This window comes from Litoribrevibacter albus (assembly GCF_030159995.1).
GTDB lineage: Bacteria > Pseudomonadota > Gammaproteobacteria > Pseudomonadales > Litoribrevibacteraceae > Litoribrevibacter > Litoribrevibacter albus.
Map to the genome: position 1 here is coordinate 288,358 of NZ_BSNM01000016.1, position 57,671 is coordinate 346,028.

The 57,671-nt window shown below is 46.7% G+C and carries 48 protein-coding genes (2 of these 48 only partly in view); 25 read left to right on the forward strand and 23 right to left on the reverse strand.

Annotated features, from left to right (window positions below; translation table 11 throughout):
- Both QQL66_RS16060 and QQL66_RS16065 read left to right on the forward strand, forming a co-directional pair.
- Positions 1-793 carry the 3' portion of an EAL and HDOD domain-containing protein gene (locus QQL66_RS16060; protein ID WP_284382785.1) on the forward strand. The gene continues 422 nt to the left of window position 1, outside the view, so the window shows 793 of its 1,215 coding nt (coding positions 423-1,215); its start codon lies beyond the left edge, outside the window; the stop codon is at positions 791-793.
- Positions 794-883: 90 nt separating this feature from the next.
- On the forward strand, positions 884-1,564 hold the full coding sequence (locus tag QQL66_RS16065) for a DNA-3-methyladenine glycosylase I (protein ID WP_284382787.1): 681 nt from the start codon (positions 884-886) through the stop codon (positions 1,562-1,564).
- 6 nt (positions 1,565-1,570) lie between these two features.
- Here QQL66_RS16065 and QQL66_RS16070 read toward each other — a convergent pair whose 3' ends face one another.
- Together QQL66_RS16070 and QQL66_RS16075 are read right to left on the reverse strand one after the other, a co-directional pair.
- Positions 1,571-1,813 (reverse strand): DUF3565 domain-containing protein, encoded by a 243-nt coding sequence (locus QQL66_RS16070; RefSeq protein WP_284382789.1) that lies wholly within the window; start codon positions 1,811-1,813, stop codon positions 1,571-1,573.
- Positions 1,814-1,847: 34 nt separating this feature from the next.
- Complete coding sequence (locus QQL66_RS16075) at positions 1,848-2,660, reverse strand: type IV pili methyl-accepting chemotaxis transducer N-terminal domain-containing protein (RefSeq protein ID WP_284382791.1); 813 nt, start codon at positions 2,658-2,660, stop codon at positions 1,848-1,850.
- Positions 2,661-3,112: 452 nt separating this feature from the next.
- On the opposite strand from QQL66_RS16075, the gene QQL66_RS16080 reads away from it, so the two are divergent.
- The 3 genes from QQL66_RS16080 to QQL66_RS16090 all read left to right on the forward strand — a co-directional run bounded on the left by QQL66_RS16080 (position 3,113) and on the right by QQL66_RS16090 (position 9,514).
- Positions 3,113-4,312, forward strand: a complete 1,200-nt coding sequence (locus QQL66_RS16080) for a substrate-binding domain-containing protein (RefSeq protein ID WP_284382793.1) — start codon at positions 3,113-3,115, stop codon at positions 4,310-4,312.
- An 18-nt stretch (positions 4,313-4,330) separates the two neighbouring features.
- A complete protein-coding gene (locus QQL66_RS16085) occupies positions 4,331-6,772 on the forward strand; it encodes a PAS domain-containing sensor histidine kinase (protein ID WP_284382794.1) in 2,442 nt (813 codons plus the stop codon).
- A gap of 252 nt (positions 6,773-7,024) precedes the next feature.
- On the forward strand, positions 7,025-9,514 hold the full coding sequence (locus QQL66_RS16090; protein WP_284382795.1) for an EAL domain-containing protein: 2,490 nt from the start codon (positions 7,025-7,027) through the stop codon (positions 9,512-9,514).
- A 77-nt stretch (positions 9,515-9,591) separates the two neighbouring features.
- Here the strand turns inward: QQL66_RS16090 and QQL66_RS16095 are convergent, their stop codons facing one another.
- On the reverse strand, positions 9,592-12,075 hold the full coding sequence (locus tag QQL66_RS16095) for a cation:proton antiporter domain-containing protein (protein WP_284382796.1): 2,484 nt from the start codon (positions 12,073-12,075) through the stop codon (positions 9,592-9,594).
- 286 nt (positions 12,076-12,361) lie between these two features.
- Between QQL66_RS16095 and QQL66_RS16100 the strand changes: the two genes are divergently transcribed.
- The 3 genes from QQL66_RS16100 to QQL66_RS16110 all read left to right on the forward strand — a co-directional run bounded on the left by QQL66_RS16100 (position 12,362) and on the right by QQL66_RS16110 (position 16,556).
- Positions 12,362-12,880 carry a hypothetical protein gene (locus QQL66_RS16100; protein WP_284382797.1) on the forward strand — a complete coding sequence of 173 codons (519 nt, stop codon included), beginning with the start codon at positions 12,362-12,364 and terminating at the stop codon, positions 12,878-12,880.
- A gap of 34 nt (positions 12,881-12,914) precedes the next feature.
- Complete coding sequence (locus tag QQL66_RS16105) at positions 12,915-13,280, forward strand: ankyrin repeat domain-containing protein (RefSeq protein WP_284382798.1); 366 nt, start codon at positions 12,915-12,917, stop codon at positions 13,278-13,280.
- A gap of 360 nt (positions 13,281-13,640) precedes the next feature.
- Positions 13,641-16,556 (forward strand): DUF3857 domain-containing protein, encoded by a 2,916-nt coding sequence (locus QQL66_RS16110; RefSeq protein ID WP_284382800.1) that lies wholly within the window; start codon positions 13,641-13,643, stop codon positions 16,554-16,556.
- 56 nt (positions 16,557-16,612) lie between these two features.
- Here the strand turns inward: QQL66_RS16110 and QQL66_RS16115 are convergent, their stop codons facing one another.
- Positions 16,613-17,773, reverse strand: coding sequence for an acyl-CoA dehydrogenase family protein (locus tag QQL66_RS16115; protein ID WP_284382801.1), 1,161 nt, complete (start codon positions 17,771-17,773; stop codon positions 16,613-16,615).
- Between the two features lie 413 nt (positions 17,774-18,186).
- Between QQL66_RS16115 and QQL66_RS16120 the strand changes: the two genes are divergently transcribed.
- The 3 genes from QQL66_RS16120 to QQL66_RS16130 all read left to right on the forward strand — a co-directional run bounded on the left by QQL66_RS16120 (position 18,187) and on the right by QQL66_RS16130 (position 20,960).
- Entirely contained in the window at positions 18,187-19,503 is a 1,317-nt protein-coding gene (locus QQL66_RS16120) for a methyl-accepting chemotaxis protein (RefSeq protein ID WP_284382802.1), read from the forward strand.
- A gap of 182 nt (positions 19,504-19,685) precedes the next feature.
- Positions 19,686-20,324 carry a c-type cytochrome gene (locus QQL66_RS16125; protein ID WP_284382803.1) on the forward strand — a complete coding sequence of 213 codons (639 nt, stop codon included), beginning with the start codon at positions 19,686-19,688 and terminating at the stop codon, positions 20,322-20,324.
- A 54-nt stretch (positions 20,325-20,378) separates the two neighbouring features.
- Complete coding sequence (locus tag QQL66_RS16130) at positions 20,379-20,960, forward strand: DUF1287 domain-containing protein (RefSeq protein ID WP_284382805.1); 582 nt, start codon at positions 20,379-20,381, stop codon at positions 20,958-20,960.
- 50 nt (positions 20,961-21,010) lie between these two features.
- Here QQL66_RS16130 and QQL66_RS16135 read toward each other — a convergent pair whose 3' ends face one another.
- The gene (locus QQL66_RS16135) at positions 21,011-21,598 is read right to left on the reverse strand and encodes a TetR family transcriptional regulator (RefSeq protein ID WP_284382806.1); all 588 of its coding nucleotides are present in this window, start codon (positions 21,596-21,598) and stop codon (positions 21,011-21,013) included.
- Between the two features lie 311 nt (positions 21,599-21,909).
- Between QQL66_RS16135 and QQL66_RS16140 the strand changes: the two genes are divergently transcribed.
- The 6 genes from QQL66_RS16140 to QQL66_RS16165 all read left to right on the forward strand — a co-directional run bounded on the left by QQL66_RS16140 (position 21,910) and on the right by QQL66_RS16165 (position 28,220).
- Complete coding sequence (locus tag QQL66_RS16140) at positions 21,910-23,106, forward strand: flavin reductase family protein (protein WP_284382807.1); 1,197 nt, start codon at positions 21,910-21,912, stop codon at positions 23,104-23,106.
- Positions 23,107-23,185: 79 nt separating this feature from the next.
- Positions 23,186-24,334, forward strand: a complete 1,149-nt coding sequence (locus QQL66_RS16145; RefSeq protein ID WP_284382808.1) for a fatty acid desaturase family protein — start codon at positions 23,186-23,188, stop codon at positions 24,332-24,334.
- A gap of 89 nt (positions 24,335-24,423) precedes the next feature.
- Entirely contained in the window at positions 24,424-24,744 is a 321-nt protein-coding gene (locus QQL66_RS16150; RefSeq protein WP_284382809.1) for a hypothetical protein, read from the forward strand.
- A 3-nt stretch (positions 24,745-24,747) separates the two neighbouring features.
- Positions 24,748-25,806 carry a hypothetical protein gene (locus QQL66_RS16155; RefSeq protein WP_284382811.1) on the forward strand — a complete coding sequence of 353 codons (1,059 nt, stop codon included), beginning with the start codon at positions 24,748-24,750 and terminating at the stop codon, positions 25,804-25,806.
- Positions 25,807-25,956: 150 nt separating this feature from the next.
- The gene (locus QQL66_RS16160) at positions 25,957-26,751 is read left to right on the forward strand and encodes a substrate-binding periplasmic protein (protein ID WP_284382812.1); all 795 of its coding nucleotides are present in this window, start codon (positions 25,957-25,959) and stop codon (positions 26,749-26,751) included.
- Between the two features lie 134 nt (positions 26,752-26,885).
- The gene (locus tag QQL66_RS16165; RefSeq protein WP_284382814.1) at positions 26,886-28,220 is read left to right on the forward strand and encodes a sensor histidine kinase; all 1,335 of its coding nucleotides are present in this window, start codon (positions 26,886-26,888) and stop codon (positions 28,218-28,220) included.
- A gap of 72 nt (positions 28,221-28,292) precedes the next feature.
- Here QQL66_RS16165 and QQL66_RS16170 read toward each other — a convergent pair whose 3' ends face one another.
- The 6 genes from QQL66_RS16170 to QQL66_RS16195 are packed head-to-tail and all read right to left on the reverse strand — an operon-like array spanning position 28,293 to position 33,482.
- Complete coding sequence (locus tag QQL66_RS16170) at positions 28,293-29,561, reverse strand: hypothetical protein (protein ID WP_284382816.1); 1,269 nt, start codon at positions 29,559-29,561, stop codon at positions 28,293-28,295.
- A gap of 1 nt (position 29,562) precedes the next feature.
- Positions 29,563-30,210, reverse strand: a complete 648-nt coding sequence (locus QQL66_RS16175) for an energy transducer TonB (protein ID WP_284382818.1) — start codon at positions 30,208-30,210, stop codon at positions 29,563-29,565.
- A 10-nt stretch (positions 30,211-30,220) separates the two neighbouring features.
- The gene (locus QQL66_RS16180; protein ID WP_284382819.1) at positions 30,221-30,643 is read right to left on the reverse strand and encodes an ExbD/TolR family protein; all 423 of its coding nucleotides are present in this window, start codon (positions 30,641-30,643) and stop codon (positions 30,221-30,223) included.
- 9 nt (positions 30,644-30,652) lie between these two features.
- Positions 30,653-31,174, reverse strand: coding sequence for a MotA/TolQ/ExbB proton channel family protein (locus QQL66_RS16185; RefSeq protein WP_284382820.1), 522 nt, complete (start codon positions 31,172-31,174; stop codon positions 30,653-30,655).
- Positions 31,174-32,619, reverse strand: a complete 1,446-nt coding sequence (locus QQL66_RS16190; RefSeq protein ID WP_284382822.1) for a MotA/TolQ/ExbB proton channel family protein — start codon at positions 32,617-32,619, stop codon at positions 31,174-31,176. Before QQL66_RS16190 ends, QQL66_RS16185 begins: the two co-directional genes overlap by 1 nt.
- Positions 32,619-33,482, reverse strand: coding sequence for a DUF3450 domain-containing protein (locus tag QQL66_RS16195; protein ID WP_284382823.1), 864 nt, complete (start codon positions 33,480-33,482; stop codon positions 32,619-32,621). The genes QQL66_RS16190 and QQL66_RS16195 overlap by 1 nt, the downstream gene beginning before the upstream one ends.
- Before the next feature lie 216 nt (positions 33,483-33,698).
- Here QQL66_RS16195 and QQL66_RS16200 point away from each other — a divergent pair, with 216 nt between their 5' ends.
- Positions 33,699-35,999: a TonB-dependent receptor gene (locus tag QQL66_RS16200; protein ID WP_284382825.1), complete on the forward strand. Its 2,301-nt coding sequence runs from the start codon at positions 33,699-33,701 to the stop codon at positions 35,997-35,999.
- Positions 36,000-36,093: 94 nt separating this feature from the next.
- Here the strand turns inward: QQL66_RS16200 and QQL66_RS16205 are convergent, their stop codons facing one another.
- On the reverse strand, positions 36,094-36,813 hold the full coding sequence (locus tag QQL66_RS16205; protein ID WP_284382826.1) for a glutathione S-transferase family protein: 720 nt from the start codon (positions 36,811-36,813) through the stop codon (positions 36,094-36,096).
- Positions 36,814-37,123: 310 nt separating this feature from the next.
- Between QQL66_RS16205 and QQL66_RS16210 the strand changes: the two genes are divergently transcribed.
- The 4 genes from QQL66_RS16210 to QQL66_RS16225 all read left to right on the forward strand — a co-directional run bounded on the left by QQL66_RS16210 (position 37,124) and on the right by QQL66_RS16225 (position 38,735).
- A complete protein-coding gene (locus QQL66_RS16210) occupies positions 37,124-37,282 on the forward strand; it encodes a DUF3149 domain-containing protein (RefSeq protein WP_284382828.1) in 159 nt (52 codons plus the stop codon).
- A 234-nt stretch (positions 37,283-37,516) separates the two neighbouring features.
- Positions 37,517-37,921 (forward strand): DUF2750 domain-containing protein, encoded by a 405-nt coding sequence (locus tag QQL66_RS16215; RefSeq protein WP_284382830.1) that lies wholly within the window; start codon positions 37,517-37,519, stop codon positions 37,919-37,921.
- A gap of 193 nt (positions 37,922-38,114) precedes the next feature.
- The gene (locus QQL66_RS16220) at positions 38,115-38,324 is read left to right on the forward strand and encodes a DUF4177 domain-containing protein (RefSeq protein ID WP_284382832.1); all 210 of its coding nucleotides are present in this window, start codon (positions 38,115-38,117) and stop codon (positions 38,322-38,324) included.
- Positions 38,325-38,345: 21 nt separating this feature from the next.
- Positions 38,346-38,735, forward strand: a complete 390-nt coding sequence (locus tag QQL66_RS16225; protein WP_284382834.1) for a TM2 domain-containing protein — start codon at positions 38,346-38,348, stop codon at positions 38,733-38,735.
- A gap of 121 nt (positions 38,736-38,856) precedes the next feature.
- Here the strand turns inward: QQL66_RS16225 and QQL66_RS16230 are convergent, their stop codons facing one another.
- The 8 genes from QQL66_RS16230 to QQL66_RS16265 form a co-directional block, all read right to left on the reverse strand.
- Positions 38,857-39,885, reverse strand: a complete 1,029-nt coding sequence (locus QQL66_RS16230; RefSeq protein ID WP_284382835.1) for a M48 family metallopeptidase — start codon at positions 39,883-39,885, stop codon at positions 38,857-38,859.
- Between the two features lie 99 nt (positions 39,886-39,984).
- The gene (locus QQL66_RS16235) at positions 39,985-41,067 is read right to left on the reverse strand and encodes a lipase secretion chaperone (protein ID WP_284382836.1); all 1,083 of its coding nucleotides are present in this window, start codon (positions 41,065-41,067) and stop codon (positions 39,985-39,987) included.
- 85 nt (positions 41,068-41,152) lie between these two features.
- Positions 41,153-42,139 (reverse strand): esterase/lipase family protein, encoded by a 987-nt coding sequence (locus QQL66_RS16240; RefSeq protein WP_284382838.1) that lies wholly within the window; start codon positions 42,137-42,139, stop codon positions 41,153-41,155.
- A gap of 228 nt (positions 42,140-42,367) precedes the next feature.
- On the reverse strand, positions 42,368-46,039 hold the full coding sequence (locus QQL66_RS16245) for an FG-GAP repeat domain-containing protein (protein ID WP_284382839.1): 3,672 nt from the start codon (positions 46,037-46,039) through the stop codon (positions 42,368-42,370).
- 315 nt (positions 46,040-46,354) lie between these two features.
- Positions 46,355-48,373 carry an iron ABC transporter permease gene (locus tag QQL66_RS16250; RefSeq protein WP_284382840.1) on the reverse strand — a complete coding sequence of 673 codons (2,019 nt, stop codon included), beginning with the start codon at positions 48,371-48,373 and terminating at the stop codon, positions 46,355-46,357.
- Complete coding sequence (locus QQL66_RS16255) at positions 48,373-49,383, reverse strand: ABC transporter substrate-binding protein (protein ID WP_284382841.1); 1,011 nt, start codon at positions 49,381-49,383, stop codon at positions 48,373-48,375. The genes QQL66_RS16250 and QQL66_RS16255 overlap by 1 nt, the downstream gene beginning before the upstream one ends.
- Complete coding sequence (locus QQL66_RS16260; protein ID WP_284382842.1) at positions 49,380-50,258, reverse strand: ABC transporter ATP-binding protein; 879 nt, start codon at positions 50,256-50,258, stop codon at positions 49,380-49,382. The genes QQL66_RS16255 and QQL66_RS16260 overlap by 4 nt, the downstream gene beginning before the upstream one ends.
- 81 nt (positions 50,259-50,339) lie before the next feature.
- The gene (locus QQL66_RS16265) at positions 50,340-50,708 is read right to left on the reverse strand and encodes a hypothetical protein (RefSeq protein WP_284382843.1); all 369 of its coding nucleotides are present in this window, start codon (positions 50,706-50,708) and stop codon (positions 50,340-50,342) included.
- Positions 50,709-50,883: 175 nt separating this feature from the next.
- On the opposite strand from QQL66_RS16265, the gene QQL66_RS16270 reads away from it, so the two are divergent.
- Complete coding sequence (locus QQL66_RS16270) at positions 50,884-51,165, forward strand: hypothetical protein (protein ID WP_284382844.1); 282 nt, start codon at positions 50,884-50,886, stop codon at positions 51,163-51,165.
- A gap of 7 nt (positions 51,166-51,172) precedes the next feature.
- Here QQL66_RS16270 and QQL66_RS16275 read toward each other — a convergent pair whose 3' ends face one another.
- From QQL66_RS16275 to QQL66_RS16285, 3 genes are all read right to left on the reverse strand, one after another.
- Positions 51,173-51,586, reverse strand: a complete 414-nt coding sequence (locus QQL66_RS16275; RefSeq protein ID WP_284382846.1) for a CBS domain-containing protein — start codon at positions 51,584-51,586, stop codon at positions 51,173-51,175.
- A 155-nt stretch (positions 51,587-51,741) separates the two neighbouring features.
- Entirely contained in the window at positions 51,742-53,487 is a 1,746-nt protein-coding gene (locus QQL66_RS16280; protein WP_284382847.1) for a sensor domain-containing diguanylate cyclase, read from the reverse strand.
- Between the two features lie 65 nt (positions 53,488-53,552).
- Positions 53,553-54,848, reverse strand: a complete 1,296-nt coding sequence (locus QQL66_RS16285; RefSeq protein ID WP_284382849.1) for an MFS transporter — start codon at positions 54,846-54,848, stop codon at positions 53,553-53,555.
- A gap of 242 nt (positions 54,849-55,090) precedes the next feature.
- On the opposite strand from QQL66_RS16285, the gene QQL66_RS16290 reads away from it, so the two are divergent.
- Both QQL66_RS16290 and QQL66_RS16295 read left to right on the forward strand, forming a co-directional pair.
- On the forward strand, positions 55,091-57,046 hold the full coding sequence (locus tag QQL66_RS16290) for an IucA/IucC family protein (protein WP_284382851.1): 1,956 nt from the start codon (positions 55,091-55,093) through the stop codon (positions 57,044-57,046).
- Positions 57,047-57,055: 9 nt separating this feature from the next.
- Positions 57,056-57,671 carry the 5' portion of a GNAT family N-acetyltransferase gene (locus QQL66_RS16295; RefSeq protein WP_284382852.1) on the forward strand. Its footprint extends 449 nt past the window's final position, so the window shows 616 of its 1,065 coding nt (coding positions 1-616); it begins with the start codon at positions 57,056-57,058; the stop codon falls past the right edge of the window.

Here is a 57,671-nt window from a genome sequence, read left to right on the forward strand (position 1 = left end):
CATGACCCGCACTCAACTCCGGGAAGCCATCAGCAAACTGGCCAAATATGAAGTTGTGTTGCTGGCAGAGAAGATTGAAACACTCGATGAATACCAATTCTGTAAAGACCTGGGTTGCTCCTTGTTTCAAGGCTATTTTCTTTATAAGCCAAACATTGTTCAGGGCGCCACCTTGTCGAGCAACAAAGCGACCGTGCTGAAGCTGATCGCAGAGTTAAATCAGCAAGACGCCGATGTCGACAGCATCAAGACAATAATCACTCAGGATTCCGAACTCTCTTTCAAGCTGCTAAGTCTGATCAACTCGGCAGAATTAAGACGTTCCGTTGAAGTCACCAGCATTGCAACCGCCGTGGCTTTACTGGGAATAACCCGACTCAAAAGCTGGGCCACCATGCTAGCGATGACCAAGCTCGAAGATAAACCCAAATCATTACTGGCTATTTCATTACAACGGGCCTATTTCTGCGAACATGTTGCGAGCATCTTCAATGAGAAACTGGCAGAGAAATTTTACATGATCGGTATGCTCTCATGCCTGGACTTATTCTTTGATATCTCCATTCACGATCTCATGAAAAAGTTACCCTTGGATGAAGAAAGCAAAGAAGCCCTCACCGAATACCGGGGCTTACTGGGGTTGATTCTAAAAACCGCAACCCTCTACGAAAAGTTCAAGCTCCTTGATGTGCCTTGGGCGCAACTCCGTGAACTTGGGCTAACCCAAAATGATGTAAACACCATTTTTATTGATAGTCATGTCAAAGCCAATGCCATGATAGACAGCCTTTAATCCGTTTTTGATTAAAGCGTTTTAAGCAATTTTCTTTTACACTCCCGATATCAACATTTCACCTTGATGTCGGGTTTTAAGGAAAATCTCATGACCAGCTTTAACGCCATCTATCAGGACGCAATTACTCAGAAAGGCTCCCAAAAAGCCATCAACGATCTATTAGATTCACGCCTTCAGGCACCTGCCACCAGCGAAGAACTGGCCGAGATTCCCGATCACCGATATCTCTCCTTAATGAGTTTACGAATCTTCCGGGCCGGCTTAAAGCACAGTTTGGTGGATGCAAAATGGCCGGCCTTCGAAAAAGCCTTTCATGGTTTTAACGTACTGGGTAATGCTCATCTCAGTGATGATGCCATTGCAGAACACATGACCAATACAGATCTGATTCGTCATCTGGGGAAAATGAAGTCGATTCGTGATAATGCAGCGTTTATCCTTCGTACCTCTGAAGAACATGGGAGCTTCGGCAAGTTCTTAGGTGACTGGCCGGTCACCGACATTGTCGGTCTGTGGGATCACTTGAAAAAACACGGCACGCAGCTGGGCGGTGCATCGGGTTCGTATTTCTTACGCATGGTCAACAAAGACACCTTCATCTTCACGAAAGATGTGGTGACCGCACTGAAAGCCAGAAATATCATTGATAAAAACCCCACATCCAAGCGAGATTTAAAACTCGTTCAAGAAAAATTCACTGAATGGCATCAAGAATCCGGTTGGCCGTTATCCCGCATCAGCTTATTACTGGCACTAACGGTGGGCTAACTAAACTTATTCCGAGTCAGATGAGGGTTGATGCTTACACGCAATCATCTCATTAGGTGGTTCATGCTGATCGCAACGGACACAATTCAGACAATGGCCCAACATGGCGTCTCGACCTTGCGCCGACGTAACCCAAGGCCGATTAATAAAGGGCGGTTGATGTCGCACGTGCTGCCCGTGAAAACAAGCCAGTTCAGCAACCCAGTCACCGAGCTCATCCTGATGAAAGCCTATGATGGGTTGCTTCACGTATTACCTCATTAAATGAAAATATCGATAGAGATCAATTCTGAGCCACTTGCTTATGAGACAACATCAGAGACTCATACTGCTTGGTAATCTGATCCATTTTCTTCAAGATGGATTCAGTGGTTACCGAAATAACTGTCGGAACATAGCGACCATCGTCACCTAATTTAAACCCGGATTGCGAAAAGCGCCATTGATTACCCACTTTTCTCAAAGAGCGATTAAGATCTTCGGTGTTCAAATCTGAATCCATCAGGGTTTGCAATGAATCATCGAACAGCTGAACAGCCTGCTCGAACTCCTGTTTAAGATCCACTGATTCCACCTTCCAGTACAACGCCATATACGCTTTGGCAATTTTCTGGGACAACATCCGCTGTCTGCCGGATATATTCACCAACTGAGCACTGTTAACGTTTGCCTTGAGCTCAATAGCCTTAACCACCTGATCACAGGCTACCAACAACGCTAAATTCTGCTCCATTAAGTCAGGGACATTCGACTTATTCGGTGGGCTGATGATACGTTCACGGTGCATTACCCACAATGATTCGACCTTATCCAGCTTGTTATTGATTTCTTCCGTGGTCGCATACTCACGCAATTCAAGGAATTGTTGTTCAAACAAAGCCACACTGTCGTCGAGTTGTTTTTGGGCCATTTCAACCTTCACATCCGCGCCAATCATCAAATAGCTCTTCATCATTCGCTGAGAAAGCATCCGCTGTCGACCAGACTTGTTAATGGCTTCCGCGTCCGTCATTCCCCAACTGAACGAGGGAATGGAAAATGGAATGAGTAGCAGGATCAGTAGCTTGATGAAATATCTCAATTGGAATCTTTTCACTGGAACATCCTTCTTTTAGGCAGTATTAATAGTTCAAGCAGTCTTGCCAAAAGCACATAGCAGGCCAACTCAGAAATAAGTGCAATGTATAAGAAAACAGTTGAGTAACATTTGCCCTAAGGCAATAAAATCGGCTTTTCCGAGTAAAACAATCGGAAATATCGTTATGATCGTGTTCCCCAAAGGAGCACGGTAGATATGAAAAACACCAAAAGGCATCAAGCCACACTTCGTAAATCCAATGCAGCTGCACCAACAAGGGGGAAATTTATAGATTTGCACTAAAACAGGCCGAACAGTAAAGACTGTTCAAAAGCCGTTTAAATACAAAAAGATACGCAGTTAAGCATTTGATCTTGGTTACCGCATGGTCTACAGTTTGGCTTTATAAGAATAAAGTATCACCACCAAGATCGTCCGATGAGACTGATCATTAGGTATTCGTTCACCCTATGCGCCAACACTTTCTTTATCGTTATACGACGTACATTTTTGATCGTTATACCGCGTTTATCCTATGCAGCCTGGTTACGTTCGTTACCTCATTAATGAGTGCCAACGCATCGGCAGATGTACGATTTCCTGAGTATTGGACCATTGATGAATACTTGGAGGTCTTTCCTGAACAAAAAACAAAATCCGAAGCCTTTAACCTTCGAGTGCAAAGCCAACCCAAACGACTCATTAACAATGACAAGCCGGTGAATATTCTGGTCATCTGTCCGGGCTTACAGATTTCAGATTATTGGCGTCGCAGCATTGCCGCCTTCGAACACAGGTTAAAGCGATTGGGTGTGCAGTATCAACTCGATAAGCATTTCACCAAACCCGGCATCGATCTTAACGAACAATCCAAACTGCTCAAACAAAGTCTTGGCGACAACACCGATTACCTGCTGTTCACTCTGGACGCCCTGAAACATCAGAAGTTGATTGAACAGGTCATGACTCAGAGTCAGATCAAAATCATCTTGCAGAACATCACGACTCCGTTGAAAGCCTTTGGAACCCAGCAACCGTTTCTCTATGTCGGGTTTGACCACATCATCGGCACACAACTGCTCATTCAGGAATACCAGAAGCGTTTCCCAACGGGCGGTAACTACGCCATCTTGTATGGTACTCAAGGCTACGTTAGCCAGATGCGTGGAGGTGTCTTTGAGAGCTTCATGAATGCATCCTCGGGCTACCAACTACAAGACAGCTATTACGTGAATTTTGATCGTGCTCTAGCAAAAGCAGCCACCCAACAACTGATCAAGGATCATCAGCAAGATCAATCTCCATTAGATTTCATCTACGCAACCTCAACCGACATTGCTCTGGGCACACTGGATGCACTGACAGAACTTGGATTAGAACAGAACATTACCGTCAATGGCTGGGGTGGCGGCTCATCAGAACTGAATCAGCTGAAAGCCAAATCGCTCGATTTCACCGTGATGCGTATGAACGACGACAATGGCGTGGCGATGGCAGAAGCCATTGGTATGGATCTGCTCGGCGAAACAACACAGGTGCCCACCATTTATTCCGGCAGTTTCCGATTAGTCACACAAGACACCAAACCGAAACAGCTGCAACGCTTCGAAGAACGGGCATTCAGGTACTCTGATCATGCTATGGTTGAACAACATGGATTGGCCAAATAAATGCGCTGGATAAGCAAGATGACCTCTCGTGCGGGCTTGCCCTTTCATCGCCTGATTTCAGCCTGTTTATGCCTGTCACTGAGTGTCACCGCCTTTGTGTGTCTGTGGTTTTATTACACCAACACCACCAATATGCTGCACGACAGTGCTCAGGACCACACCCGGCAACTGCGCAAACTCACGTCCCTGGTGTTAGAAAACCGTCAGGCGGAATTGGAACATGTGCTTTCAATCCTTCAGCAAGACCAGCAACTTAACCAATTAACCCTTCAGCAAAGTTCCCTGGTAGTTGAATCAACCAATTATGAACACCTTACCCGTCAGATTCATCAACGGTTAAACGAGTTATTGAGCACGTATGCTACGGATCTCGACCTGTTGTTGTTTGTGCCTATTCGAGGAGGAAAGGAAATCATCGCAGGTCATTCCAGCTATCATCTGGACAACATGATTACCGAGTTGAGAAACCACTTACCCAACTTAGGTGCACAGCTATTTACTCCCAACAGCGAATTTTCCGGTGTGGCATATCATAATATTGCCAGCGGCATGGCATACAGTAAGGAATTGATTGGCGGCCCGTTAAACAAACGATTGGGCTATCTTTTTGGCATCAATTTATTCAACAACAATGTCCAATTACTTCGCCGAATCGTAAACAATACCGGGGTTGATGGCGCGACGCTGGTAATTCAACCATCATCAGATCCAAAGGTCGCTGTCACCGGCACATCCAGAGATCATGCCAATGGATCTTTGGAACCCATCGCCTGGATGAATCAGGTAGGAACGACACCGATCTATCAGGCAAACGACGAGTATCCGGATGAACATTTTTCTGTCATTGACCTATTAGGGGATCATGACATCGCTCATCAGGATGCCACACAACTTCAATTGATTTTATGGCAGAAAGAATCCTACCTGACCAGCCATTATCAACTCTTTACCCAAACACTGATTCTGGTTGTGGGGTTGGTCCTGCTACTGGGGACAGGTATCGCCGTACTGGCTACCAAGATCAGCAGCCGATCGCTGAATTATCTGACCAAGTTTGCCGAAAAGCAGACCTCAGATACGGATACACCACATTTCGAAGCCACCCCCATCTATGAGATCAATCAAGTAGGCCGACGCCTGGAACAGGCGATGCAGGATGTAGTATCGAATGAAGAAATGTATCGGAATATTCTCAATTACTCGGGCTCCGTGGTGTACATCAAAACCCTTGATGGTCGCTATCAGTTTGTGAACTCCGAATTCGAATGCGTTACGGGTATCCCTCACTCAGAGGTTTATGGAAAAACCAACGAAGACATCTTCCCGCCTCGCGTTGCCGAAGAATTCACAAACCATGACAACAAAGTACTTCAGGAAATGCGGGTGCTTAACTTCAGGGAAGATCTGGTCAAAGACGGCGAAACCTTTTCTTTTATCAGCGTGAAATTCCCGATTAAAAATCAACAAGGCGACATCATCTACATTTGTGGTTTCCTAACGGACATCACCGGCATCATCCAAACCCAGGAAGAGCTGTCACGGGAAAAAGCCCGCGCGGAAGAAGCAACCACGCAACTGAACAGCCTCAACAAGAGTCTGGCCGATGCCATTACCAAGAAAACGATGGAACTGGAATCCACTCAGGAAAGCCTGATCCAATCGGAAAAACTGGCTTCCCTGGGCTCATTGGTAGCAGGCATCTCTCATGAACTTAACACGCCGATTGGGACGGCATTGACGGTATCCACCACACTGGAAGAACGTATTGCACACCTCCACGAAGACTTCCTCAGTGGCTCGCTCAGTAAACGAGCGATGGAAAATTATCTTCAGGATCTCAACGAATCCTCATCTATCCTGATCCGTTCGTTAAGTTCAGCCATTGAACTGATCTCCAGTTTTAAACAGCTGTCCGTGGATCAAACCAGTGCACAACGCCGTACCTTTAGCTTGAAGAAGACACTGGAAGAAGTGGCCATCACCCACCGACATCTGCTCTCAGATAGCCCGATTCAGTTAATCGCAATGATTTACGAAGATGCCCAGCTGGATTCATACCCCGGCGCACTGGTGCAAGTCATGAATAATCTTATTCACAACGCCATCAATCATGGCTTCGCCGATGATTTCAAAGGAAACATTATCATCACCACCAAACTGGAAGCAGGGCATGCGATCATCAACATCAGCGATAATGGCTACGGCATCCCGGCAGAGTCTCAAAAGAAGGTGTTTGATCCCTTCTTTACCACCAAACTGGGGCAAGGCGGCAGTGGCTTAGGCCTGCACATTGTGCACTCCATCGTAACCGGTATTCTTGGTGGCAGTATCGTCTTGAACAGCCGTCATGGCGGCGTAAACACCGGCACCGATTTCCAAATCACCTTACCTTTGATAGCGCCTCACCATACTGAAGCCTCTCATTCCAAAGCATCGATCACAGAGACCTCTAATACCTAGGGAACCTCTGAATAAGCCCCGTAACGGCCGAACCATTCACATCAAACAAAACACCCACATAAAAAATAATGACCATCATCAACTCGACAGGGCATATCCTTGCTGAGTATCGACAACATCAGCCAGCGTGCCAAAAACCACCTATCTAGACAGCAATTTGTCTTTTATTAATCTAAATCAATATCCCTACCATCCCAATGGGTACACTGCCGTGCTCTATTTCTTAGGCTCAATAGTATTCAGGAATTGTTCATGCACTTTGATGCACCCGTTGGTGAAGTCGCACACCGTAATCTTCTGTACTGTTCCAGCACACATACGCTTCAAGAAGCCGCACGAATGATGCGCCAACAAAAGTGCAGCTCCATCATCGTCAAAGATGAGGACACCATTCTCGGTATCTGGACAGAAGCCGATGCCATTAAGCTGAACTTCCGTGAGAACGATATTGGTCAGCAACCCATCCACCAATTCATGACGAGTCCGGTAGAATCGGTTCCTTCGGATACACGAGTTGGCAAGGTGGTGGAGTTGTTTCGTCAACGAGGTTTTCGTCATTGTCTGGTGAATTATGGGCCAACCCAGGCGCCCGGCATCATCAGCCAAACCGACATCACCTTGAACATCAACATCGATCATTTCCTGACGCTGTGCAAGGTCAAAGCCGCACAAGAACTCTGCCTGACCCTCAAACAAGACACCTCGTTTGCCAAAGCCGTTGAAACCATGCGTTTACGGAAAACCGATGCTGCGGTAGTTATTGATGACGACCTACGCCCTATCGGCATCATCACCCAGGCGGACCTGGTGAAAGTCCTGGCCGACGAGATGAGCAGCCCGTCACTGACGGAAATTGCGCTGAAAGAATTGGTCTGCATTGATAACGAAGACACCCTGTTATCTGCGCGTGATGCGTTAATGACACATAAAATACGGCATCTGGTGGTAGCCAATCAACAAGGCCGGGTGGAAGGTGTGATTTCGATGCGTCACATCCTGCAGTTCCTGCAAATGGAGTATTCATCGCAACTGGAAGATGCATTATCGAAGCGCGACGAAGCACTGAAACGTTCGATGCAGGACTTGAACCTGGCGGAACGTGTCTTCGAACATGCAATGGAAGGCATCGTCATTACCGATCCGACCGGTGAAATTATTCGCGTTAATCCGGCGTTCACTTTGCTCACAGGCTACCAGGAGCAGGAAGTGGTCGGTAAAACCATGAGCGTACTTGCGTCTGGTAAGCATGATGCCGTGTTCTACCATGAGATGTGGCGACAAATAAACGAAGAAGGTCAATGGAGTGGCGAGATCTGGAACAAGCGCAAAAGTGGCGACTTGTTTCTGGAGTGGCTCACCATTTCAGCCGTGCACGATGAATTCAATAACGTCAGTCACTTTACCGGCTTATTCCGTGACGTCACGGAGATTCGTAAGCAGGAAGAGAAGATCCGCCACCTCGCTTATTTCGACGAATTGACCGGTTTACCGAACCGTCGTTTATTAAAAGACCGGGTGTCGATGGCCATTTCCGGTGCTCATCGTAATGAACACCAACTGGCGGTGATGTTTATCGATCTCGACCAATTCAAAAACATCAACGACAATTTTGGGCACGATGTTGGCGATCAGGTATTAACCGAGCTGGCTCAGCGTTTGGAATACATCACTCGCGATGAGGATACCCTGGCCCGCCTCGGCGGTGATGAATTCGTCATCCTGATGCCATCCATCAACAGCTATGAAGATGTCATTCGATTGGGTACGCGCATCAATCAAGTATTAAAAGACCCATTCTTACTGTCAGATGACCACAACAAGCAAATCACCGTCAGCATAGGTGCCAGTGTCTACCCGGATGATGGCGCCACAGTGGAAGATTTACTGAAACACGCCGACACCGCCATGTACTCAGTTAAAGCGAACGGGCGTAACGGTTTACAATTATTCAGTCAGGAAATGGCTCAGCGTTCCATGCAACACTTTACAATGGAAGCGAACCTGAGAAACGCCATCGAGCGTAACGAATTGAGCTTACATTACCAGCCGAAAGTGGACGTGATTTCAGGCAGCATGATGGGGATGGAAGCTCTGCTTCGATGGCATCAACCCCAACTGGGCGCTGTATCCCCTGCCAAGTTCATTCCTTTAGCGGAAGAAACAGGTCTCATTGAACAAATCGATCAATGGGTGATTGATTCGGCCTGTGCACAGATTCGTCACTGGTTGGAAAAAGGCGCCTATCCGGTTCCGGTCGCCATCAATATCTCCCCCATCAGCCTGAGACATCGAAAACTCACACGACTTATCAAGAAAGCTCTTGAACGACATCAGGTACCCGCGTCCCTGCTTCAAATCGAGATCACCGAAAGTGCCTTCATCGACGATATGGACTGCGTGATCATGCAACTGCAGACTCTTAAGGAAATAGGTATTTCGATTGCGCTGGATGACTTCGGTACAGGGTACTCAAGCCTGAGTTATCTCGCCAAGTTACCTCTGGATGAACTCAAGATCGACGCCAGTTTTATTCACAACGTGCCGGACTGTGAAACCAGTGACACGCTAATTCGAGCCATCACCGGTATCGCAAAAAACCTCAATCTAAAAGTCGTGGTCGAGGGCGTCGAAACCAATGAACAGCTGAGCTATGTGGAAGAGTTGGTGTGTGATCAGGTGCAAGGCTATCTCACAGGTCGCCCGGCTGCAGCGTCCGTGATTGAAACAAACTTCGCCAAATAAAAGTAAGCAATCACTTACCTGTAGGATCAATAAGTAAAACTATACCCACGAACTACAGGCACAAACTACAGGCGCGCCTAATTGTCAGATATTCTCGATTCAGACACCAAGGGCGCCATCGCACGTGCCAACTGCGAATCCCGCAGCATCAGGGATTTAAGCTTTTCTAACGCAAACCAGTTAATCTCTACCGGCGATTCCGCCACATACGTGGCCGGACTTTTGGAGGACAAAAGCGCCAACGCCGAAATCGTTTCCCCTGGTCCATAGCTGGTACAAGCGTGCATTCCATCCCATTGTTGAGTAGCTTCCACAGTGCCTCGCACTATCACCCCGATCGCGTGCTGAGGTTTGTCCTGCTCCGCAATAACATCACCCGCGTTATAGATAACGGGCTGCATCATTTGAGAGAGCTGATCTTTTACGTCCTTGCCCAGCTTTCGACTCCAGGGCATACAATCCACTAACTGATCAGAACGAATAGTCTCTGACACCTGTGTGCGCTGAAGTGCCATCATACGGGCTTCCACATCCATGATCATGCGTTCAGCTTCCGGCTTATCCAGTACCGCCAACTTATGCTGTTGCTGAATCAACGCCCGTTCACGATTGAGTAACAAACGAGTCGCCGCCTGGGTTTCTAGTGCATGAATAATTTCAGGAAAACTCTCTCGAAGGTACTGAATGTGCTGCAAAGTCCCCTCTTTATTAGCATTCACATCGGCCCGAATTTGCTCTGCCAATGCTTGATCCGAGGCCAGCACATCAATGTGATCGGCCAAGGCATCCTGCGCCTGTAAGAAGCCTCGCGCCATGTCATAGCCTTGAGCCAGATGATCAAACGCTAAGCGAGTCCCCAAGCGCCTGAGTCCTTTAATTTCTCTAATCGTTGAAATCCATTTGGGTGTTTTCCAGGCGTTATGTAATTCGGTGCGCGGACCAATTTCCGGTTCACCATCGAGAGCATGTTCTACTGCCTCCACCAACTTGGAGGTAGCGACCTTTCCTAAGGTACCCTGCTCGAATTGACTCCAATAGTGCTTACGCTCGGTCTCTAACAATCGCCGTTTACACGCTACAGCCAGCTCCGAAGAAGAGATAGATTGTGACTCCGGTGTACGCTGAGAATTCATCTGAAGATCCACTTGTAATCGCGCCACCTCCTTAACACTTTCCCAATCTGCTCCCTTGAGGAATTCACTGGTCATCATCTCAGGCAGCATTTGATTCAGCGTTTGATTAATTTCACCCTGCGCTTTATCCACCGTCGCTTGCTTAGCCGACGGCAATTGATCCAACCCTAACCAATGCAACACCCAGCCCATCGTTGTGCCATTGATTAGAATGGTTAACACTACTATACCGGCACACAAAAACATCACCTGATCACCAATTTGCTTGGGAATCAAATCGTTAGCGGCCACCGTTAACGCCAGCGCAAGCGACACCGCTCCTCGCAATCCACCCCAAACCAGGACAATCGCTTTTTCACGGGTAATGCCGATACCAATCCGTTTCAGGATCGGCACAAACAAGGTCACCGCCACCGCCCGGATCACCATAATGCCAAAGTACAACACCACCAACGCCCACCAGAGATCCCAATCCGTCAACGGCACTCGCACCGCCACCAGCACACCCACCAGTAAGAAAATAAGGGTGTTGGCAATGTGCGCCATCATTTCCCAGAAATGATGAAGGAAACCAGCCACCTCCGGAGAGATTCGAGTCCGGCCAATACTGGCGTACATCAAAGCCAATGCAACGACAGCTACTACGCCGGACACATGAATACTTTCAGCTAACATAAACACCAGATAAGCGACCATAATTGAGAGCGAAATTTCAATCATCGGATCATTAAAAACACGCCCTAACCAGATGATGCTCCAGCCACCTACCACCAGCCCAATCACCAATCCGGCACTGACCACCCAACTGAATTGAGCCGCCACCGCAAAGACATTTACATCCTGCCCGGCACCGGATAACACCCAGCCATAGAACAAAGAAAAGAAGACAATGGCCGTGCCGTCATTCAGTAGCGACTCCCCTTCTATCAAGGTCTCCAGCCGTTTTCTTGAACTCACCTCCTTCAACAAAGCCACCACAGCCACCGGATCAGTGGCACTGATCAAGGCACCAAACATCAAACACAGCGCCCAACTCCATTCAAAGGGAAACGCCCACTGCGCCAAACCCGCCGTCAGCAAAGTTGCCACGATCAACCCCGGAACAGCCAGCACTGCAATCTGAACAAACATGCGTCGGAATAAGTGCACTTCCATCGCGAAAGCGCTTTCAAAAATCAACGTCGGAAGAAACACAAAGAGAATCAAATGAGGACTAATATCCACCACAACATCCAAAGTTTCAGCGAACATTGGTGTGTAATTTTCAAAGATATCAGTGCGATGAATCAGCCCAAGCACCAAACCAATGACCAATAAAGCCACGGTATAAGGAATCTGAGTACCTTTCAGAAGATGCCTGACACTCGCGCCAATAAAGAGCGCAAGAATGACAAATACAAGGATGAGCAAACCGGTTTCATAATGCATATGACCGCCCCACGAAACGCTTACGGTATTGAGAGTCCTTTCTTAGGGAATCGTCTTACTATAGACCAGTAAGAAGACTCTGCGATGAATCCCAACGAATTCAGCAGAGTTTCATATAAACGGTTTAGAGTACCCAAGTGATGTGCACAGCATATTTAGACTTGTTTGACTAATGAGGAGGTTGAGTATGGAATGGGTTGAGAGAGGTCTTCTTAATAAGTTAATGACGATTTCATTTATTTTGAAGATAGAAAAATTCTGTGTATTTACGGATAAGTCATAAACTATGCGAAGATTTAAAAGCTTACCCGAGGATGATCAAGCCAAGCTTAGAGATCAATTTTTAGATATTGAGAAAGCCATAGCTGTTGAAGAAACACCAGTTTATACATACCTAGCAATATCTGTATTTGATCACTGGCTAACTAGAAGTGAGTTTTATGAGCACCTTGTTGATGTAAGTGACAAGGAGCAAGATATAAGAAATCAGGCATTGTATTCGTTTAGCAAAAAAGTAATTAGTGAAACCCAAGTTCTTAATTTTAAATGGGCCCGATCCAAGGGGAAGCAGATTGTTAAATTTCGTGACTTCACATCTCGAGAAGCTAAATTTGAGTATTTCTTACCTGCAGTTAGTGAATCCGATAAAAATTTCTTTCAATCCGTTTTACCCGATTTAGGAATCATATTTCTAGAAAACTATGAAGACACAAACATAATGTATCTCAAAGATATTTCCGTTAAGCCGAAAATAGAGAAATGGGCCTCCGAATCTGGTGTTTTTTGCCTAGAAAAATGGGCTTAATGATGCCATTGGTTTAAACGAATGAAGCAAAAAGATGGACAGTAATTTACAAAAGTATTTTCACGTATTGATATATGGGACACCTAAGGATTTAGATCTTCTCGCAGACGAAGACAGCAATTTTCCACATGGTGTAGATAGCGTTGTGGAAAGACACTGGATAATAAATGCAGTTGATGTGGGGACTCTAGAAAATATTGACTGGATGATAAAACGGAAAGTGCCTCTTAATTTTACAGATGAAGAAGGAGGGACTGTATTGCATTCTGCAATGGAAAGAAACTCAGATGAAAAATATGCAATTATGAAATTACTCTTAACAGCAGGAGCTAACCCCAATATTAAAGGGTTGCACGATTACACACCTGCTCACAAGGCTGCTGTATCAGATGATATATAAGCATTGAAAATATTAATTCGATATGGGGCTGATCTAACGATCAAAACCAATGTAGATAATTATGCCACGCCTCTGGAAGAAGCAATTGCAATGAACAAATACTGCCACAACAGCAAAGCTATTGCTTTTTTGAAGACCATGAATTCTCACCTTCTCTCTCAATAACAACCATGCAAAATAATTTAGTAACACCTTGAGTAACCTCGAAGGTATCAAAATCGGAGGGTAGTCCCCTTAGATAACTTTAGGTAAAAGCCCCCTGCCAATTAGAGTGTTTTAGAAAGCGCCTAAAATAGCCTTCTAGAACACTCCCGCTATTTTCAATACAATTCCAGAAAAATAATGACACGAAGTATTAAAATGGACTTTAGAACTAAGCTTATCTGGATTCTGCTTTCAATGGTGTTCATCACCCAACTGCAAGCTGATCAAAATTATCAAATCTCACCACCAGCTTCATGGATTGAGGTCAGTGACTATGATCTGAATAGCGCACAATCCCCTCAAAATGTAAGCGACACCCGCTATATCCTCTATGACAGACAAACCAACGCCTTGGACGGTATCTCTCGCTACTATCATTTAGCGCTACAAGTTCTGAATGAAACGTCTGTGGAAGAGAATGGGCAACACTTTTTCAACTTTGCCCCAAGTTACGAAAATCTGACTTTTCACCAATTTAATATCATTCGTGACGGGAAAAAAATTAATCAGTTAAACCCTGATCAGATCAAGATTCTACACAGAGAGACGGAAGCTGAAGGGTTAATGTATACCGGTGAACTAACGGCCTCTTTTATTTTGGAAGACCTGAGACCCGGCGATATTGTCGATTATAGCTATACCGTTACAGGTCAAAATCCGGCTCTTAAAAATAACTTCTACGAATACATTGATATACAGTGGGCAACACCGTTGGAATATCTTAGCTACGCGCTACTCTGGCCCAAAGACGAAGCCTTGTATATCAACAAAGCTAATACCGACATTGAACTTGCTGAATCAAACCAACAAGAGCACAAACGAATTACACTTCGTTTAGAGCATTCTGTCCCTCTTACCATAGACAGTCAGACCCCTTATAACTACAACCCTCGTGCCAGAGTTAGCCTATCCAATAACAATCAATGGTCCGATATTGTCGATTGGGCGCTACCACTTTACGCGTTAGAAAAAGATCCCATACTTCTAGACCCCATTATTAAAGAGATCAAAGAAAACCATACGTCGCTAAAAGAGCAAGTCTCAGCGGCGCTTCATTACGTTCAAGACAACATCCGCTACCTGGGTCTTGAGCTGGGCAATCACAGTTTGGTTCCGGCAAAGATTGCCTCTACGCTGGACAAGAGATACGGCGACTGTAAAGGAAAAACACTCCTGCTCTTGAACTTACTCGATCGACTTAATATTGAAAGCTATCCGGCAGTCGTCAACAACAATTACATTACTACATTCAATGAAGACGGTGTCCGTATTGGAGCGTTCAACCACGTACTGGTCACAGCCTTTGTTGATGGTAAACAATACTGGTTAGACCCAACCATCAATAATCAAGAGACCCACCTAGACCGCTTATATCAACCCGATTACGGGCAAGCCTTGGTGATAAAGCCGGGGCAGAAACAACTAGTCATGATGAACAGTGACAACTCGGCAACACTCAAACAAGTGAAAGAAGTCATTGATTTATCGCAAGGGGTCGAACATGACGGTTTCTACTCAATCAACAGCACGCTAATCGGATACGAAGCAGAATATTTTCGACGTGAAATAGAATCCAATACTCAGGAAGAAATATCAAAACAATACCTGAACTATTACAACTACTATTATCCCAACCTATCCATGAGCGAGCCGCTTAGCATTGCATATCAGGATGATGCTTATCAGGTCAGGGAATCCTACACGTTACCAACACCTTGGCAGCTCAATGAGAACCAGTACGAAGTGAGCTTCTATGCGAACACCATCTCTTCGTTTTTAAATACGCCAAAAACAACCTTACGGACCTCCCCGTATCGGTTAACCCATCCGGTAAAACTGGAACAAAGTATCGAAGTTAAATTGCATAAAGATATATGGGATTTATCCGACGAAACACTGGAAATAAACAACCCATATTTCTCATTCTCCAGAACAATAAAATACGATGACAACAGCAATACTCTGTTGCTTGATTACCGTTATGAAACCTTCAAAAACTCAGTGCCGCTCGCTGACTTTAAAGATTACATGGAAGATCTCAACCGAGCTTCTGACCTAACAGGGTATGGTCTCTATTGGAGAGAAAACACACCTGTAGTAGCTGAACCTGATTACATCCCCTATTTCTTTGCTGGTTTCTATGTACTTACCTTGGTATTGATCATTATTGCCATCGTGCTGCTGATCCGCGAGAAACCGCCTGCAGATGATAAGGCGATCTTTTACCCTGTCGACCCGACAAAGTTTTTAGTACTGTCCCTACTGACGCTCGGCATCTTTCCGCTCTACTGGATGTATAAAAACTGGCAGTACATCAAGGAACAGGAGCAAAGCGCGATCATGCCAAAGGCCAGAGCCATATTCTCCCTGATATGGTTTTATCCTCTAGCAAAACGCATATTACTTATTGGTAAAGAGAAGCTCACTTTCCGAGAAAAAGCTGTAATCATCGCTTTATTCATTCTTTATATTTTGGGATTCCTGCTCACCTATTCCAAAAGTATATTCATTCTGTTGGGGCTTGCAGTCGAAATACTCTGTACTTTGTATCTTGTACTTAAAATTAATCTTCATAACCCAGTACGATCCAACAGCTATGTTCACAACTCAAAGTGGCGGGTGAGACATGTAATTGCTGGTTTACCTTTGTCCTTCTTCTTGGTGTTTTACATTGCCTCAACCATTTCCTTTATTCCTAACTCACAAGTGGTTGATGGCAATCAGATTTGGGATAAAGACCTGAAATTTATGTACCGAGCTAAAATCCTGGAACCCGGTGAACGCCTAGGTCTGTTTTATTCATCCGATCTTATTTCTTATGAAAAAGACGGGAACGGTCTAACCGACAGGAAAGTATTTAGTTACTGGAAGACGGAAGATGGCAATATCGTCAAGGAATATGCATATTTCGACGATATTAAAGACGTGACCGTCGACACCCAAACATCCACATTAACGGATAGCAGTGTGACCGTGACTCGCGAAGATGGCTCCAACTTTGTACTGTATCTGTCGAAAGAGGGATTTGGTGACAGACGATTTATTCGGGAACTCAAACAAAACGTCTTCTGACAGCTTAGATTAGGTGTTTGAGAGCTAAATAACATAGCCCTCAAACACCTTAAACCTCACAACCCCATCTGCTTGGCGATCATTTCTTTCATTATCTCCGTCGTCCCGCCACCAATGGCTAGCAATCGGGCATCCCGAGACAAACGTTCCACTACCGTTTCTCTCATATAACCCATACCTCCGAAGATCTGTACCGCCTGGTAGGTCACTCGCTCCGCCACACCTGTAGCAAAGTTTTTCGCCATCGAGATTTCTTTGATAGGGTACTGTCCTGCCTGCATTTTTGCGGCGGCCCGGTAAGTGTATTCACGGGCAATATCGATCTCGGTCGCCATATCCACCAGCTTGTGGCGAGTCACTTGAAATTTACCAATTGGGCGGCCAAAGGCTTCACGTTCTTTGACGTAAGCAAGCGATTCTTCGAGCGCTATTTGTGCCGTCATGTAACCCATAATGGTCAACATCAAACGTTCTTTAAGGAAGTTGTTCATAATGCAGATGAATCCGGCATTTTCCTGGCCGATCAAGTTATCCACAGGCACCAGACAATCTTCAAAAAACAGTTCGGCGGTATCACTGGCTCGCCAACCGGTTTTCTTTAAGCTCTTGCCCACGGTAAAGCCCGGTGTGCCTTTTTCTATCAGCAACAAGCTAATGCCTTGATAGCCCTCTCCCCCGGTACGAACGGCAACCGTGTAGTAGTCTGCTCGAACCCCGCTGGTGATGAAGGTTTTACTGCCGTTGACTCGGTAGAAGTCACCTTCCCGTACCGCACGGGTTTTGAGGTTCGCTACGTCTGAGCCACCACCGGGTTCGGTAATCGCCAAGGCTGCGATCTTTTCACCCGACAACACCTCGGGAACGACTCGTTGCTTTAGCGCCTCCGGTGCCCAATTCACAATGGGCGGCAAGGCAATATCCAACGACCCTAATCCGGCCACCAAACCACCCGAGGTACTTCTCATGATCTCTTCAGAAAAAGCGACCTTCATGAACAGATCACCTTCCCCACTGCCCCCTAAGGATTCGGGATAGCCAATGCCTAAAAAACCGGCCTCACCAGCCAAGGGATACAGTTCTCTGGGGAAGCTTTCTTGCTCTTCCCATTCCGCAATAAAGGGGGAGATGTGCTTGGCAATGAACTTCTGAGCACTGTCTCGCAGCATCTGATGGTCATCGTTGAAGTATTGTTGCAGAGAATCCTTATCCACCGTCATAACCCTTTACCTTCTAATCTCTCGTTTTCTGTTCAGGCTGACCTTTAGGCAGCCAAAGCCAGTACAAATTACAACCACCTTACTTGTTTTTCACCACAAAACCAAGCAAGCGCTTGATTGATAGAGATTAGCCTCTGAACACCATTTCAGCACTGATCAAACCGGACGATTTAGTGGCGCAGATGAAGAAATCAAGCCACCAGGACAAATAGGTTAAATGTCAGTCTTCCCCCTGAACGGCTGTCAGCCAATCGATAATATTCTGCTAGAGTTATTCTGATGGGGAGTCTGCATCATAGACAAATCCCGATGACATTCATGAACCGATAATCCATTGAAAAGTAGTAGAGTCAGATAGAGATCAGCACCTGTCTTCCTCTGATTCTTACAACGCACAACCAGAGGGTGTCTCTATGTTTGGTAATCGATTAAAGCAAGAATACGAAGCGCTGAAGCAAGAGTTACAGTCTCTCAAACAAATCCACGAAAACTTAAACCAGGAAATGCTGGCAGTGGATTTAGACGCCTCCGGGAAAATAACCAGCATCAACGACAAATTTACCGAGGAAACCGGACTCACTGCATCCTACCTTATGGGAAAACACCTCCGGGAGTTGGTCCCAAGAGACTTACAAAACACCGATCACTTCAGACGAATGACCCAGGCACTTGATCATCAAACATTGTGGATTGGCGCCTGGCAAATCGAAAATCAACAAGGCAAACCCTTTTGGCTACGAGCGGTTCTGACGCCAGTTAAGGATGTAGAAAACCGTCTGTTGTACTTTATGCTCTATGCAAACAATCTGACCCGGACCATCGAAACATCCCAAGAACATGAGCATTTGATTAAGGCAATGCTACGTTCCACTGCAATGATCGAGTTTGATTTAGACGGAAAAATTCTTACGGCCAATGAAAACTTTCTCAACGCAATGGGCTATCGATTAGAAGAAATCCAGGGCAAACACCATAAACTCTTTTGTCCCCCTGATGTTCATGAATCCACCGAATACCAAACCTTCTGGTCCAAACTGTGCGACGGGCACTTTATCGCAGATCGATTTAAACGCGTCGACAGCCGAGGCAATGAAGTCTGGCTTGAAGCCTCTTATAACCCACTGATGAATGCTCAGGGCAAGTTCTATAAAGTGGTCAAGTTCGCGACCTTAATCACCGATCAGGTCAATCAGGAAAGAGAGGTGGCCAACGCCGCCAGTATTGCCTTTGAAACATCCAAGGAAACCGATGCCAGCACCCAACGCGGTATTCAGGTCATGAAAGAAACCGCCGGAGTTATCCATCAACTGGCCGATCAGATGTCCCTCGCGGCGTCCAGCATCAGTGATCTGGATAAGCAATCGCAAACGATTGGGACCATTATTCAAAGCATCAGCAGCATTGCCGAACAAACGAACCTATTGGCGCTAAACGCTGCCATTGAGGCCGCTCGCGCGGGTGAGCAAGGCCGAGGGTTTGCCGTGGTCGCCGATGAAGTAAGGCAACTTGCCTCACGAACCTCAGAAGCCACTGAAGAAATCATCAATGTAGTGAAGCAGAATCAATCCCTGACCGCTAATTCAGTTGCGGTCATTGAAGGCAGTCAGGAACATGCGAATCAAGTTCAAAGCCTGGTATCACAAGCCAGTACAGTCATTAATGAAATCAAAGACGGAGCCCAGAAAGTGGTGGATGCGGTATCGCAGTTTGCCAATCGGCTGTCGCATTAAATGGATGGCCGTTGTAGATCTGTAAATCTCTACTTGTCGATCTTCCCTGGGATTCGCAGGGGCGATGCCTGTAGGGATAAAACAGGACATTTTGCTGACTTAGCGGTACTCTATGCACTGATGATTCACCCTTTCTCATCAAATACGGCAAAACAGCCACCGATATAAACGTCGAGGACAACATGAGCAAACCTCTGTTAGCACTCTATTTGTTGATCTGTACCGCCACAAGCCTAGCAGCGTCAGCGACACCGGAAGCACAACAAGCCAAAGTACAGCAATGTGAAACCTGCCATTCGGAAGAACATAACGCAAATGCAGTAGCCGCCTCGGTCGCCCCTGTATTGAACGGCATGTCAGACTGGTACATTGAACAACAGCTGACCAACTTCCAAATGGGTTATCGAACCAATCAAGGGCCTGACGCAACAGCCATTCAGCAAGCGCACAACCAGGATGCCATCAATGGCGAAGCCATTTCTCTAATCGCCGATTACTACGATGAACTGGAACACAGATTCAGTGACACCACCTTGGCTGAAGGCACGTCAGATCTTGCCAATGGCGAAGCCCTGTTTGAAGACCAATGCGCCGCTTGTCATACCAGTGCGTTTGGCCGTTTCCTTAGTGATGGCCCTGAAATCACATCACTGGAAGCACCCTATATTCTGGAACAACTGAAAGCACTACAAGCTGAACAGCGTAAATTTCAGGAAGAAACCAAGCACCATAGAAAGATGGTGAAGCGTTTGAAAGAGATGTCCACCCAAGACCTGATCGACATCGTGGGATACATCAGCAAAAATGCACAAAGCCTGTAAGGCACAGAGTGAGTAAGGTACAGAGTGAGTAAGGTACAGAGTGAGTAGTTCGGAATGAAAGGTCTGTTGTGTGCCCTGCTACTGCTGACCTCCGGCCTCAGCTTCGCAGAGGTTTCCGCACAGCGCTTGGTAGACGCTGCGTTTGAGAGAACCACACATGATGTTCGCTACGATGGGCGCTATCTGTCTATTCCCTACCCTGGCGGAGATGTCCCGGAAAACATCGGTGTTTGTACCGATGTTGTGATTCGATCTTACCGAGCGCTCGGTATCGATCTCCAGCAACAGGTTCATGAAGACATGCGCCGCCATTTTCAGGAATATCCCTCAAAACGTATCTGGGGGCTGACCAAACCTGATAGCAACATAGACCACCGGCGCGTGCCGAATCTCCAACGTTTTTTCACCAGACATGGAACACAACTAAAGATTTCTGATAATCCAAACGATTACCAAGCTGGTGACCTCGTCACCTGGATGTTGCCTGGCAATCTGCCACACATAGGCATTGTTACGGACCAAACATCCGTCTCTGGTGCTCCGATCATCGTCCACAACATTGGCTGGGGCCCGAAGGCCGAAGACATGCTGTTCGACTATACCATTACCGGTCATTATCGGTATTTGCCTGAGTGAGTGGCTGAGCAGCACCAATTCATACATGGCAGCATGAGATGTATCTAGCCTTACCTCAACAAACCACCCAATAAGCCAACCTGCTCAACCAGTCGTTCGACCACTCGGGATTGATCAGCGCCTTGCGCGCGCTGGTCGAGGGCATCCACCATCGCATCCATTAGAAAGTGGACGGCAACCTGACTCAGTTGTGTCAGGCTTTGGCGGCTAACACTGGGGTAGGAAACACGAAGTTCGGAGGCCAATTCACCGGACATTCCCTGAAGCTCTTGTCGAATAGCATTGCGTATTTCCAGATGTTCACTGGTGCGGCATTGCTGAATAAAGGTAAACAGCGCGGTATTCGCATCTAAAGTATCAACATAGGTGGTCAGCAGCGCGCTTAGGGTTAATGTCTCTTTTGTTGCAAGCAGTTCACTGCGCACGCGTCTCAGCAGCACAGAAAACTCATCGATCAGATTAAGCCCCAATTCTTCCATGTCCTGAAAGTGTCGATAAAACGAAGTAGGTACAACACCTGCGTTCTTGGCGACTTCACGCAATGAAATATTTGAGAAATGCTGCCCTTGCTCGATCAAACCCAGGGCGGAATCCATCAGTGACTTTCTGGTCTGGCGTTTTCGTTCTTCTCTGCTCATGCAACATCTCTTTTCATGACACGTCTTCGATCTACGTTCTAATTCAAGAACCTTCTCTAGGTTTTCACATTATTTGTGCATGAGTGTACACCAAGATAATCAAAAAATTCGAGTGATTTTTGCGTACCTTACTCAATCTTCTCAAGAAAACCAAAATCACCTTGCGATCACATCTATATATAAAGCAGAACACAGCTATTCAATAGCGACAACTCTTTGATTTAGCGCGCCAACATCAGTGTACAAGTGTTGACTGAAAACACACGCCCCCATAAGTTAGTGAACAGATGTACACAAAGGAGTACAACATTATGTCTACAAATTTTAAATCAAATGAGTCACGTCTAATGCCAATGATCGGTATGGCATGGACCTACACATGGCTGTACAAGCTGGGTGAATATTTTTGGCAACACTCCGGCCAGCTACAAGATTACGTAAACTTTGTTCTTTGCGAAGCTGACCCACGCTGGGATCAACAACGCATGGCTGCACAGATCATTAAGAAAGAGCATCCAACCGCTGACTCCACTACCTTGTGGTTAAAGCCGCCCGCGAAGTGGCAAGGGTTTAAACCGGGCCAGTATGTGAAGTTCGAATGTGACATCAATGGTAGCCGGGTTCAACGTTGCTATTCATTGTCCAACAGCCCGGCAGACTTTAAACAAACCGGCCTGATCAGCATTACCGTTAAGGCGATCCCGAGTGGCAAGGTTTCTAATCATGTAAAAGATCATTTGGCCGAATCCGAGCTGGTGTACCTTTCACACGCTCAAGGTGAATTCAGTTACCAAGTGGCTTCTGCTCAAAAAGATAGTACGTCGGAACAACCTAACGATCTAGCCAGCCATTACCTGTTCTTGGCCGGTGGCAGCGGTATTACGCCAATCAAGTCAATGATTGAGCAGTTGATTGAAGATCGTACTTTCAATCATCCAAAGATCACGCTGGTCTATACCGCTCAAACGGAAGCAGATGCGATCTATTTAGAGCGATTAACGTCTTTGGCGAAATCACAGGCCGACTTCGATCTACATTTTCATGCTAGCCAAGAACACGGCTTCTTAACGGCCAAGCAGCTAAGCCAGTGGATAGAAGCACCAGAAACCACAAGTGCATTTATCTGTGGCCCAAGCGAGTTCATGGACAGCATGAGTAATGGCCTTAAAAAGCACGGGCTTTCGAACGAGCAGATTCAAATCGAACGTTTTGGCGCGGCCAAACCCGCCATCAAAAGCACCAAGGGGAAACTCACCACCTACTTTGAGCCTACCGACCAAACACTGATTAACAAGGGTGAACAGTCGTTACTGGAAATGGCGGAAGAGGCTGGATTAAACCCGAAATACGGTTGTCGGGCTGGTATCTGCCATGAATGCAAATGTAAGCGCCCGGCAGGCGAATTGATCGACGCTCAAACCGGCGAAGCCATTCCACACGATCAGGCACATATTCAACCGTGCGTCACCTATGCAGCCAGTGACTTGGTCATTAATGAGTGGAACTAATGGAGCAGGCAGAAGCAAAGACGCTTCTATCTTGCTTCAAGCATCTTCAAAGACAAAAGAAGATATGAGGAACAGAACAATGAACAGCATATTAAAAAATACAGAATTAGCGACAACCACCAGTTTCAACCACTGGATGACCGACAAGCAGCTGGAAGCCTTTGGTAAAGAGCTGACCGCACTGCGAGAAGAAACCTTGAAGGAAGTGGGTCAGGAAGACGCTGATTACATTCGCAGCATCATTCGCAAACAACGCGTCTGTGAGATTTCAGGCCGCGCCCTCATTCATTTCAGTATGAATCCAATTACCTGGTTGGCGGGCGTTGGCCTTCTTTCTGTCTCCAAAATCATGGAGAACATGGAGATCGGCCACAATGTTATGCACGGTCAATATGACTGGATGAACGACCCGAAACTGAATTCCCAGACTTATGAGTGGGATACCGTATGTGACTCAGAATCCTGGCGCAAAACTCACAACTATGAGCATCACACCTACACCAATATTCTGGGGAAAGACCGGGATTACGGCTATGCCGTGCTTCGCTTGAGCGACGATACACCGTGGAAACCGAGACACCTGTTTCAGTTCATCAATTACGGTTTGTTAAGTGTCTTTTTCCAATGGGGCGTGGGCCTGCATGAGCTGGAATCCGAGCGCATTCGCCGAGGGGAAATTAAGATCAAAGACAAAGTGCCGTTCCTGAAACGCATCGGTAAAAAAGCCTCCCGTCAGGTTCTGAAAGATTACATAATCTTTCCCGCATTAGCCGGGCCATTTGCACTCAAAGTATTAGCGGGTAATGCCATGGCAAACTTGGGCCGTAACCTGTGGGCTTCCACCATTATTTTCTGCGGGCACTTCACTCAGGATGCTCATACCTTTACGCAGGAAGAATGCGAAAACGAATCACAAGGTGCCTGGTATCTTCGCCAGATGCTGGGTTCGAGTAACTTTACCGGCGGTCGTTGGTTGCACATCATGAGTGGTCATTTGAGCTATCAAATTGAACATCACCTATTTCCGGACATACCAGCGCACAGATATCCAAAGATGTCGCTTAAAGTCAAAGAGATCTGTGATAAGTATGGGGTACCCTACAACACGAACAGCTTTGGTAAGCAGTATCTGAGCGTTTTAAAACGAGTCCTGCAATATTCGTTGCCAGACAAAAAACGACCGCTGGATAAGAACGACAACTCAGCGGGTCCGTTATTGCCAAGCTAATACCGACATTTGCTCAACAGAAAGCAATGCACAGAAAAAGCAATGCACAGAAAAAGCAATGCACAGAACATAACACTGGGAGGCTCCCCATGAATAAGCTTATAAACCGGATTGAAATCGCCAAAGACTTTGCTCAAACCATGATTGAGCAGACCATTACCAGTGTCCAGGGCGTCCATAACACCATTGCCAACACCAGTTATGAGCTGATCAAACTGACGCCGGCAAATCCCATTTTGATGTCGGATTTAAAACAACGCCACGACGAAGTATCTGGTCAGGTTTACGAAACCATTCGAGCTGTGAATCAACAAGTGGGCGGACTGGCCTCGGAATTGTTCGGCTCTCTGGAAGACAGCAAGGCCGCAGACCAAGCAATGAACCAAGCGACCCCGACAACAAAGGATTAATTCATGGCGAACGTTTCCTCACCCTTAGTTTCTGAGCCGTTAGCGGCTGAACTTCTGGAACTCCATATTCAGCACGAACTCAAAGCGCTGACGCCAGAGGGTTTGTTATGCTGGCTCAAGGACGAGACAGCACCAATTTTGGAATCACTGTCCACCCTGCCTCTGAATCAACTGCTGAATGAAGAACAGCTGAACCAAATCATTCATGATCAAGTGGTCTCTCACCCGATTCCAGGTGCCATTGCCGAGATCGCAGGTGATGCGGCGACCTTTTTGTTCAAGTCAGATTCTCATCTGGACAGCCGCCTCAAAGACATCATGACAGCGAAGCAATTCCAGGGGTTTGTATCTAAGCTGATGGAGCTGGAAAGCCAACGTCACGAATTGATCCATCAAGTAATAGATCTGCCGGTGTACCGTTCCCTGATATCGAACGTGGTCTACAAAGCCATCACCCGGTACCTCTATGAAGACAACATGCTGAGCAAACACGTTCCCGGCGTATCATCAATGCTGAAGATGAGCCGCAACGTGATGAACAAGACCGTGCCTAAGATCAGTGGCGCAATGGAAGACAGCGTTAAGAAGTACATCAGCAACAACCTGAGCCTATTCCAGCAAGAAAGTAAAACCTACCTGATCGAGTCACTCAGTGGTGAAGACCTGGAGTCTTCGATCATGGATTTCTGGGACGACATCGAAAACAAAACCCTGCGCGAACTTCAGCAAGGCATGGACAGCCTGGATCTGTCCGAGTTTGTGGTGCTGGGTTATGAGTTCTGGTTGGAATTCCGTGAATCAGAGTATTTTGCGCACTGTTACCAATCGGTGGTGCACTTCCTCTATCAACGTTATGGCGATGAACCGTTAGCCACGCTGTTTGAAGATCTGGAAATTACCGAGGCCACGGTTATCGAACGCGTACAACAGCTTGCCCCTCAAGTCTTAACGTCATTGCGAAGCAACGGCTTGCTTGAGGCGTTACTACGTCGTCGTTTGTCAGCATTTTATGAGTCAGACGCCGTTCAACAAACCCTGGCAGAACCTATGTTCGCCGACTGATCCTCCCCAAGGCATATCTTGTGATATGCCTTTCTTTGCTCTCATCGATAGACCGATTAACCAAGTAAAATGGTCTATTATTAATCCAACTTACCGAGTAAATCAGGAGCCAGATTCCCCCGCTCCCGAGTGCGTAATTGGATGAGCGTTGTGAAGAACATCTCACATATTCAAACCCTCGTTGGCTTATGGCTGTTAATGATCGTTAGCATAATCCAGCCCTGTTATAGCCAATCTCTTTCCATCCCTTCACCTCAAAGCAAGCGTCTTCAACTGGTCACGCTTGAATATCCACCCTATGAGTACTCTGAAGATAACCAAGTGAAAGGTGTTGCCGTCAATCTTGTTTCGGATGTCTTCAAAACGATGGGGCACGATATCTCGATAGAAATACTTCCGTGGGCAAGAGCCATCAATAGCATCAAGCTCGGTCAAGCCGATGCCATCTTTACCGCCTTCCACACCAAAGAAAGAGCCGCCTTTGCGGACTATTCAAAGGAGGTGCTGATTCACCAGGAAATCTCATTATTTGCTCTGGAGAAAAGCCCGTTAACCTTTCACGGAGACTTAACCACCATCGGCCAATATCAAATTGGAGTGATCCGAAAAATGAGCTACGGCAAGAAGTTTGATCAGGCCGTTATCGACAACATCATCCAATACACTCAAAGCACCTCGTCCTTGGAACAAAACATCGAAAAGCTACTTTCCGGGCGTATCGATTTCGTTGTCTCTAATAAACTGGGCGCATTGGATACCTTGAACAAGATGAACAAACGAGCACTTATCCGGGTCTTATCTCCACCACTGGAAAGTACCCCCAGCTACATTGCGTTTTCCAAACAACGAAACCTCACACACATTCGGGACGCCTTTGACAGACACCTCAAACAGTTGAAACAAACAGGCCGTTATCAGGAAATCATTGACGAATATTTTCAGTAACAACAAAACCGACGCTGGTTAATTCTCTATACTAAAATCAGAACATTAAAAACAACGTGGTAACCAGTTACAAAGGCCAGTATTGGCTACAGCTCGGGTTCTGTATCCAGCTTAAATTGTAAGAGTTGAACGACATGAAGAAAGGAACCGTACGGAAAATCCTCAGCGCATTACAGTCGACGTCAGGAAAGGACTTTCTGAATCGTCTCACACTACAGCTAGATCAAGCGATTGATGCTGACTACACCTTTATTTCTCGCATTAATATCGAAAACCACAGCTCAACCACCTTATCGTTGGTCAGTCATGGCAAGATCGCAGACAACTTCACCTACTCTCTGGAACATACACCCTGTGCAGACGTCAGCGACGACAGCCTCTGTGTCTATCCCGAAAATATCTGCGCCCATTATCCCAAAGATCAGCTATTGGTTGATATGAAGGTTGAGGGTTACATAGGCACCCCACTCCATGACTCACAAGGCAATGTGATGGGTATTGTCGTCGCCCTTTATGAAACAAAGATTGAAGACCCTGAGCTGGTCACCTCCCTGTTTGAATTATTTACCGGACGTATTTCTGCGGAAATAGAACGAATGGAACACCAGGATGCGCTGACAAAGCTCAATAGCGAACTGGAACAGAAAGTATCCGAAAGAACCCTAAAACTGCAGGAAACCTTAGATCAACTCAAAGCCTCCCAGAACCAACTGATCGAAAACGAAAAATTGGCCGCGTTGGGTCGATTGGTGGCGGGCGTAGCCCATGAGGTCAATACCCCTTTAGGGGTTTCCCTACTAGCCAACTCAACCATCGAAAGCTGCTACCACGAAATCAAAGATGCGTTCAGTTCCGGCGCGCTCAGTAAACATGTTCTAGAGACAAACCTTGAAACCATCAACGAGGCTCAGGAAACCATTGGACTGAACCTGTCCAGAGCCACCGAACTCATTACCAACTTCAAACAACTGGCCTCTGATTTTCATATTGATGAGCTGGAAACCATCAACCTTTCTGAGTGGATAGACGCATTACTAAGCAGTCTGCAGCTACTCATCAATACCTCCGACATTGAACTGATCAAACACTACCCGGAAACCAACATCGAGCTGATCACCTACCCATTCAGACTCGCTCAAGTGATCACCAATATTATTTCAAACTCGGTCAACCACGCATTTGATCAAGACGCCACCCATCATAAATTCATCGCCATTGATGTTCACACCAACGACGAGGAATGCATCATTTCGCTTCAGGACAACGGTCAGGGCATGGATCAAGACGTCACCTCACACATCTACGATCCGTTTTTCACCACCAAACGAGGCGTCGGCGGTATGGGGCTGGGCATGAGTATTGTGAAGAATCTGGTCAGCGACTCACTGAAAGGGTCGATTGATATCGACAGCAAACCGGGCGAAGGCACAAGAGTAAATATTCACTTACCCAAGAAAGCAGCGGCCTAGTAATCCATTTACTTTCAACCCTTACTTCCAGCCCTTACTTCCAGCCCTTACTTCCAGCCCTTACTTTTAACCCTAACTTTCAGCCTTAACCTGGGCCTTGATGATGGCCTGAACATCGCTCAGGGTCTTACGATATTGAGCCTCATCATTGAGTTTCACCAAGGCCGTTAATGTGGTTTCGGCACGAGCATAGTCTTTGGCCATTATCCAAGTATCGGCCAGCGTTTTTAAATGCGATTCCGAACCGGCAATGCGTTGTTCATTCAGCGACATTTCCAGAAGAGTGCCGGCCTGATAATAATTCCCCTGCTGAATCATCAAGGTGATCATCCACATCAAATCCTGCTCAGCAGTCAGAAACCCAGCCACATAAGCAGAATGCAACGCACTCAAGGCTTTGCGCTCATTCTGATCCTTCGACCCAGGTTGATCACCTTGTTGATGTAAAAGTGCCAGTTGTCGCCAATACAGCGTGCTCGGGTACTCACGGACCAAAATCTTGGACACATCAACGGCCTGACGTCGTAAGCTTTCTTTTACCGTCTTACTGATGTGTTTTGAGTGGGCCTGTGAGTGTGCTTGCTTGGCTTGTTCGTTCTGACTCTGTGGCTCGTACTGCTTGGCAGGTTCATATTGATTTAACAGCCCGGTAAGTTTCATACGATACCAGCTTTCCGGAATGGGATTCTGACTTGCACCAATCGCGTTATCCACATAGCGGACGGTGTCCGGCCATGTTTCCAGACGGTAGTAAGATTGCGCTACATACACATAATCCTGAGCCGACACTTTGGTTTCAAACTCACCGCCATTGATCGCCTCAATCCAGGGCACATAGAAATCCACCGAGGTCTGCCATTTGCCCAATTGCATAGCTAACTGGGCCAACGTCCGCTGAATTTGCAGTTGTTGCGGAACGGCATAAACCTCCAATAACCAGGCGTTATGAAACGCATCAAAGGCACCTTGGTAGTCTTTCTTTTCAAGCGCCAGGGTTGCGGCAAACTGATGGGCCAAGGCTTGTTCGTAGTTGGTTAAATCGCGTTCCAACAACGTTTGAATTAGTTGCTCCGCATGAGAAATATCGATCGCCGGTGTGGAATTCTCTTCCGTTGCTTCCGGGTTTAAGGCCGTTTGAATATCCAACACCAAAGGCAAGACCGTTTTACGGATTTGTGGTGCCGAGTTGCCTGAAGAAGATGACATCGCCAACGGTGACATCAGCAGTGCACAGATCAGCAGTGCCACCATGACCGTGACTCTGACTGAATCCTGGCGCTCATGCATGCCTTGAGAATCAAGGACAGCGCTTTGACATTGGCTCATAGACCACTTAACCATGTTATTTCTCAAGACTAAATTCATAGCGGTAACGGTTTTTGAACGGTACAGCGACGCCATTTTGAATCAACGGTTCATAACGAGACCGAAAGATCGCTTTTCTTGCCTCACGTTCAAACATGCCTTCGGGTTTAGACTCAATCACCTCGACAGAATCCCGTGCAACACGTCCTTCCTCATTCACCAGAAACTCCAGCACCACATAGCCTTCCAATCCTCGTTGTAAGGCTCTTCTAGGATATTGTGGTGTCGACTGATAGGTGGCATCGCGCTGCATCACCATATCGCCCCGAACCACCATTTCCGACGGAGCGGAAGACGGTGCAGAAATGGTCGGTAACGACGGCGTCGCAAGTGATAATTCAAACTGGCCGTCCAGAGTCAGTTGCGGCACATCCAAGGTAGGCATTTCAATCTTCGGGGCCTGTGCTGCCACCGCTTGGGCAGTTTGGGCTTGCGCTACAGGAGGTGGCGGAGGCGGGACAGAACGATCCCTGAGCTGCACATCAGAATCAAAGCGCATCCTTAACATATCCAATCCGACACTGGCGGTGTCCGCCGTTTGATAACGCGCTTGGGGGTTCGCCAATTGCGCCATAAACAAGAACAGCCCGACCACCACGAACAGTGCCGTTAAGCCACACAGCATCAAACGCACCTTAGTGAGCTCCCTGAACGGCATTTTTTGTGGCAACAGCCAATTGTTCAATCCCCGCCAGTTTCACCTGATCCATCACACGAATTAACACACCGGTTTTGGTGTCTTCATCCGCCTGCAACAACACGGCAATGTCGGGTTGTTCGACTTTCATTCGCTCCAATTTAGGACGAATCATGCGAATGTCAGTTTGCTTGCCTTCCAGCCACACCAATCCATCCGCCGTCACAGCCAAACGCACCCCTGAGCTGTCTTGCTGCTGAGCCGTAGAGGATGCAGGTCGGTTGATGTCGACACCAGACTCTTTCACAAACGTGGTCGAAACAATGAAGAAGATCAGCATAATAAACACGATGTCCAACATTGGGGTCATATCAATGTTGGAATCGTCTTGCTCGTTCGTTAAGTTAATTCGGCTACGCATTAAATCTACTCATTTACCGTCATTCACATGGGCCAAAGACGCCAGTTGTAATCGACTCCAATGATGAAGCCAGGTGTACATCAACAAGCCTGAAACAGCCAACACCATACCCGCCATCGTCGGAATCGTCGCTTTAGCAACCCCGGCTGACATCAATCGGGGATTTCCCGTGCCATGAAATGCCAGCACATCAAATACCTGAATCATCCCTGTCACCGTCCCCAATAGCCCGATCATCGGACATAAGGCCACCAGCGTTTTAATGAGCGCAAAGGATTTCTGTAATTCCCGCTGCAAGCCAGAGACTTCATTGACCAGCTCACCGTCCCCTCGCCCGGTACGTGTTTTGTGATCCAGCGCCTTCATGCATTGCCGTTTGAGCGCAGGAAACTGAACCCATCGGAACCAGGTTCGTTCCAACAACAATGTCCACATCACAAACGCCGTCCAGGCCAACCAGAACAGAACCCAACCTCCCGTCAGGAAGAATTGAGTCAGCGCCTGAAGCCATAGGCTCGGGTCAAGCCACATTACGCCACCTCACGGTTCGCAGCGTCTTCGTTCTTGATAACCGGCGAGCGTTTCGCTTCCATGTACTCAGCCAAGGAAGAAAACGCCACCTGTTGAAGTAACTGAATCAATCGACGAACCCGGTCTGCCACCAGGCTATGACAGAACAACAACGGGATCGCCACACACAAGCCCAACACCGTAGTGATCAGAGCCTGGGAAATGCCACCCGCCATCAATTTCGGGTCACTGGTGCCGAACACAGTAATGCTCTGGAACGTGCCGATCATGCCGGTAACGGTTCCCAACAAGCCCAACAACGGCGCCACCGCAGCCAACAGCTTCAGGGCAGACATGCCACGTTCCAATCGTGGGACTTCTTTCAACAGCGCTTCATCGAGCCGAACTTCAATGCTACTGGCGTCCTGAGCATCACTCTTGGCTTCTTGAACCGCCGACAACACACGACCTAACGGATTCGCCAAAGACACGTTTTCAATACGCTTGGCCTGGCTCTTGATCCGCCACTCAGCGATTAACACCGCAAACAAACGCCATACCGCCACCAGCAAACCTAATGCTCCCAGCACTATGATGATGAAACCAATCGGTCCACCTTGTTCCAGACGTTCTTTCAACGTCGGAGTACGCCCGATCAACTCGAACAAGTTACCGCGACTTGGGTCAATTAACAGTGTATCTGCCTGCCCATTAAAATAGGCTTTGGCTTGCTCAACACTGCTTCCCGTTGGTTGACGAGGATACACCGACAGCTGCTGGCTGGACGCCTCATAATTCAAAAAACGACCTTGTTCATCAATGGCGACAAAGGGCCCGACACGAAGGACATCAACCGACTCATACACACCATTGGGTTGAGCCACCGATGCCTGATATCGCTTGATTTCCGCCGTTGCTGTCATCTCTTGCAGCATCAACCACCAGAGGGCTTTTACATCGGTCATGGTGGGAATACGTTTCTGATCAGCAAAGGCAATGGTAGACAGACGATCGGCATACTCACTGCTGATCATCGAATCCTGAATGACGCCGCTCAGATCCTGACCCTGTTGCTTAACCACACCAAACACTTCGCCAAGCTGACCGGTACGCGCCGTCAAGGTCTCTTGTTGTTGCTGAAGTCGCTGTTCATTTTGCTCATACTGGCGCTTAAGACGGACTTGCTCTGATTCGGCCTTAGCCAGACGCGCTTTCGCCTCTTTCAGTAAACCGGACTGTTTCTTATATTGGGCGAGGAATTCATCCAAACGCTGCTGATCTTGCGCTTCTGTCTGATGAATACTCTGTTGAACCTGCTTCAGCAAGCCATCCAGTGAAGCCGCTTGTTCATCGGCAAATACCGTTGAATTGGACAGAATGAACGTCATGACAACTAAACATGACAAGAGGTTTCGCGCCGTTAGCCAAACAGCGTTTACATAGGAAGCTACGGAGAACGTGGTCATTAGTTTGCTCCTCCTTTCTCAGTCATAGCGGACGTAGCGACTGAGTGCTCGCTTAGTTTACTTAGCTCGCTGATCAAGCCAATCGGCAACTCCAATAATTCAGGAACGGTTTGTTGTAACGCCATTTGAATGCCTTTCTGAACCACCCAATCATGACGTTCATCCAAACGCTGCCATTGCTGTTGCTGAGTCTGCCATTGACCGCTTTCCTGACCATCCGAGGTTTGGTAATACAAAGCCACCCGTCCCAGGCGTAGGAACGTGACATCCCGATCTGGCTGACCCTCTACCTTCAGCACACCACTGTAGGCTTCAAGCGTTCGGCCGTATTCCACTTCAATCTGATAGGCTTCCAACACCTGACGATATTTCTCTGCGACACTGACATCGGCCCGCGCTAATACATCGTTCAGTCGTGATAATCGCTCGCTGCGCTCTGCACTCAGAAACGGTTTGTCTCGTTCAACAAAGGCAATCAGGGTATTCAACATGGTTTGCAGTAGAGGTAAGGCCGCTTCTTCCGTTTCCTGAAGTGACGACAACTGCTCTTTGATGTCTTCAATTTCTTGCTGCTGGGAATCAATCAGGCGTTGTAGCTGGGCATTGTAGTCTTCTAATTGCTTAGCGCGCTGAGTAGTGTACAGATACTCGTAATAATCCTGACGGGTTTGTTCATCCAGACGATCAATCTTCTGCTGTACCTTCGATGCATGCTGATAACTTGTTACCAAAGCTTTTTCAGCAGACGTGACAACATCATCAGCCATTGCCGTATTACTTAGAACTGTATTGCTCAGGACAGTCACATTAATCAATACAAAACCAGCAACTGCCATACGCACTGCAGACCGTACTTCAGACATTAACCTCTGACTCACTGCCACTGAAGCTGCCGTCAAACCAGCCCACATTAATCGCTTGTCTTTACCTAAAAACAACACCATCACCACCCGACTACATGAAAATGAATCTCATTATATTTCAATAATAATTTCAAACAACCGTTTACATAATGCGCCAAATACAATTAAATATAAATACAAATCATTCTCATTATAATTATGTTTCTTGAGAGCATTATGAACAAAAAGCCCTTAGCACTTGGTATTATGAGCGGCCTGATGGCCCTATCTCACAACGCGGTTGCAGCCTCCGATAACGCAAACGCTTCTTCACCTGTGGAAAAAACGATGGTCATTACCGCCAGCCGTACCGCAGAAACCGTCTCTTCTTTACCGCAAACCGTACAGGTGATCGATCAGGAACAGATTCAGCAACAAGTTCAACCAGGCAACAATCTGGCAGACATATTACCTAAGCTAATTCCGGGATTAGGTGCGCCAACTCAAGTAACCACTCAATTTGGTCAAACATTACGTGGCCGCCCGGTGTTAATTCTGATAGATGGTGTATCTCAGTACGACAATCGTAATGTCTCTCGTAAATTAAGCAGCGTGTCTCCTGAGATGGTAGCTCGTATCGAAGTGGTGTCTGGTGCCAGTTCTATCTATGGTGCAGGTGGTGCAGGCGGCGTAATTAATATCATCACAAAAGATGCTTCAAAAGAAACGTTGGCGTTTGAAACCCGTCTTGGCTTAAAAGCCAGTACCGAAGAACTGGATTCCGAAGCCCTGTCCTATAACTTCCTGCAAAGCGCCTCTGGCACTGTGGATAAGTTCAGTTACCTGGCTACTCTTACCGGCGAAATCCGTAAAGGCATGTTTGATGCTGATGGCGATCGCATTGCACCCGAACCGGCTCAAACCTCTCGAAGCGATGCCGATTCTTTAGGTGCCTTAGTAAAACTTGGCTACCAATTCGATGCAGACACATCTGTAAAACTAACCTTCGATTGGTACGAAGAAGAGCAAGATACAGAGTACGCAGCCAACTATGGCGGCCCAGGCGTACCGGCCCTATTCGGTGCAGATGTTGAAGCGAAAGCCATCAAAGGGTTGGAGCTGGACGATCAACCAAAAACGGAACGTACCTCCATCACCTTAGACTTCATCAACCAAGACCTATTCGGGTCGACTTTCCGAGGTCAGGCTTACTATCGCGAACGTGAATACCGTTTCTACCCATTCGGTAGTACACGAACACTTGCTATTGCGCCGGCTTATCAACCTGCATTTCGTACAGACAGAGCACCATTGCCTGTTGTAAACCAATCGACGTCAGAAGCGGAAGTCTACGGCACCAAACTGACCTTAGAGACATCCATTAATGATGACGCAAGCGTGATCTGGGGTCTGGATTACAACCTGGACAAAGGTAAGCAAACCGCACGCGGTTATGACGTAACAAGCTTCATTAACTCTGGAGCCCTAACCTATGAGCCTATCGGTTCACGCTATGAGTATGGCCCTGAAGTAGAAACCGAAACTAAAGCTGCCTTTGCACAGCTAGAATGGGATACCTCTGACACCGTCACGGTTCGCGCCGGTGTACGCTACGAAAATATTAACGTAGACGTTGATGATGCCACACCACCGATGGAAACCTGGTTCTGGAATCAATACGGTGCCATGGTTTCACCGTTCTTCCCTGACGCGGGCCCAGAAGCGGTAGAAGGTGATGAGCTGGACTATGATGCCTGGCTATTCAACATCGGTGCTATTGATCGTATCAGCGATAATGCAGAAATCTTTATCAACTACTCTGAAGGCTATGAACTTCCTGATGCGGCTCGCTTGCTACGCGATGGTTTATCCCCTGACAGCTTGATGCTGGAACTGTTCACCAATGCCGGCGGTGCCACTGACATTGGCGATTCCAAGTTCGATGCAATGAAAGTTAAGAACTACGAGTTTGGCTGGCGTGGACACTGGGAATCTGCCAGTGCATCGATCACCGCGTTCTACAACAAGTCAGACAAAACAGCGGTCTTTAATTCTGATTACACCGTCGACATGTTAGATCAGGTGAAAACCATCTCAGGTCTGGAATCTACTTTGGATGTTTATGTAAATAACAGCATTCAAACCGGTGGTACCTTCTCTTACACCAAGGGTGAAACCAGAGGCGAGGATGGTAAGAAACGTGACCTGCAAGCAACCGAGGCGTCACCTGCCAAGCTAACAGCCTATGTTCAGCTTAATAAATCTAATTTCACTACTCGTCTGCAAAGTATGACCATCTTTGACTACAACAAAGCAGCCAGAGACGATAACGGTGCAGACATCGAAGGTTACACCACTCTGGATCTGTTAACTCAGGTTGCAGTAGGCCCTGGCAATCTTCAAGTGAATGTCAGCAATTTGCTAAATAACGAGTACCAGACGGTCTACAGCCAGTGGGCAGAAGCGACCTATGGACCAGCATCAGGTCTGAATGCGGAAGGACGTACAGTAAGCATGAGCTACCACATGGAATACTGATCCTGTGTTAGTACGCTAATTACGCAATGTCATGGATGACAAAAAGCCCGATCAGGCCATCACCTGATCGGGCTTTTTCATGAAACGATACTATTTACTCATCACGAGCCGGTATCTTCCAGCCACGCTGTACCGCTGGCCGTTCAGTAAAACGCGAAATGTACGAGAGTACCCTCGGAAAACGATTCAGCTCCGTCAATTCACCCGCCTCATAATAACCAGACAAGGTTTGCAACCAGGGCACGATGGCAATGTCCGCAATAGAGAACTCGCCAGCCACCCATTCTTGTCCGTCCAACTGTTCCTCTAACACATTGAGTAGTCGTTTTACCTCCTGTACATAGCGCTTTTTAGGTCTTGGGTCTTCGATGCTCTTACCCCCGTAGACATGGAAATACCCAAGCTGTCCAAACATGGGCCCGATCCCCCCCATTTGAAACATTAGCCACTGAATTACTTTTGCTTTTTCCGCTGCATTAGACCCCAATAACTTACCCGCTTTCTCGGCAAGATAGATAAGAATGGCACCACTCTCGAACAACCCTACCGGTTTACCGTCAGGGCCATCAGGATCAATAATTGCCGGTATCTTGTTATTGGGATTCAGAGAGAGAAAAGCCTCGCTCTTTACGTCTTCATCCGCCAATGACACCAAATGCGGTTCATACGCCAAACCCAATTCTTCTAATGCAATTGAGACCTTTACCCCATTCGGCGTTGGGTAGGAAAACAACTGAATTCTGTCTGGATGACTCGCTGTCCAACGATCAAAAATAGGGTAATCCGAGAGATTTGAATAATCGACCTGTGACATAGGGCCTCCAAAAGTAAGTGAATGAGTTATATGTCTGACCATACCCGGTTTAGTTCACTCTCAGTGAGCACCATTCCGTCATTTCAGTTGTGAAGCCTGGTCACAAGGCATTCTCTTTACTCTCTCATCACTCACCCTTTACTTACGTTTCACTCTCCCTTCACTCTCCCTTCACTTGCCATTCAGTCACCTTTTACTCGCCCAACATTCAAAATATCAACGAGCTGTTCAACTATTGATCTATATCAGAACTCCGAAAACCCGCATTTATAGAATGGTCTTAGATTAAAAATTCAATAAGGGGAAAACCATGGATACATTCTTTGATCTGTTCGCAAACTTAACTGGACTGCTGAGCCTGTTCGTTATCGTATTCACTACAGGTATGGGTATTTATTGTGGTCACATGTTTATTTCAAAAATGAAGAAAGAAGGCGAAGAGTACGATAAGACACATCCAAAGGCGTAAGTCCGCCAAGCATGCACAATTAAAATAAACGGTAGCAGCCATCGGAGCTTCTACCGTCGTATGTCCCTCTACACCAGCTAACAGATAGCAATCTTGGTTCGGGTCGTCTCGTAGAAAAACCGCCTCCAACGCCTTTCATTGCACTACACTCAAAAAAGCGAATGTGAGTTTCTTGCTGGTCGCTTACAATGCCTCTCCACAGGCCATCCACTCACTCAACAAGCAGGTTCCCTTATGAGCGACGAACGATCTTTAGACGAACAACCTCTGGACGCAAATCAACTCGACTGCGAAAGCCGTTACGATTACTTTCTGACAGTCGTTGGTGAAGAACGAGAAATTTGGATTCTTATCAACGACGACAATCAGTTTTTAAAGATCTTTTCTGAAGAGGAAGACTTTGAATACCTTCCTGTCTGGCCAACGTCAGATTTAGCCAAAGACTACCTTGAAGCATCGGGTGAAAATCTCACGCCGAAGAGCATTTCATTGCCTGAATTTCTGAATCGCTGGGTATCCGGCCTTCAAAACGATGGTTTGGAAGTGGGAGTCTTTCCTGGTGCAGACAAATCAGTGTGGATCATCGAACCGTCCGAGCTTAAAAGCGATATTCAGGATGAGCTGGCGGATGCCTGGTAAGCCTATAAAAACGTCGTAAAACCATCGGTTAACCGTGTAGGAATACACGATTAACCGCCACTAAAAAGTCAAAACGGTTTTATTATGTAATCCTGCCCCTTTGGACAGTAATTTAAGACCTTTAGTCTATGGATTCGGCAAATCAACTCTGTTATCTTTCGTGGCGTCTAACAAATTGATTTTAGAGGATATTATGTACAAGGAATACAAAGTTATCACAGTCATGGAAGGTGGTTTGGGTGCAATCTTTTTAGGTGCATCAAGCATTCCAGTTCAGAAAATGGAAACTGCCCTTAACAAAGAAGTTGCTGACGGTTGGCAGGTGGTTTTCCAAATCGTTGAACAAAAGCGTCTGCTTCTTTTCTGGAAGCGCGAAGCGGTGATCATCACACTAGGTCGATAATATTCAGCCTAGGGCTCTGCTATGTTAAAAAAAGACATTCTTGAAGAACAGCAAGAACAACTGAGACGCCAGGTTCGGGAATTATCTGACAGCCAACGCGCAAGCTATTATCGACTGTCGGAAAAGGTCATTAAAGACCCGGATACCTACGCCACATTAAACTTCATTTTCATTGCCGGTTTGCACCATTTTTATCTTGGAAAATGGGGCTTGGGCTTATTGAATATTTTGGTGTTCGGCAGTGGTATTGCGCTTCTCTGGTTTGGTCTGATTGAAGTTGGCGTTGCACTCTTAATCGGAATCTCTGTCTTTGAACTGTATGAGCTGTTCCGTTCCCAAGCCATTGTGTTGGATCACAACAACAAGGTTGGGCAACGGGTACTGAAAGACGTCTTGGCGAATAGCGAATAGGAAAAAAACTCGTAGCCAGGAATGACGTCTTCCGCCGAATAACCTTGTCTTAGGATCTCTTATCGTCTCTCTGCTTACCCATCGGTATAGAGCGAAGCAGTTCCTAGGACGAGGGTATTACTTACTTCAAACGATTAAAGTCCTCACTGGCTTTTTCAAACTTCTCAATGCGGTCATCGCTGGATGGATGGCTCGACCAATATTTCGAAGTCTCTTCGTCCTTCTCTCCGTGACTTTCTTTGAGCTTGGCCATCATCTGAGCAAAGTAAATCGGATCAATGTTCATCAGTGACATATGATCCAGTGAAAACTGATCCGCTTCTTCTTCGAACCGTCGGGAATACCCTGAGTTCAATAACAACGCAGGCGTGGCTAATAGCAAGGCATTAACACTGGTGATGTCCCCGGTGAAGACCACAACCGCAAGCACCAACGCCGAGGTTTGAATGAGAGACTGGGTACCATGGCGAAGCTCAACGTGCGCCAGTTCGTGCAGCAATACGGATCGAATCTCGTGATCGTTTGCAGCCAACGCCACCAACTCATCGGTCAACACAATATCACCGGATGGCATGGCAAAAGCATTGGCACCCAAGGTTTGTGATGAACGCAAATGCAGGCGGAAGTCATACATGCCGCCTTCATCCGGCACCAGTTCATGAAAGAGCGACTGCAATTCTGACTGACGTTCTTCACTCAACCCGGAGGGCTCAAAATACTCTTCATCAAACCCTTCTAGCGCCGCCTTGCCTTGTTGCACCAAGGTTTCGGGAGACACCATCATAGCTGCATTATAGGATGCCGATGGAATACCAAAACGGATTCCGGCCCAACTCAAAAGCAATACCAGCACCAGAATAACCAGTCGTATGATCAGGGAAGGCGTAATTAAAAAATTATTGGGTTTATGTGGAAAGCGATCAGCCAAACGATCCACAAGCTCATTGTCATTAGTTTCAAACAACAGGCCATTGGGTAAGGTAATGAAACGGGTAGAATCGTTAATCCGAGGCGAAATTTCTAATTGGTTAAACGCTACTTTTCTTTGAGAGGTCGGTACCGAGACCATCCCCTGATCATCCACCGACAAAATCATTGCTCGCTTCGACGCGGTTTTAACATCCAAATACAGTCCGTTGATAGTGTCCATAGCCGTCTCTGACTCTCATATTCAATCCCATCATGATAATACAAAACTGGCTTGAATATTCATCTAAACCAGAGACGAATATTAAGGAACCTCAGAACCTTATTTGGCAATCTGTTCCAAGGTATTGATTCGCTGGATATCACCGTCCGACAGCCCCAACTCATATTTCATATAGTCATTCAACGCTTGAGTACCGGCGTTATCTCCCAACGCATCTCGATACTCCTGCACAAGCGCTCTTTTTTGTTCGAACACTTTGCGTTTCTCAGCCAATGCAATAAGACGAGCCGCAGCCTCATCACCATAGGTTTGAGCATAGGTTTGGTATTGAGTAGCAGAATCATTGCCCTCAATCTTATGGGCAAGATCTTTGTGATTAATGGCTAATTGGCTAGCCTCACGCTCAGCTTGCTGTGTTTGGGGTAACTGCTGATCCAAACGAGTTAACTGTTGTTGAATCTCTTGTTCTGAACCGTCTGACAAACTGACCTGTAAACGCTTCAGCATCAGCGCGTCATACGTATTTTCTTCTCCAAACAAAGCCTCCTGTGTGGTTTGATCAAACACCTGAGACTGCAACGCTTCCCGCTCTTGAAATACCTTTGTTAACGTTTCAAGGTCTGAATGAGTCACTAACTGACCAGGATCATAAAGCCTACCCCAAACATCCTGATCCACCGCTAGTTCATTCAATTGCGTTTTATAATCGATGTACTGCGCTAAAAAACGAGAGGCTTGCTCACGCGCAGGCGACTCCAATTGCTCAGAAAAATAGGCTTCAAGCCAGGTGGTAATTTCCTCAATGGACGCATCGTCTTGAGCGGTGAAAAAATAATCCAGAACTTGCTTGGCCTCGGCATTAACAATCAAATTTCCCTGCTCATCGACCGATAACGTACCTACCACACCGGTTCCCTGAAACTGCGAGGGTAGCTTTTTTTGCCATTCGATGACTTGCTGATGACCCTCATTGTCAGAAGCCACTTCTTCGGACTTGAGGCTGGCTACAGCATCCTTAATGTTCACACGAGATGTCACAATCTCCGTCTCATTAAGATTGTGGTTGTCACTGAACTTACTACCTGATAACGCGCGTTGATCTTCAAATGACATTGTCATCATTGTTAAGCCGGCTATGGCTGCCACCAGCCCACATACGGTTACTTTTAAAGATGTTTTCATAAACATGCCCTTCCTTCACAGAAAACGCTTTGACGGTCTAAGACCACCAAAGCGTTTCAAAACCTTCCTGGAACCTATTCAGTTCTTACAAACCTTGATTCTTAAGACGGTTAGCATGCGTCAAATACAAAGACGGCACATCCATAAACCAATGTCCTAAGCCCATTGTTTGGTTAATCGCATCAAAGTGATTGTGCTTATAATTCATCTTCAAGCCGTTACCCAAGCCGTGACCACAGTTAGGCACTAAGCCATCCCACACAAAATCACTTGGTACAAACAAAGACACCACGGTCACAAAGATTGAATCCAATGGATCAAACCAGTTAGTACGTGCTTTTACACCACCCCAAGAGTAGTAACGCACGCCATTCACGGTTTGATTCACAAAGTACTGAGACGACACCTCACCCTGAGTACCGTTTTGGTTATCCATACAATCTTTCGAAGGCAAGCCTTGTGGATATTGACGGTTAAACTCGGCCACCTTGTTGATGTCAGTCGCTTCAGCTAATGCCAGAATACTTTGCTGCCCACGTTGCTCACTGTTGTAACTGCCGTCTTGTGGTACACCCGACAGAAACTCAATGAAGTTGAACGTGTTATTGATCAAGAACGCTCCCACTGACTCCAAGAAGCTGCCTTCTTCAATCGCACTGCGGAAACCGTTGGAGAAATGCGTACCCCGGTTCATACCGAACACAGTGGTTACGGACGCAATACGATCAGGCATTACCGCCGCCGCATAACGAGCCGCCAATGCGCCCTGACTGTGAGCAATCAGGTTAAGCTTCTCTGCTCCGGTAATTGCCAGAATGTTTTCCAGATCGGCAATCAGTTCCTCTGAGCGCTGCTCATTAGACTGAATCGAACTCAAGTTAGTGACATACACTTCCGCGCCATAACGACGCAATTTACCCGTAATGCCATACCAATAATCAATGCCTAACGCGGTATCAAATGCAGCTGCACCCGGCACCATGACAATAGGATATTGAGTAGACGCTGCACCCGCCAAAGACACCTGGCTAAACAGCAATGTAGATAAAACAAGGATTAAACGATAAATCATGAGACACCCCTTTTATTGTTATTTGGTGAGGGGCGGATCTTAGAAGAGGCCAACAGGCCCGCTAACTACCCATACGGGTAGATCGAACCGTTAAGCCATTGAACTGTGAAACAGTCGAGGTTCCATCCATGAACAGCGAGTACATTGCGGGAAATAGTTAAGACATAAATGCTAGATACAAAAAAACCGAGCACCTAGGCTCGGTTTTTGTAGGACAAGTAACTGATGTTACTGAATGAGGTACATTGCCTCGCTTGTGCCAACTAACATTCTGGCCTCACCATTGGCATCAGCTTCAGAACGAATGTGCCAGCTACCTTGCATTACAGCACCAACGATATCAGGACCTTGCCAGGCAATATGACCGGTATTTAAATCAAAAGAACTTAAATTACTTACCTTATGCCCATAATCATCTACGACCAGAGACGCATAGAAAACCTGTGAAGGATTTTCAGAATCCTTAACAATTTCCGTTATTTGATTATCAAAAGAAAATTGGTCAATTAAGCTGATAGATTGTTCCTCAATATTTAAAGCCTGTAGGCTCGAAGAAGAATAACCAGTCTGCAAACAAACCAATTCTAGTTGACTATCCAAATCCAGTTGGGCAGCTTCTAACTGATTACAGTTTTTAGCAATATCAGTATACAAACTCAAAGAGCCACTATCTTGTGTCCAAATCTCTAGAGTTGATTGGCTTGCAACAGCAATATCAATTTGTTCATCATTATTAAAGTCTGCAAATACATAGTCCAAGACATTATTGCTAAGAGAGATATCTGAAGACAATATTACTTCATTCACCACATCCACAATTCTGACTTGATTTCCATTCGCGTAAACCAAATCATCAAATCCATCTGCATTAAAATCAAATGACTTAACCACACGATAATTATCCTCATAATTACCTACTCCTGTGGTCCACTCTTTCGTAAAATCATCAAGATTTAAAACAGATAAGATTCCGTCGTAAGTTTCTGAAGAAGCAATGAAAAGTTCATAAGTGCCATCCTTATCATAATCAGATGTTACACCTGAGCTAGCCCGATCCCAATTTGACTCCATTTCATCCGAAAGCTCTAAAGTCCCTGAAGGATCCAACAAAGCTATTCTAAGTCCATCATATCCATTGTTAGTTTCTGGGATAATAAAGACTCCTTTCTCTTCACCACTTAGCTTGGCCCAACCAGCACCAATAAAATAGTCCAATTCACCTGGATCATTAGTTTTTAAACCCGCAGAATTCAGTTCTGCACAAACTAAGTAATCCTCACCGGTAGAGCTTTGACCAGTACCCCAATGGATTTCATTATCACCGTCGTTGTCACTATCACCAAAAACTAAACTCTTAGAGCCATGATCAAACATATTCCATTGCTGTTCTAGCTGTTCAGTTCCATTACTAAGGTCATATGCCGTAATATCGCCCCACTGGCAATCACCCACAATAATTTCTTCTTGAGCATCATCATCTATATTCTCAACTAACAAACTGCAGGTATTAAAGTTATCTGATTGCCATACGGAAGTCTTAGTCACTGCATCATACACACTCATAAGCCCCCAATTATTAGCTCCGAAAATCTCGTCTATTCCATCAGCATCAATATCGCCAACAGCAACCAGAGAACCAAAACCAGACGCATAAAACCATTGATTAGTTAAAGTACTACCATCATATACGTAGCCATTGTTAGTAATAATTTCTAGAGCAGAGTCTGAATCAACGTTACCCAAGACGACTTCAGTTGCTGAAGAATCAACCGAAATTCTTTTAACTAAAGACTTTGTATTGATATCAACTATGTCTAAATACCCACCGTTAGAATCAGATACTAATATTACAAGAGACGGAGCCCTACCGAGTTCAAACCTGTCCATGCTAATAGCTTTAATCTCACCACTACTATAAGAGTACAAAACATCAGCAATTTCAGTATCTTGACCTAAATATGAAACCCCTTTCTCCGTTGCAATAATGATCTCTAAGGTTGAATCACCTTCAATATCAAAACCGATTGTCTGTCTGATACGACCATCTGTTGGGAGCGCATAAGGATACATCCATTTTTGCTGAAGCCCTTGGTCGGTATTTTCAATCAACATTACCTTGCTATAAGAATCAGTACTTAGAATTTCATTTCCTGAAACCCCGTCAAAGTTTCCTATGTGCATTGAATAATTTGTCTTAGGTACATTAATGCCTGATCGGGCTAAAGGTTGAGAGCGAGTGTCACTTACTACCTGAAAACTGATATTTACAAAGTCATATTGATCAAGAGGTTTTTTGACTTGAAATCGGTAACTAGAAATCCCCATAAATTCAGGCTCAACGGCCGTCCAGGTAACTTGTCCCTCATCGTCAATAGTCATGCCTTCTGGAGCACCTTCAAGCACAGCACTGGTTGGTTGATCAGGCGTATCAGGGTCTACAACAGCTGCGGTAAAACTAACAACATCACCAGGAGAGAAACTCGCTGGAACGTCACTCACTTCAAGCACACTTGGCGCATCTCCAACAGTTAAAACAGCCATTCCAGATAACGTTCGATTTTGACCATCCGAAACCAAAACACGAACACCTACTTCATCACCATGAAAAGCGGTATGAGGTGGGAACTCATTCGTAGTGGTTGTAAGCACTAACTCGTCGTTAACGTACCAACGATATTCCACAAAGGTTATTGGATCATTTTCGGGATCAGACACAGATGGATTTTCAGCATAAATAGGGAAACGTGTGTCTCTCTGCCAATTGTCCTCATAATAAATACGAGGGTTGCCTGCCACAGGCGCCATATTAATATCGTCATAGGCAATAAACTGAAGCGTCTCAATATTATCTTCACTTAATTCAGAGGTATCGCTCAGTAGAATGCCGATCTCTGGTTCTCCGTCATTATTCTGATCCAATGAAATAACAATGTTGTCTTCTGAATAGAAATGAACTCTTCCTTGTTGATTACCATTTGAGAAGGTCAGGTCGCCAGCATCAACAGAGCTATCGCCATTTGATAAGGGCGTGTTCGTTTGAACTGTGACAAACCCTAAATCCGCTAGATAGATGGTGCCATTTAAAGACAAAGAATCGTTATAAGGAGAGTAAGATTCAATAAAATCCTGATAGCGTACTTGTAGAGAGGTATTTAGATCAGTAACGGTTAGATTATTACGGCTAGTGTAGGTCGGATATGAATACTCGTTATCTATGTAGCCATTGAGAATAGTGACATTTCCATCTATTGATACCCTTACGCCATCGTAATAAAGCGTATAGTCATTCTGAGATCCTGTATTGGAAATATGACCTCGACCATCAGTGATGGCACCTTCTTGCTCACACGCATGAAAGGTAACATTAACCACACCCACGCCATATTCATCAACTTTACCGCTGTAGCTGACAGAACCTGACTCACACTCAAAGGTTTCATTGATCGAAACAAACTCGGAACTACTCACCGCGCTGATTGAAACGTCTGAGGAAATTGAAGCTTCACTATTTATACTCGCCAGCTTCTTCTCTGAATAAGAGTTCAACGAAACGATATTAGATTTTGAGAGGGCTTTGACCGCAGACAGAGTATTTTGACTGCTGGAGATACTTGCCAAGACCGGGGCCGTCGGGCCTTCAGCTTCATCCGCCTCGGTACCAAAGAAAAAGGAGGAAAATACCAACAGATCTTGCTGAGACAAATCAGCGGAATTCGTTTCACCCTGATAGGACGAACTCGCGAGTTGAGCGTAGTACTGATCCGCCTCAGACTGGCTTGAGAAAGAACGCGTTTCATTCCCTGATGATGAACCACCACCAGAACCACCACCTCCGCCGCCACAAGCGACTAATTGACTACTTGCGATTAAACACGCCAAAAGCTTCTTTGAAGTTAGCATAGAATCTCCTTCGTATATGGCAGCCGAAAAAACAGGTCAAACACCCATGTTATTCGCCATAGTTTTTTTAATTATTAGTTATGCGGAAATTCGATACGATCAGCCCTGTTGTTTAAAATCAGAGCTTTCAGAAGAATCAAGAAAGAGAAGAAACAGCTAAAAAATCAACAAATTAAAAAAGCACGGTATGTTTGCAATCCGTAGCCATGACCTCGTTCCTGAGATCGATCTATCCAATCCTTTCGCACAAACATACCAGAACGTCGGCAGTATTCAAGGAAATTAAACGGTCGTTTGAACAAAAAACAAACTAATTCATCCCCTCAAATACCGCCCACTTAGCAACAATACAACGAAGTAAATACCCCCCAGAATCGACACTACGATGCCGGCAGGCAGTTCAAATGGCGGGTAAATCGACATACTCAGCCAATCAGACAGGAGCAAGAGCAAGCCACCAAACATGGCCGAAGATGGCAGTAACCATTGATAGTTAGCCACACCAATGGCGCGAATTACATGCGGGGCCACCAAGCCCACAAAGGCAATGCCACCCACCGTTGCAATGGATAGTGAAGTGAAAACAGCGGTAATCGCAATAAGTAGGTAAATCGCCGTACGAACGGGCAATCCCAAAATCGATGACCAAGTGACACCAAGATACAGAAGGTTCAACCAGCGGCTGGCCAGAAGCAATAATGGCAGCCCTAATAGTAACGGCCCCCAAATCCAGCTGATGTACCGATCATCGACCCCGTACAAGGTACCACTTAACCACATCAATGCTTCACTGGATTGCGACGGACTCAGAGTCAAAATCAAATTGACACAAGTGCTGCCAAACGCCGCCAAACAAATCCCCGCTAACGCAAAACCCTGTGGCGTGACTTTTCCACCTTTCGCCCACAGCCAGGCGAGAACCAACAGCCCGGAAGAGCCAAGCAAAGAAACCAACGCCATCATTTCACGGCTCATCGGAATAAACGCCGTCGTGACTACCACAGCCAACACACCCGCACTGGAAATACCGGACACATCCGGACTCGCCAATGGGTTACGAAGTAAGGTTTGAAGAATCAAGCCGGAAATCGCCAGTGCCGCACCTGCGCCAAAGGCAATCAATGCTCGGGAGAGTTCCCACTGCCCTTCCATACCTCGTTGAACCAAAATAACCACAGAAAGAGTGAAAATTACCGAAAACACAATCGCTGGTTTAAAGCGAATGACGGCCCGAATACCCACTTCGGTTTTTTCATACAACTGACCGTATTGATGTTGAGGTTTTCTGAGCATCATCATCAAGAAAGGCGCACCGATTAACGCGGTAAACGCACCAGCCGGAAGCATCAACAACTGACTTTCGAAACTGCGGGAGATTAAATCCGCCAGCAGCAACATCATCGCCCCTAATGGCAAGGCCAACAACGCACGCCATAGAGTTCGGTTCTGACTGCGCCCCTTGATTAAATACGCCGCCAAATGAGGAGCCACTAAACCAATAAAACCGATCATTCCCGCCATGCTCACGACAGACGCCGATAATAAAATAGCCACTAGCAAGGCGATTAATCGTGTCTTCTCGACCGACAGTCCTGCCGCTTGTGCCTGGGTATCACCTAAATCAAACATGTCTAATTGACGGGTCAGTAACAAACTCACCACCACCAACGTCATGCCAATAGGTAACAATCGCTGGAACAATTGCCCATCATTTTGAGCCAGATTTCCCGCACCCCAGATGAAAAAGCCATCGAGGCGATTTTCACCGACCATCATCAACCCTGCCGACAACGAACCTAGTGCCAGCCCCATCGCCATACCGACCAAAATCAAGTTCAACGGCGAATCAGAAATCCACTTCGATAAACGCCAAACCAACATTGCGGTTGCCAAAGCTCCGACAAACGCCACCAGCACTGGCCAGTCATGTAGAAACTGCGGGAAGAATAAACCGCCCAGTAAGGTGAGCACCATACCACCAGCATTGATTCCTAAGGTTGTTGGGCTGGCATACGGGTTTTGTAGACTCTGCTGAATCAATACACCCGATAACGCCATCATGGCCCCTGCCAATAAGGCCATCCCGGTTCGAGGCAAGAGTAAGTAATGCAGAATTCCCTGTGATAGCTCTGTAGGAGGCGCATACAAGAGCGCATACTGAATACCTTCAATGGCATGGGAAAGACCAATCCCCTCTGGCGCGCCTATCGGCAGAGACAACACCGCCACACCAATCATCAGCAGACATAATCCCAGGAGAATCTTTACCAGGCTGCTTTGCTGTTGTGCCTGGGGTGATTCTTGATGCTCAAGAGTATTCGCAACGGAATTCATTATTTTGTCTCTCCCAGAGTAACAGCCTCTCCCACATTAACGGTTTCCTTCAATACTGCAGCCGCTGACTCTTCACCCTTGTTTTCTAGCGTCGCTTGGGTCAATAGTTGAGCAATGTTTTCTGCCATACGTACCGCGCTTTCCGGCCCACCAAAACTCCACAAAGCCGGCGACTGAAAGGTGCGTTCTCGTTGAACAAAGGGCAGTAACGGCCACACAGGCGATTCAATCATGCGTCGCCCTTCTTTGTGCAAATCACCGACATAAATCAGGTTGGCATCACCCAATAAATACATTTGAGACAAGGGAATATGACTGAAATCGCGGCCTTCGATAGCCGCCTGCCAGCGGTTATCCAACCCCAAACGATTGATCGTGGCACCAGCTAGAGAATGATCATTGTAAACACGCAGCCCCAACCCCATGCCCACAAACTTGCCAAACACAACCGGCTGTCCATTCAATCCGGCCGCTTCAATGGTCAATCGTGCCTTGCGAATTTTTTCATCCATCTCATCCAGAATGACCTGTGCTTGAGATCGTTTATCAAACACATCAGCCAATTGTAAAAATACGCGTTGCATCCGAGCTGGATAATCGTCCTGATCTTCCCCATGCGGGTATTGATTAAAGATCAGCGTCGGAGCGATATCGGAAAGCTGTTTATAGATACGTTGATGTCGGAAGCGATAGCCGACGATGAGATCCGGCTTGAGCGCACGAAGTTTCCGAAGATCGGGGCTTGCTCGAAATCCCACTTCTTCGACAGAATCGGGTAATACCGGGTTATTGGATTGCCACTTTTTATAGCCGGAGATATTAGTCACGCCCACCGGAGTCACACCCAATGACAACAGCATTTCTGCATGACTCCAGTTCAGAGCCACCACGCGCGTCGGCGTCTGCTCAAGTTCAACCACACCTAAATCGTGAGGAAAGCTGATCGCTGCACTGAACGCTGAAAAACACAGTAGCAACCAAGCCACACCAAATTGAATCACTGATCTCATAACGCTTTCGCCATCGGCACTGTTTTTGACCTAGATTCAGTTTCAGACACAGGACCCGCTTCTGATACAGGAACTGCTTCTGACACAGGACCCGCTTCTGATACAGGAACCATGATCGGCGAATCAAAACGATCATCCTCAATCATCACTGCTTCAATGCCGAACACATCTTTCAACAAGGCGTCACTCAACCCCTCGCTGGCAGGAGAGTTCGCGACCAATCTGCCTTGGTGAATCACCCACAAATGATCACTGTATTGAATGGCCTGATTCAAATCGTGCAACACCCAAATCACCGTCAGCGATTGCTCAAGATTGAGTTGACGCACGATCTTCAACAAGCGCAATTGCTGAGACACATCCAGATAAGAGGTCGGTTCATCCAGCAACAGAATCGGCGTTTGCTGAGCTAACACCATCGCCAACCAAACCCGCTGCATCTCACCACCGGATAAGTGATCCACCACGGTCGATGCCAAGTGTGTAACCTGAGTACGCTCAATGGCGGCATCAATGGCCTGGTTATCCTCCTTAGACAGAGAAGCAAACATGCCACGATGAGGAAAACGACCACAGGCCACCAAATCTCTCACTGTTAGTCCCAATGGTCGGGCGGAGTTTTGGGGAAGAAAAGTCAGTTCTTTTGCAAAGGCTTTTCGCTGCCACTTACCCACCGGCGTCTCACCCAGAGATACATCCCCTTTGGATGGCGAATGAATCCCCGCCAATAGCTGCAACAAGGTACTCTTACCCGAGCCGTTCGGCCCCACAAACGCGTGCACCTTTCCTGCTGCTAACTCCAGGCTGATGTCCGTTAAAATCTCTTTTTTGCCCGCCGAGAATGCCAAGCCCGATGAGGATAAGGTGAACGCCATATTGATACCTTTACTGTGGTAATTTAATGCGAGATGGTAATTGGATACGAGAGAGTAATTGAGTGCGAAAAAAACGGCGGTTTAGCTCAACCAGCGCTTAGCCAGTGATTGAGCCGAGGCGAGATCTTCACACGCAGCTAATTGAAACGGCATCGCCTTTTGCATTGCAGGCCCTGCCAGTTTTTCAGGGTCTTGACCCGCCTGAACCACCCGCGCCACACCCACACAGAATTGCGCTAATCTGGCCTTATTCTGCTTATACCAAATGCCTTGCTCACGTCTCGCTTCGGGAGACATCCCTTTGTTTTTGGTCAACAGCACCACACTGAAGGGTTCTTCGCGGGCCAACCATTGATCCATTGCATTCAACCAACGACGAATATCATCATCCGATGGAATTGCAACAAAGTTCACCGTGACCACCGGCCAGCCATCAATTTCTGGGTTCATGACTCATCCTTGGAAGAAAATACAAATGGGAATTATTAGCTGTTGCGAATTCTATAGATTTAGAGAAAGATATCAATAAGAATGATTATTATTTAAATAATAAGAGAGATAGCTCTTAGTTATCTTTTAGAAAGGAATGTCGTACAATAATGAACGTTTGCTTGAAGGAGGGAATATGAAAGCAATATCACTAGCAATCGTATTAATTGCTTTTCAAAGCTATAGCTATGGGAACGAAGATATAACACCCACGAATGGTTTAATTCCTCTGACCGAATCGGAATTAAAAGCCGTGGATGCTCAAATAGATGCACCAGAAGAACTACAAGGACAAATCCATCAAAGTGGTTCCACTCATATCTCACCTCAAAAAATAAGCACTCTTATCGAACGAGAGCACTCATCAGCCATATCTGTTGCAAAGTGGTACTCTAGAGTTCAGGAACGCATGAGATGATTACTTACTACCTCTCCAACAGCATCACGGCAATGCCCAAAAAATCAGAGCTGGAAATAATCCCCACCAGCTTACCGTTTTCAATCACGGGCAACGCGCCAATCCGCATTTCCTGAAGTTTAATGGCCGCAGCTGCCAAAGGTTCATCCGCTTCAACCGTTTCAACCTCTTTGGTCATTATCTGAGCTACCTCAAGTCGGCCCTCTAAGAGGTTTTTACTGCGCTCGTAGTGCTCAGTAAGATTGGAAACACTGGCAGCGTAAATATCTCGTTTTGAAATAATTCCAACAACCCGGCCCTCACCATCCACTACCGGAATCTGGCGAATTCGTTTGGTTTCCATCACTTCTCTGGCTTTCGCCAAACTGTCCGTGGCTTGCAGCGTGGCAACGTCTGTTGACATGGCATCCTTGATTCTCATTCTGTGCCTCGTGGTGATTTCTATAGTGTTTAAATAAAATGGTCGCGGGGAAATAATTAATCTCACCGATTTCAAGATAGTTGACGATCAACTACCTGCCCACTTCTGATGATTCATTTCTTGAACCCGGTTGAATGACTCTGAGTCCTATTTGGTTATTCCGAATCTAAGGTATCTGCAGTGAACGAAAAGTTATTCTTTCCGGAACTCTTCACATGATAGAGAGAGCGGTCAGCCTTCTCGACCAGCACCTCTGCAGTTTGACCATCATCCGGAAAGAAACTGACGCCGATCGATGCACCACAATTGATGGCCAACGAACCAATGACTATGGGTTTATTCATGGCATCGATTAGCGCATTCATCACGCGCTCCACCGCTTCCTGATGATCAATATGATTGAGAATAATGAGGAACTCATCACCACCAAACCGCACTACCGCATCATCTTTTCGAATAACCATCTGCATACGTCTCGACACCTCGATCAACACCTCATCGCCAATCCCATGCCCATAACGATCATTAATTTGCTTAAAGCCATCCAAGTCACAAAAACAAAAAGCGACCTTTTTATTCAATCGCCGAGCGCCTTCCAGAAAAAAGCCAACGGATTCATCAAACCATTCACGATTGTTTATTTGAGTCAGAGTATCGATATAGGCTTTGCGTTCCAGCGTTTCCAGGTTTTCCTCCATTTCCAGGCGATAGGAGATATCGATGACCGCCGCAACGATAATCTTCTCGTTATTGACCTGAGCAGGAGAAATCGAAATTTCCACCGGGCAAATAGAACCATCCTTCTTAAGAAGCGTCAGATTCCGCCCAACCCCCATCGGTCGACGACGAGGTCGTTTGATGTAGGCTTCTCGTAAAATCTGATGCTCTTTACGCAAAGGCTCCGGCACCAACCCTTCCACATGCATGTTTTTCAGCTCATCGTGGGAGTACAAAGAAACCTTTGTCATATGATCATTGGCCATTATGATTTTTCCCTGACTATTGACCAACACCATACCGTTGGGAGCCGCCCTGAAGACCTCTTCAAAATACCCTTCAATGCACTCTTTTTGCTCCTCAATCGCATTGATTTTGACTGAATAGGTATAGAGAAATACCAAAGACATCATAAGCATCAGGGAAATAACGATGCCATCGGCATAAATCACTTCATTCGAGGCTAAATAACTTCGTATTGCTGATAAGACCACCACCGCAGCCAGCACAAACATCAAGGCACGTCGGAGCAAAAAACTGCCCAGCCGCTTCTGTAGAATCAACACCCAAAAGCCCCTATCGCCATGAAGGATCAAGGTAGCACAGGTCAGACACGCAACGGCCGCAATGGTGACAATGGAAATCCCCAACGAATGAACACTTTGGTAAAAATCCGTAATGTGATTGAGATACGCACTGGTATAAATCAGCAACAAAAAAGCAGCCAGAGTGGCAGCGCCCTGCTCAAGGTTGTAGGCGTATTTTTCATTGAATAATAAGCCCGACAGCACACCAAAGGACAACAAGAAGAATAACCAGCTGGTTTGAGGGGAAGCCACGATCGCAGCTAATTGCAATTTGGCTAAATCCGACGACGTTGCCATGCCAAAGAAGTGCTCGGTATAAACCTCGGTTAAATTCGTCAGGGATAAACTGAAGACAATGCCGGTGATGAATAACATGCTCCAAAATCGAGACACACGATCCAAGTTTCCACTGCCAATCAGTAAAGCAACCGACATCAAAAGAATTAACACAATCGTATTAACCGAAGTTTCCGGAAGCCCCTCTTTTATTTGATATAAAAATGGGATGTCCAGCAAACGGCCAACAAACGCCATAATGGCAATAATCATGGCCATTACCACATAGCTGATTGGAGATTTTATTAGTTTAAGGAACATACCTTTAGCTCTGGAAGTGAGTTAACTTAAGAGTATCCCTTAAAGTGTAGTATTCAGATGGGTTATTAACTTGTCTCCTTAGAAGTCATCAACCATTTTATCATCAGATATAAGAGCAAAAATAAGGCAGCCATTGCCACCGGGTGCATGGCCAAATTGATATTCCATTCCAACAAACGTCCTGCAACCAAGGTTCCCAAGCCATAACCCACTGTATGAGCACTGGTCAGATAGCCTCCGATACGTCCCTGAAACTCCGGCCAACGCTCTCTCAACACATGGCCATAAAAGGGCGAGCAGAGCGCAACCCCCAAGGACATCAAGGCAATGGCTGCACACCAAACCACTTTGGTTTCTGCCAGCACCATCAGCCCACTGCCAAACACCAGCCCCGTAACCGTTAGCAACAGATACACTTTTGGAAGAGGAGCAATTCGCGGCACTAATTTCATCGCCACCAAGGTCACCACGAAAGCACTCAAAAATAACAATTGGCTGACTTCATGGGTCGCCTGCTCGGCTGATAAGCCCCACTGCCATTTAATGTATGGCCCAAGAGAGAACTGCAACGTCCCCACGGTCATCGTCACACCCATCGCCAACATCAACTCGGGCAATGCTTTGCTCAGGGAAAAACAATCTGTTGATGTCTTAGTTGAGACAGCAGAAGAAGAACCCCTCGATATAGAAACACCCAATGAAGCAACAGCCGATGTACAGGTTGAATCATTCTGAGCGGCGTCATCAGGAGAGCCAGCGAAATCAGGAGAACCAGCGAAATCAGGAGAGCCAGCGCGAGCTTCAATGCGCTGTTGAACCACAAACCATGCCGTAATCAACACCGCGCCAATGGCAAACAGATACAAGGCCAGCGTCGGATACCAAAACGCCCCTAGCATCACAACCAACGGCCCAACCATTCGACCTATCTGATTAATGGCATTCAGTCGCGCCAACGCAGATCGTATTTCCACATCCGCCTGCCCAAGAACCCAGGCCTGTGCCGCACCGAAGACTCCAGCGGTAAACCCCGCATAGATCACTCGTGACAAAATCAAACAGCCAATTAACGCGGATACGCTGAGCAAGCTCAACCCCCAAGGACTAATGGCCAGCACCAGGATCACATTCGACAAGGCAAAGCCGCTGAACGTCCAAATCAAAGTCTGATTTGGCCCGTACTGATCCGTGGCTCGTCCCCAAAGCGGCGCAATGAAGACAAAACCAAACATGCTCCCGCTGACCAGCCAGGACCAATCACTAACAGAAAGCGGCGTGTACTCAATCAACCAGGGAAGACAGGCAAACAGGGCCGATTGCATCAACCCCATCATGATCACCATGGCATAGACCAAAGGCATAAATGAAGATTTCCAATTGATAATAATTCTTAGTTGCAAATAATTATTACACGCATTAACCTAAAAAGGAATCGCTGAAGGTGCTTATTCGGGCTTCCTGGGCAACCAGTCCCAGGCAATCAACCTCAGATAAGCGGCCCCAGATAATCTGCCTCAGCGAGATAAGGGCTCAAACCAGTGCAGCCCTTTTTTTGACACATTAACTTTTTCATCAACGCCAGTTGACCACAACGAGACTCGCTGTGAACCGTTACTCCGAATCTACACGTCCAATATCTTTTTACTTCGATCCCTCTCTTAACTGTTTTTTCAACGCGTTATTACGGGAATGGCAGGATTGGCATTACCGGCCGACCGCCGATGCGCCGTTCTCCAGCGAGTGCGTTTACAGTGGATCAAGCAATGACTCGAATTCGCTGGCCCCGTCCGGTTGGTTTCAGCTTCAAACCTCAGATGGTCTGTTGTCTATCCCCTGCATGAACTACTCAACCACAGGCCGTCATCATCTGTTGGCACCTTGTCTGATCAACATCGATGGGCAACTTCAGACGGTCGATTTTCAGGAATCGGTCGATCGGGTCATGCGTCAGAGTTCCATCAACAGCGTCTTGATCCAAAACAACTCGCAGAACTGCTCACAAGACACCACTCAAGGTATGAATGCGTCAGAACCTAAGAGCCTGACCGACTTCATTCGCAGAGCACATCAAAGCGACACCAATCTTCAACAAGCGCTGGCTTATCGCGAAGCCGAGTTTGATCAGTTGTTCGGCAAGTCGTTAACCTTCGAACAAGCAGAGTCCGCCCTATTCACCGGGCACTCCATTCATCCGTGCCCGAAAGCCCGAGATAACTTCAGCCCTGAAGATACCCTGGCCTACGCGCCGGAATTTGGCGGTCACTTCCAACTGCAATGGTACAAGTTGCATACCTCGTGTCTGTACACCCGAGAAACTGACGGCTTTGATTACCAAGCGCTGATTGAGGACTTAATCAGCCAAGATCCGCAAGCGCAAGCATGGCAAAAAACATTGGAAAGTGACTATGTGCTGTATCCCTGTCACCCGTTCCAGCATAAGGTTTGGCAAAACACCGCACGTTTAACTGACTTGATCAGTCAGGGACTTCTCGTTCATCTCGGACAAGGAACGATAGATTGGTCAGCGACCACCTCGGTGCGCGCCATTTACTCCAAACAATCGCCGTGGATGCTGAAGTTCTCGCTGAGCGTAAAGCTGACCAACTCCATCCGCCATCTTCAGCCGGAAGAACTGGTTCGCGGTGCCGAGCTATGTCGAGTACTGACCACGCCACCCGCTCAGGAATTTGAACAACGCTTTGCAGACCGTTTCAAAATTTTGTTCGAACCAACGGCTGCCGCAATCTGTGATGAAGCAGGTAAGCCTTTCGAAGAAACCATTGTGCTCTGGCGTGAAAATCCTTTTGTGGAAGGTAAAGATCACAACACCGAAGTGTTGGCGACCTTGTTACAGGACGATCCAAGATCAGGTCAGTCCCGTCTCGAACAGAGCTTAAAGCAATGGCAAACCGAGTACTCAAACGCCACCACCTACGCCAATCAGGCGACCGAGTGGTTCAAGCGTTATCTCGATGTGGCGGTAAAACCTTTGCTGATTGCCCAAGCCGACTATGGCCTGCTGTTCGGCGCCCACCAGCAAAATATCGTGCTGACACTGAGTCAGGGCATGCCGGTGAAAATGTATTTTCGGGATTGTCAGGGTACCGGCTTCAGTCAATTAGCCAACCAACTCTACACCCAATATCTGCCGGATATGGCCGCTGACAGCGCCAATGTCATCGAAGATGAAATGGCCATCCGCTTATTCAGTTATTACCTGATCATCAACGCCACCTTTAATGTCATCAGCAGCCTTAGTCGCAGTGGTGAAATCCCGGAATCGGTATTCATCGGACAACTGCAATTCTTCCTGCAAGACATCAGAACCCAAGGCGTCAAAGACACGCAATGCATCGATTACCTGTTGAACTCAGAAGAACTCAGCGCCAAAGGCAATTTCTTTGTATCCCTGAAACAACTGAATGAGAACACCGAGACCGACTATCTGGCCATGTATCACCCGATGACCAACCCATTGAAGATGTCTGCCTCAGAGCCACGTCCACAACGCAGCTCAGCTGAACTTATTCACACAGACCTAGCTACCGATATCGCTTAAGGAACCACCATGTCGTCACCTGCATCTATGTCACTTGCATCACTTGCACCGGGCAAATTTGTCATCAGCCCAGACTCACTCGATAAAGAAACCCAGAACACCGGGGCACAGAGCTTTGTTCTTGAGATGGACAGTAAGTCGAGCACCGGACAAGCCTTGGGCCAACGTCACTGGCAGCTGGACTACGAACGCACAGGCGACCAACTGACCGTGACTCGCTGGCTAGGCCGAACCAACGACATCCGCTCAAGCTACCAGGTACTCGATCAATTAATTGCCTCCTTGGGTATTGAAGAATTAACACTGTCGAATGAAGTACTCAGTGAAGGCGCACAAGCCATCGACCCTCGTCATTGGCAAGCGTCAGACAAGGGGCTAACCATTCAGCGCGACGCCTTCTACCAAATTCGTGAAACCTTCCTGGCCGACGCATTACTGACCATTACCCCCGATATTCGCACGGAACGTGAAGGGGTTGAACACCCAGTGCCGGTTCGTCCACAACTGCCGGAAGGCGTTCTTTACCGTCGTCAGATTCCTCAATTGAACGTGGTATTCGAGCTGTATCATGCCACCGTAGAACACGACGGCGAACGTTTCCATAAATGGCAAAACGACCCGCGTG

What these genes read in the sequence shown, in the direction of transcription:
- QQL66_RS16260 (WP_284382842.1), bottom strand. Translation starts at nt 50,258, where the DNA reads ATGGCGTTCACCTTATCCTCATCGGGCTTGGCATTCTCGGCGGGCAAA.
- QQL66_RS16090 (WP_284382795.1), top strand. Translation starts at nt 7,025, where the DNA reads ATGCACTTTGATGCACCCGTTGGTGAAGTCGCACACCGTAATCTTCTG.
- QQL66_RS16235 (WP_284382836.1), bottom strand. Translation starts at nt 41,067, where the DNA reads ATGAAAACATCTTTAAAAGTAACCGTATGTGGGCTGGTGGCAGCCATA.
- QQL66_RS16190 (WP_284382822.1), bottom strand. Translation starts at nt 32,619, where the DNA reads ATGACCACGTTCTCCGTAGCTTCCTATGTAAACGCTGTTTGGCTAACG.
- QQL66_RS16130 (WP_284382805.1), top strand. Translation starts at nt 20,379, where the DNA reads ATGAAAGGTCTGTTGTGTGCCCTGCTACTGCTGACCTCCGGCCTCAGC.
- QQL66_RS16210 (WP_284382828.1), top strand. Translation starts at nt 37,124, where the DNA reads ATGGATACATTCTTTGATCTGTTCGCAAACTTAACTGGACTGCTGAGC.
- QQL66_RS16240 (WP_284382838.1), bottom strand. Translation starts at nt 42,139, where the DNA reads ATGATTTATCGTTTAATCCTTGTTTTATCTACATTGCTGTTTAGCCAG.
- QQL66_RS16250 (WP_284382840.1), bottom strand. Translation starts at nt 48,373, where the DNA reads ATGAATTCCGTTGCGAATACTCTTGAGCATCAAGAATCACCCCAGGCA.
- QQL66_RS16105 (WP_284382798.1), top strand. Translation starts at nt 12,915, where the DNA reads ATGGACAGTAATTTACAAAAGTATTTTCACGTATTGATATATGGGACA.
- QQL66_RS16215 (WP_284382830.1), top strand. Translation starts at nt 37,517, where the DNA reads ATGAGCGACGAACGATCTTTAGACGAACAACCTCTGGACGCAAATCAA.
- QQL66_RS16225 (WP_284382834.1), top strand. Translation starts at nt 38,346, where the DNA reads ATGTTAAAAAAAGACATTCTTGAAGAACAGCAAGAACAACTGAGACGC.
- QQL66_RS16155 (WP_284382811.1), top strand. Translation starts at nt 24,748, where the DNA reads ATGGCGAACGTTTCCTCACCCTTAGTTTCTGAGCCGTTAGCGGCTGAA.
- QQL66_RS16180 (WP_284382819.1), bottom strand. Translation starts at nt 30,643, where the DNA reads ATGCGTAGCCGAATTAACTTAACGAACGAGCAAGACGATTCCAACATT.
- QQL66_RS16085 (WP_284382794.1), top strand. Translation starts at nt 4,331, where the DNA reads ATGACCTCTCGTGCGGGCTTGCCCTTTCATCGCCTGATTTCAGCCTGT.
- QQL66_RS16195 (WP_284382823.1), bottom strand. Translation starts at nt 33,482, where the DNA reads ATGTCTGAAGTACGGTCTGCAGTGCGTATGGCAGTTGCTGGTTTTGTA.
- QQL66_RS16080 (WP_284382793.1), top strand. Translation starts at nt 3,113, where the DNA reads ATGCGCCAACACTTTCTTTATCGTTATACGACGTACATTTTTGATCGT.
- QQL66_RS16150 (WP_284382809.1), top strand. Translation starts at nt 24,424, where the DNA reads ATGAATAAGCTTATAAACCGGATTGAAATCGCCAAAGACTTTGCTCAA.
- QQL66_RS16285 (WP_284382849.1), bottom strand. Translation starts at nt 54,848, where the DNA reads ATGCCTTTGGTCTATGCCATGGTGATCATGATGGGGTTGATGCAATCG.
- QQL66_RS16065 (WP_284382787.1), top strand. Translation starts at nt 884, where the DNA reads ATGACCAGCTTTAACGCCATCTATCAGGACGCAATTACTCAGAAAGGC.
- QQL66_RS16125 (WP_284382803.1), top strand. Translation starts at nt 19,686, where the DNA reads ATGAGCAAACCTCTGTTAGCACTCTATTTGTTGATCTGTACCGCCACA.
- QQL66_RS16170 (WP_284382816.1), bottom strand. Translation starts at nt 29,561, where the DNA reads ATGGTTAAGTGGTCTATGAGCCAATGTCAAAGCGCTGTCCTTGATTCT.
- QQL66_RS16135 (WP_284382806.1), bottom strand. Translation starts at nt 21,598, where the DNA reads ATGAGCAGAGAAGAACGAAAACGCCAGACCAGAAAGTCACTGATGGAT.
- QQL66_RS16280 (WP_284382847.1), bottom strand. Translation starts at nt 53,487, where the DNA reads ATGTTCCTTAAACTAATAAAATCTCCAATCAGCTATGTGGTAATGGCC.
- QQL66_RS16110 (WP_284382800.1), top strand. Translation starts at nt 13,641, where the DNA reads ATGGACTTTAGAACTAAGCTTATCTGGATTCTGCTTTCAATGGTGTTC.
- QQL66_RS16255 (WP_284382841.1), bottom strand. Translation starts at nt 49,383, where the DNA reads ATGAGATCAGTGATTCAATTTGGTGTGGCTTGGTTGCTACTGTGTTTT.
- QQL66_RS16115 (WP_284382801.1), bottom strand. Translation starts at nt 17,773, where the DNA reads ATGACGGTGGATAAGGATTCTCTGCAACAATACTTCAACGATGACCAT.
- QQL66_RS16100 (WP_284382797.1), top strand. Translation starts at nt 12,362, where the DNA reads ATGCGAAGATTTAAAAGCTTACCCGAGGATGATCAAGCCAAGCTTAGA.
- QQL66_RS16165 (WP_284382814.1), top strand. Translation starts at nt 26,886, where the DNA reads ATGAAGAAAGGAACCGTACGGAAAATCCTCAGCGCATTACAGTCGACG.
- QQL66_RS16140 (WP_284382807.1), top strand. Translation starts at nt 21,910, where the DNA reads ATGTCTACAAATTTTAAATCAAATGAGTCACGTCTAATGCCAATGATC.
- QQL66_RS16205 (WP_284382826.1), bottom strand. Translation starts at nt 36,813, where the DNA reads ATGTCACAGGTCGATTATTCAAATCTCTCGGATTACCCTATTTTTGAT.
- QQL66_RS16120 (WP_284382802.1), top strand. Translation starts at nt 18,187, where the DNA reads ATGTTTGGTAATCGATTAAAGCAAGAATACGAAGCGCTGAAGCAAGAG.
- QQL66_RS16275 (WP_284382846.1), bottom strand. Translation starts at nt 51,586, where the DNA reads ATGAGAATCAAGGATGCCATGTCAACAGACGTTGCCACGCTGCAAGCC.
- QQL66_RS16200 (WP_284382825.1), top strand. Translation starts at nt 33,699, where the DNA reads ATGAACAAAAAGCCCTTAGCACTTGGTATTATGAGCGGCCTGATGGCC.
- QQL66_RS16175 (WP_284382818.1), bottom strand. Translation starts at nt 30,210, where the DNA reads ATGCTGTGTGGCTTAACGGCACTGTTCGTGGTGGTCGGGCTGTTCTTG.
- QQL66_RS16270 (WP_284382844.1), top strand. Translation starts at nt 50,884, where the DNA reads ATGAAAGCAATATCACTAGCAATCGTATTAATTGCTTTTCAAAGCTAT.
- QQL66_RS16095 (WP_284382796.1), bottom strand. Translation starts at nt 12,075, where the DNA reads ATGCATTATGAAACCGGTTTGCTCATCCTTGTATTTGTCATTCTTGCG.
- QQL66_RS16145 (WP_284382808.1), top strand. Translation starts at nt 23,186, where the DNA reads ATGAACAGCATATTAAAAAATACAGAATTAGCGACAACCACCAGTTTC.
- QQL66_RS16220 (WP_284382832.1), top strand. Translation starts at nt 38,115, where the DNA reads ATGTACAAGGAATACAAAGTTATCACAGTCATGGAAGGTGGTTTGGGT.
- QQL66_RS16185 (WP_284382820.1), bottom strand. Translation starts at nt 31,174, where the DNA reads ATGTGGCTTGACCCGAGCCTATGGCTTCAGGCGCTGACTCAATTCTTC.
- QQL66_RS16245 (WP_284382839.1), bottom strand. Translation starts at nt 46,039, where the DNA reads ATGCTAACTTCAAAGAAGCTTTTGGCGTGTTTAATCGCAAGTAGTCAA.
- QQL66_RS16230 (WP_284382835.1), bottom strand. Translation starts at nt 39,885, where the DNA reads ATGGACACTATCAACGGACTGTATTTGGATGTTAAAACCGCGTCGAAG.
- QQL66_RS16265 (WP_284382843.1), bottom strand. Translation starts at nt 50,708, where the DNA reads ATGAACCCAGAAATTGATGGCTGGCCGGTGGTCACGGTGAACTTTGTT.